This is a genomic window from Sphingobacterium sp. UBA1498 (assembly GCF_002325125.1).
Classification (GTDB): domain Bacteria; phylum Bacteroidota; class Bacteroidia; order Sphingobacteriales; family Sphingobacteriaceae; genus Sphingobacterium.
This window is the reverse complement of the sequence record NZ_DCRG01000005.1, coordinates 115,344-173,014: the sequence shown is the minus strand read 5'-3', so window position 1 is coordinate 173,014 and position 57,671 is coordinate 115,344. Positions and strand designations below refer to the sequence as shown.

57 protein-coding genes and 1 pseudogene (2 of these 58 cut by a window edge) are annotated in these 57,671 nt (G+C 36.3%); 35 read left to right on the top strand and 23 right to left on the bottom strand.

Features of this window, described 5'->3' with window-relative positions:
* The 3 genes in view from B3139_RS05665 to B3139_RS05655 are tightly spaced (at most 11 nt apart) and all read left to right on the top strand, a layout consistent with a single transcriptional unit that may run on beyond the window.
* Positions 1-130: the 3' portion of a helix-turn-helix transcriptional regulator gene (locus B3139_RS05665; RefSeq protein WP_293880663.1), read on the top strand. It extends 359 nt beyond the left edge of the window; the window shows 130 of its 489 coding nt (coding positions 360-489); the start codon falls outside the window, past its left edge; the stop codon is at positions 128-130.
* 11 nt (positions 131-141) lie between these two features.
* Complete coding sequence (locus B3139_RS05660) at positions 142-783, top strand: nucleotidyl transferase AbiEii/AbiGii toxin family protein (RefSeq protein ID WP_293880661.1); 642 nt, start codon at positions 142-144, stop codon at positions 781-783.
* 2 nt (positions 784-785) lie between these two features.
* Complete coding sequence (locus B3139_RS05655; RefSeq protein WP_293880659.1) at positions 786-1,112, top strand: hypothetical protein; 327 nt, start codon at positions 786-788, stop codon at positions 1,110-1,112.
* Positions 1,113-1,166: 54 nt separating this feature from the next.
* Here B3139_RS05655 and B3139_RS05650 read toward each other — a convergent pair whose 3' ends face one another.
* Positions 1,167-1,943 (bottom strand): helix-turn-helix domain-containing protein, encoded by a 777-nt coding sequence (locus B3139_RS05650; RefSeq protein WP_293880657.1) that lies wholly within the window; start codon positions 1,941-1,943, stop codon positions 1,167-1,169.
* Between the two features lie 81 nt (positions 1,944-2,024).
* On the opposite strand from B3139_RS05650, the gene B3139_RS05645 reads away from it, so the two are divergent.
* The gene (locus tag B3139_RS05645; RefSeq protein WP_293880655.1) at positions 2,025-3,158 is read left to right on the top strand and encodes a 2-isopropylmalate synthase; all 1,134 of its coding nucleotides are present in this window, start codon (positions 2,025-2,027) and stop codon (positions 3,156-3,158) included.
* A gap of 64 nt (positions 3,159-3,222) precedes the next feature.
* Here B3139_RS05645 and B3139_RS05640 read toward each other — a convergent pair whose 3' ends face one another.
* Positions 3,223-4,101 (bottom strand): LysR family transcriptional regulator, encoded by an 879-nt coding sequence (locus B3139_RS05640; RefSeq protein ID WP_293880653.1) that lies wholly within the window; start codon positions 4,099-4,101, stop codon positions 3,223-3,225.
* Here B3139_RS05640 and B3139_RS05635 point away from each other — a divergent pair.
* Positions 4,096-4,734 carry a GNAT family N-acetyltransferase gene (locus tag B3139_RS05635; protein ID WP_293880651.1) on the top strand — a complete coding sequence of 213 codons (639 nt, stop codon included), beginning with the start codon at positions 4,096-4,098 and terminating at the stop codon, positions 4,732-4,734. The two genes, B3139_RS05640 and B3139_RS05635, sit on opposite strands and share 6 nt — an antisense overlap.
* Positions 4,735-4,851: 117 nt before the next feature.
* Here the strand turns inward: B3139_RS05635 and B3139_RS05630 are convergent, their stop codons facing one another.
* From B3139_RS05630 to B3139_RS21515, 6 genes and pseudogenes are all read right to left on the bottom strand, one after another.
* Positions 4,852-5,274, bottom strand: a complete 423-nt coding sequence (locus B3139_RS05630) for a hypothetical protein (RefSeq protein ID WP_293880649.1) — start codon at positions 5,272-5,274, stop codon at positions 4,852-4,854.
* A gap of 19 nt (positions 5,275-5,293) precedes the next feature.
* The gene (locus B3139_RS05625) at positions 5,294-5,647 is read right to left on the bottom strand and encodes a hypothetical protein (RefSeq protein WP_293880647.1); all 354 of its coding nucleotides are present in this window, start codon (positions 5,645-5,647) and stop codon (positions 5,294-5,296) included.
* Between the two features lie 4 nt (positions 5,648-5,651).
* Positions 5,652-6,005, bottom strand: a complete 354-nt coding sequence (locus tag B3139_RS05620) for a hypothetical protein (protein WP_293880645.1) — start codon at positions 6,003-6,005, stop codon at positions 5,652-5,654.
* 122 nt (positions 6,006-6,127) lie between these two features.
* Entirely contained in the window at positions 6,128-6,613 is a 486-nt protein-coding gene (locus B3139_RS05615) for a hypothetical protein (RefSeq protein WP_293880643.1), read from the bottom strand.
* Positions 6,614-6,868: 255 nt separating this feature from the next.
* Positions 6,869-7,594: a hypothetical protein gene (locus tag B3139_RS05610; RefSeq protein ID WP_293880641.1), complete on the bottom strand. Its 726-nt coding sequence runs from the start codon at positions 7,592-7,594 to the stop codon at positions 6,869-6,871.
* Between the two features lie 321 nt (positions 7,595-7,915).
* Positions 7,916-8,092, bottom strand: a pseudogene (locus B3139_RS21515) (IS3 family transposase); the annotation flags it as partial.
* A gap of 638 nt (positions 8,093-8,730) precedes the next feature.
* Between B3139_RS21515 and B3139_RS05605 the strand changes: the two are divergent.
* The 4 genes from B3139_RS05605 to B3139_RS05590 all read left to right on the top strand — a co-directional run bounded on the left by B3139_RS05605 (position 8,731) and on the right by B3139_RS05590 (position 11,799).
* On the top strand, positions 8,731-9,681 hold the full coding sequence (locus B3139_RS05605) for an Rpn family recombination-promoting nuclease/putative transposase (RefSeq protein WP_293880639.1): 951 nt from the start codon (positions 8,731-8,733) through the stop codon (positions 9,679-9,681).
* 83 nt (positions 9,682-9,764) lie between these two features.
* Positions 9,765-10,451, top strand: coding sequence for a hypothetical protein (locus B3139_RS05600; protein ID WP_293880637.1), 687 nt, complete (start codon positions 9,765-9,767; stop codon positions 10,449-10,451).
* A gap of 11 nt (positions 10,452-10,462) precedes the next feature.
* Positions 10,463-10,849, top strand: a complete 387-nt coding sequence (locus B3139_RS05595) for a hypothetical protein (RefSeq protein WP_293880635.1) — start codon at positions 10,463-10,465, stop codon at positions 10,847-10,849.
* Between the two features lie 62 nt (positions 10,850-10,911).
* A complete protein-coding gene (locus B3139_RS05590) occupies positions 10,912-11,799 on the top strand; it encodes a hypothetical protein (RefSeq protein WP_293880633.1) in 888 nt (295 codons plus the stop codon).
* Positions 11,800-11,992: 193 nt separating this feature from the next.
* Here the strand turns inward: B3139_RS05590 and B3139_RS05585 are convergent, their stop codons facing one another.
* Positions 11,993-12,802 carry a LuxR C-terminal-related transcriptional regulator gene (locus tag B3139_RS05585; RefSeq protein ID WP_293880631.1) on the bottom strand — a complete coding sequence of 270 codons (810 nt, stop codon included), beginning with the start codon at positions 12,800-12,802 and terminating at the stop codon, positions 11,993-11,995.
* 151 nt (positions 12,803-12,953) lie between these two features.
* Here B3139_RS05585 and B3139_RS05580 point away from each other — a divergent pair, with 151 nt between their 5' ends.
* The 5 genes from B3139_RS05580 to B3139_RS21510 all read left to right on the top strand — a co-directional run bounded on the left by B3139_RS05580 (position 12,954) and on the right by B3139_RS21510 (position 17,106).
* A complete protein-coding gene (locus B3139_RS05580; RefSeq protein WP_293880629.1) occupies positions 12,954-13,406 on the top strand; it encodes a hypothetical protein in 453 nt (150 codons plus the stop codon).
* Positions 13,407-13,720: 314 nt separating this feature from the next.
* Positions 13,721-13,945 (top strand): hypothetical protein, encoded by a 225-nt coding sequence (locus B3139_RS05575; RefSeq protein WP_293880627.1) that lies wholly within the window; start codon positions 13,721-13,723, stop codon positions 13,943-13,945.
* 576 nt (positions 13,946-14,521) lie between these two features.
* Complete coding sequence (locus B3139_RS05570) at positions 14,522-15,316, top strand: hypothetical protein (RefSeq protein ID WP_293880625.1); 795 nt, start codon at positions 14,522-14,524, stop codon at positions 15,314-15,316.
* Between the two features lie 35 nt (positions 15,317-15,351).
* On the top strand, positions 15,352-16,485 hold the full coding sequence (locus tag B3139_RS05565; RefSeq protein ID WP_293880623.1) for a hypothetical protein: 1,134 nt from the start codon (positions 15,352-15,354) through the stop codon (positions 16,483-16,485).
* A gap of 345 nt (positions 16,486-16,830) precedes the next feature.
* The gene (locus B3139_RS21510) at positions 16,831-17,106 is read left to right on the top strand and encodes a LuxR C-terminal-related transcriptional regulator (protein ID WP_367113656.1); all 276 of its coding nucleotides are present in this window, start codon (positions 16,831-16,833) and stop codon (positions 17,104-17,106) included.
* 220 nt (positions 17,107-17,326) lie between these two features.
* Here the strand turns inward: B3139_RS21510 and B3139_RS05560 are convergent, their stop codons facing one another.
* Positions 17,327-17,839: a hypothetical protein gene (locus B3139_RS05560; protein WP_293880621.1), complete on the bottom strand. Its 513-nt coding sequence runs from the start codon at positions 17,837-17,839 to the stop codon at positions 17,327-17,329.
* Positions 17,840-18,079: 240 nt separating this feature from the next.
* Positions 18,080-19,594, bottom strand: coding sequence for a TlpA family protein disulfide reductase (locus B3139_RS05555; RefSeq protein ID WP_293880619.1), 1,515 nt, complete (start codon positions 19,592-19,594; stop codon positions 18,080-18,082).
* A gap of 413 nt (positions 19,595-20,007) precedes the next feature.
* On the opposite strand from B3139_RS05555, the gene B3139_RS05550 reads away from it, so the two are divergent.
* The 3 genes from B3139_RS05550 (at position 20,008) to B3139_RS05540 (ending at position 21,161) form a co-directional block, all read left to right on the top strand.
* The gene (locus tag B3139_RS05550; protein ID WP_293880617.1) at positions 20,008-20,163 is read left to right on the top strand and encodes a hypothetical protein; all 156 of its coding nucleotides are present in this window, start codon (positions 20,008-20,010) and stop codon (positions 20,161-20,163) included.
* Between the two features lie 167 nt (positions 20,164-20,330).
* Complete coding sequence (locus B3139_RS05545; protein ID WP_293880615.1) at positions 20,331-20,546, top strand: hypothetical protein; 216 nt, start codon at positions 20,331-20,333, stop codon at positions 20,544-20,546.
* A 27-nt stretch (positions 20,547-20,573) separates the two neighbouring features.
* On the top strand, positions 20,574-21,161 hold the full coding sequence (locus tag B3139_RS05540; protein WP_293880613.1) for a hypothetical protein: 588 nt from the start codon (positions 20,574-20,576) through the stop codon (positions 21,159-21,161).
* Positions 21,162-21,342: 181 nt separating this feature from the next.
* On the opposite strand, the gene B3139_RS05535 is transcribed toward B3139_RS05540, so the two are convergent.
* The gene (locus B3139_RS05535) at positions 21,343-21,591 is read right to left on the bottom strand and encodes a hypothetical protein (protein WP_293880611.1); all 249 of its coding nucleotides are present in this window, start codon (positions 21,589-21,591) and stop codon (positions 21,343-21,345) included.
* A gap of 333 nt (positions 21,592-21,924) precedes the next feature.
* On the opposite strand from B3139_RS05535, the gene B3139_RS05530 reads away from it, so the two are divergent.
* Positions 21,925-22,230 (top strand): hypothetical protein, encoded by a 306-nt coding sequence (locus B3139_RS05530; RefSeq protein WP_293880609.1) that lies wholly within the window; start codon positions 21,925-21,927, stop codon positions 22,228-22,230.
* Between the two features lie 339 nt (positions 22,231-22,569).
* Here B3139_RS05530 and B3139_RS05525 read toward each other — a convergent pair whose 3' ends face one another.
* The gene (locus tag B3139_RS05525; RefSeq protein WP_293880607.1) at positions 22,570-22,965 is read right to left on the bottom strand and encodes a (deoxy)nucleoside triphosphate pyrophosphohydrolase; all 396 of its coding nucleotides are present in this window, start codon (positions 22,963-22,965) and stop codon (positions 22,570-22,572) included.
* Between the two features lie 800 nt (positions 22,966-23,765).
* On the opposite strand from B3139_RS05525, the gene B3139_RS05520 reads away from it, so the two are divergent.
* The 6 genes from B3139_RS05520 (at position 23,766) to B3139_RS05495 (ending at position 31,918) form a co-directional block, all read left to right on the top strand.
* The gene (locus B3139_RS05520) at positions 23,766-25,760 is read left to right on the top strand and encodes a hypothetical protein (protein ID WP_293880605.1); all 1,995 of its coding nucleotides are present in this window, start codon (positions 23,766-23,768) and stop codon (positions 25,758-25,760) included.
* Between the two features lie 102 nt (positions 25,761-25,862).
* On the top strand, positions 25,863-27,488 hold the full coding sequence (locus B3139_RS05515; protein WP_293880603.1) for a hypothetical protein: 1,626 nt from the start codon (positions 25,863-25,865) through the stop codon (positions 27,486-27,488).
* A 178-nt stretch (positions 27,489-27,666) separates the two neighbouring features.
* On the top strand, positions 27,667-28,605 hold the full coding sequence (locus tag B3139_RS05510; protein WP_293880601.1) for a DUF4238 domain-containing protein: 939 nt from the start codon (positions 27,667-27,669) through the stop codon (positions 28,603-28,605).
* Positions 28,606-29,065: 460 nt separating this feature from the next.
* On the top strand, positions 29,066-29,638 hold the full coding sequence (locus B3139_RS05505; RefSeq protein ID WP_293880599.1) for a hypothetical protein: 573 nt from the start codon (positions 29,066-29,068) through the stop codon (positions 29,636-29,638).
* A 540-nt stretch (positions 29,639-30,178) separates the two neighbouring features.
* Positions 30,179-30,808 carry a hypothetical protein gene (locus B3139_RS05500; RefSeq protein WP_293880597.1) on the top strand — a complete coding sequence of 210 codons (630 nt, stop codon included), beginning with the start codon at positions 30,179-30,181 and terminating at the stop codon, positions 30,806-30,808.
* Between the two features lie 54 nt (positions 30,809-30,862).
* Entirely contained in the window at positions 30,863-31,918 is a 1,056-nt protein-coding gene (locus tag B3139_RS05495) for a helix-turn-helix domain-containing protein (RefSeq protein WP_293880595.1), read from the top strand.
* Between the two features lie 373 nt (positions 31,919-32,291).
* Here the strand turns inward: B3139_RS05495 and B3139_RS05490 are convergent, their stop codons facing one another.
* The 7 genes from B3139_RS05490 to B3139_RS05460 all read right to left on the bottom strand — a co-directional run bounded on the left by B3139_RS05490 (position 32,292) and on the right by B3139_RS05460 (position 39,528).
* A complete protein-coding gene (locus B3139_RS05490) occupies positions 32,292-34,802 on the bottom strand; it encodes an N-6 DNA methylase (protein WP_293880593.1) in 2,511 nt (836 codons plus the stop codon).
* Positions 34,803-35,226: 424 nt separating this feature from the next.
* Complete coding sequence (locus B3139_RS05485; protein ID WP_293880591.1) at positions 35,227-35,601, bottom strand: HIT family protein; 375 nt, start codon at positions 35,599-35,601, stop codon at positions 35,227-35,229.
* 2 nt (positions 35,602-35,603) lie between these two features.
* Complete coding sequence (locus B3139_RS05480) at positions 35,604-36,629, bottom strand: HNH endonuclease domain-containing protein (RefSeq protein WP_293880589.1); 1,026 nt, start codon at positions 36,627-36,629, stop codon at positions 35,604-35,606.
* Positions 36,630-36,928: 299 nt separating this feature from the next.
* Positions 36,929-37,324 carry a (deoxy)nucleoside triphosphate pyrophosphohydrolase gene (locus tag B3139_RS05475; protein ID WP_293880587.1) on the bottom strand — a complete coding sequence of 132 codons (396 nt, stop codon included), beginning with the start codon at positions 37,322-37,324 and terminating at the stop codon, positions 36,929-36,931.
* Positions 37,325-37,330: 6 nt separating this feature from the next.
* The gene (locus B3139_RS05470) at positions 37,331-38,122 is read right to left on the bottom strand and encodes an HNH endonuclease (RefSeq protein WP_293880585.1); all 792 of its coding nucleotides are present in this window, start codon (positions 38,120-38,122) and stop codon (positions 37,331-37,333) included.
* Between the two features lie 277 nt (positions 38,123-38,399).
* On the bottom strand, positions 38,400-38,918 hold the full coding sequence (locus tag B3139_RS05465; protein WP_293880583.1) for a hypothetical protein: 519 nt from the start codon (positions 38,916-38,918) through the stop codon (positions 38,400-38,402).
* 1 nt (position 38,919) lies between these two features.
* Positions 38,920-39,528: a hypothetical protein gene (locus tag B3139_RS05460; protein ID WP_293880581.1), complete on the bottom strand. Its 609-nt coding sequence runs from the start codon at positions 39,526-39,528 to the stop codon at positions 38,920-38,922.
* Positions 39,529-40,521: 993 nt separating this feature from the next.
* Between B3139_RS05460 and B3139_RS05455 the strand changes: the two genes are divergently transcribed.
* The 4 genes from B3139_RS05455 to B3139_RS05440 are packed head-to-tail and all read left to right on the top strand — an operon-like array spanning position 40,522 to position 47,198.
* The gene (locus tag B3139_RS05455) at positions 40,522-40,896 is read left to right on the top strand and encodes a hypothetical protein (RefSeq protein ID WP_293880579.1); all 375 of its coding nucleotides are present in this window, start codon (positions 40,522-40,524) and stop codon (positions 40,894-40,896) included.
* Positions 40,897-40,913: 17 nt separating this feature from the next.
* Entirely contained in the window at positions 40,914-44,360 is a 3,447-nt protein-coding gene (locus B3139_RS05450) for a SusC/RagA family TonB-linked outer membrane protein (protein WP_293880577.1), read from the top strand.
* 16 nt (positions 44,361-44,376) lie between these two features.
* The gene (locus B3139_RS05445; RefSeq protein ID WP_293880575.1) at positions 44,377-45,723 is read left to right on the top strand and encodes a RagB/SusD family nutrient uptake outer membrane protein; all 1,347 of its coding nucleotides are present in this window, start codon (positions 44,377-44,379) and stop codon (positions 45,721-45,723) included.
* Positions 45,724-45,728: 5 nt separating this feature from the next.
* Positions 45,729-47,198, top strand: a complete 1,470-nt coding sequence (locus tag B3139_RS05440) for a TlpA family protein disulfide reductase (protein ID WP_293880573.1) — start codon at positions 45,729-45,731, stop codon at positions 47,196-47,198.
* 49 nt (positions 47,199-47,247) lie between these two features.
* On the opposite strand, the gene B3139_RS05435 is transcribed toward B3139_RS05440, so the two are convergent.
* From B3139_RS05435 to B3139_RS05425, 3 genes are read right to left on the bottom strand one after another with little or no spacing between them, the layout of a single operon-like run.
* A complete protein-coding gene (locus B3139_RS05435) occupies positions 47,248-47,541 on the bottom strand; it encodes a hypothetical protein (protein ID WP_293880571.1) in 294 nt (97 codons plus the stop codon).
* 4 nt (positions 47,542-47,545) lie between these two features.
* A complete protein-coding gene (locus B3139_RS05430; protein ID WP_293880569.1) occupies positions 47,546-48,061 on the bottom strand; it encodes a MauE/DoxX family redox-associated membrane protein in 516 nt (171 codons plus the stop codon).
* On the bottom strand, positions 48,058-48,222 hold the full coding sequence (locus tag B3139_RS05425; RefSeq protein ID WP_293880567.1) for a hypothetical protein: 165 nt from the start codon (positions 48,220-48,222) through the stop codon (positions 48,058-48,060). Before B3139_RS05425 ends, B3139_RS05430 begins: the two co-directional genes overlap by 4 nt.
* Positions 48,223-48,587: 365 nt before the next feature.
* On the opposite strand from B3139_RS05425, the gene B3139_RS05420 reads away from it, so the two are divergent.
* From B3139_RS05420 to B3139_RS05390, 7 genes are all read left to right on the top strand, one after another.
* Positions 48,588-49,349 (top strand): SDR family NAD(P)-dependent oxidoreductase, encoded by a 762-nt coding sequence (locus tag B3139_RS05420; protein WP_293880565.1) that lies wholly within the window; start codon positions 48,588-48,590, stop codon positions 49,347-49,349.
* Between the two features lie 117 nt (positions 49,350-49,466).
* Entirely contained in the window at positions 49,467-50,039 is a 573-nt protein-coding gene (locus B3139_RS05415; protein WP_293880563.1) for a Crp/Fnr family transcriptional regulator, read from the top strand.
* 353 nt (positions 50,040-50,392) lie between these two features.
* On the top strand, positions 50,393-50,917 hold the full coding sequence (locus B3139_RS05410) for an RNA polymerase sigma factor (RefSeq protein ID WP_293880561.1): 525 nt from the start codon (positions 50,393-50,395) through the stop codon (positions 50,915-50,917).
* Between the two features lie 120 nt (positions 50,918-51,037).
* Positions 51,038-52,051 (top strand): FecR family protein, encoded by a 1,014-nt coding sequence (locus B3139_RS05405; protein ID WP_293880559.1) that lies wholly within the window; start codon positions 51,038-51,040, stop codon positions 52,049-52,051.
* 61 nt (positions 52,052-52,112) lie between these two features.
* A complete protein-coding gene (locus B3139_RS05400; RefSeq protein ID WP_293880557.1) occupies positions 52,113-55,100 on the top strand; it encodes a SusC/RagA family TonB-linked outer membrane protein in 2,988 nt (995 codons plus the stop codon).
* Positions 55,101-55,118: 18 nt separating this feature from the next.
* Complete coding sequence (locus tag B3139_RS05395) at positions 55,119-56,747, top strand: RagB/SusD family nutrient uptake outer membrane protein (protein ID WP_293880555.1); 1,629 nt, start codon at positions 55,119-55,121, stop codon at positions 56,745-56,747.
* A 58-nt stretch (positions 56,748-56,805) separates the two neighbouring features.
* Positions 56,806-57,671 carry the start of a beta-L-arabinofuranosidase domain-containing protein gene (locus B3139_RS05390; RefSeq protein WP_293880553.1) on the top strand. Its footprint extends 1,168 nt past the window's final position, so the window shows 866 of its 2,034 coding nt (coding positions 1-866); its start codon is at positions 56,806-56,808; the stop codon falls past the right edge of the window.

The window sequence follows — 57,671 nt, the reverse complement described above, 5'->3', positions numbered from 1 at the left end:
AATTCATCGTATTTTCGAAAGGGGAAATCAAGAAGAGAAAAATGAGATACTAAGGTTTTATGGCAAGGAGCAAGTTCAGCAGGCTTTATCTGAACCAACAACAGCTCCAATGTTGTTGCATAAACATTAGCGCAAATAATTATGTTATATTATAATACTGTTAATCACCTATTAAGAGATACACTATTAACACTAATGAAAGCGGATGTTTTTTCAACTTTTCGATTGGTTGGGGGAACCGCTTTAAGCTTGCATTTAGGCCATAGGGAATCTGTCGATATTGATCTTTTCTCGGATGTTCCATATGGTAGTTTAGACTTTGAGTCAATTGACAATTACTTGAAAGATACTTTTTCGTATGTCGATCACTTGTCCAATATTGCTCCCGCTATGGGAAAGTCTTATACGATTGGAAATGATAAAAACAACAGCGTTAAATTGGACGTTTTCTATGCAGACCCGTTCATTCAAGAACTTATCGAAGAAGATAATATTCGTTTAGCCTCAATCGAAGAAATTATTGCCATGAAGCTCGATGTGATTCAGCGAGGAGGACGTAAAAAAGATTTTTGGGATTTACACGAGTTATTAGATAAGTATTCGATTTCACAAATGGTTGCATTACATGAAGAGCGATATCCGTTTTCTCACGATGAGAAAACGATCTTGATTAACTTAATCAATTTTGAAAATGCTGATAATGACTTTGATCCTGTGTGTTTAAAAGGTAAATATTGGGAATTTATCAAAGCTGATTTTGAGGAAGTAATAGGTAAGATTTAGTTGTGGGATTCAGACTGGGAGCAAAGGAGGGAAGAGCCTTGCAGCTGCCGCAAGACGCCGATAAAATCGAACGCTTGTTAACAACACCATCAGGCTATCGGATCTTCCACAATCCTATCAAGGAAGAGAACTGGGATAAGCGTATGCTCAAGCTCTACGAAAAAAATATTGTCCATTACCTACATACCAAAACCAAGTTTCAACGCAAAAATCCCATCTACATCCTATCCTTAGCATATGGCCGGGTAGTGGCTACGATTACCGATGGATCCAGCCCGGGTTGGTTAAGTCTGGTCACTAAAGATGGGCCTTTGGCGCAAAAGATGTGACGTTTTCACAAAACGAATTGGAAGCAGTTATAAGGTATATTCTATAAGATTATGTTATAGTCTCGCGCGATACTGCTGAGGTGATAGTCCAAAATATTCTTTGAATAGATTGGAAAAGTTCGGTACACTTTCATACCCAATTTGATAAACAATCTCAGCGATATGCATATCCTTATTTTCCAATAATTGAAGCGCCTTTAGAAGGCGATGTTGTTTTATAAACTGGAATATGGTGATCTGCATTTCTTCCTTAAACTGTCTAAAAAGTGTCCGCTCCGAAAGAAAAAAATTAGCGCTAATCTCAGCGATTGACAATTTATTGTCGAGATGTTGGAGGATATACGTGCATACCTGTATCATCAATTCACTTTTTGCAGGCGTAATTTGCAACAGGATCGGTTTTGCCAATAGTATGGGGAGCATAGACTTAAAGGCCTCTAAGGTGGATGCGGTCAACGTGTCATGGTCTTTCAGCTTCCAATGTTGTTGGCCAAAAAGCAAAAAATGATTCAACAATTCATTTGATGGATACACCTTAACGTCGTCGTGCATATTGTTCATATCGACAAAAATGGTTTTTAGTGACAGTTGCTGGGAGCGGGAAATGAGTTTGTGCGGGACATGTGCTGGAATATATACAAAGAAAGTACTCGGTACACAGAAGCTGGCTTTTTCTGTATAGATAAAGAGGGTACCATTTGTTGGGCTAAGTACCTGTACTTGTTCATGAGCATGCATTTCTGTATTGAATTGTCCATAGTTACGTAATTCAATTGTGCCATCGCAGAAGGTCTTGGCACATTGAACGAACGGGATGGTGGATTTTGGCATTATTGAATAACAATTGTTTTATTTTCAAATATATTAAATTTTATAGTTCTGGTACTTTTGAGCTATAGAAATAAGTTGAATATGAAACAAGTTAAGATTTTTGATACTACTTTACGTGATGGAGAACAGGGGCCGGGCTGCCAATTGACACTGAATGATAAATTAGAAATCGCTGAAAAACTCGATGCAATGGGGGTAGATGTGATAGAAGCAGGGTTTCCAATAAGTTCACCTGGAGATTTTAAGGCAGTCACAGCGGTTTGTAAACTGGTGAAAAGGGCAACCGTCTGTGCATTAGCTAGGGCCAATAGGAAAGATATTGAAGAGGCCTCTTTGGCCTTGAGTACCGCCAAGGTGGCACGGATTCAGCTCGGAATTGGAACATCGGACATTCATATTAAACATAAGTTTAATACCACTCGTGAGGTAATCTTGGCAAAAGCGTATGAGATGGTGGCTTATGCTTCTGATAAATGTGATGAAGTACAATTTTTTGCTGAAGATGCTGGCCGCGCTGACAATGATTTTTTGGTTCAAATGACCAATACGGTGGTTGAAGCGGGCGCAAAAGTTGTAAATCTTCCTGATACCAATGGTTTTTGTACACCCTTTGAGTACTTTGAAAAGATAGCCTATGTAAACCAGAATAGAAGGGAAAAAGAGAACGCAATTCTTTCTGTCCACTGTCATAATGATTTAGGTATGGCTACAGCGAATAGTATAGCTGGGTTAATGGCAGGCGCGCTTCAGGTGGAAGGAACGATTAATGGTGTGGGAGAACGTGCGGGAAATGCTGCCTTGGAAGAAATTATTTTGACACTCATTGTAAAGGAAAATCTAGGTATTGCGACCGGAATTGATCCAAAATATATTGTAGAATTAAGTGGTATGGTCGAACGGGCAATGTCAAATCCTGTACAGGCCAATAAGGCCATTGTTGGCAAAAATGCTTTCGCGCATTCTTCCGGCATCCATCAGGATGGGGTATTGAAAGACCGTAGAAACTATGAAATTATTGATCCCCAAATCATAGGAGGAAAGTTGCCTGAATTGTTTTTATCGGCAAGGAGTGGACGTGCCGCATTGAAAGATCGATTAAAAAATATGAAAATAGATTTCCCTGCTGAACATTTTGAAAGTATCTATAGCAGATTTCTTGTTTTGGCAGATCAGAAACGTTTTATTGAAGATCGCGACCTCCGACGTTTAGTTTAGGTGTACAACAACTCCGCGTATGGAACAATAATTACAATTATTTTTTTAAATATCATGAATTCTTTTATGAAGAGACTTTTTGAGCTAATAGTAGCTGCAATACGTTAGTCAATATCTGATTTTGATCGTCTTTTCTCCAGTTAAGATAAAGATTTGTTTCAATTGAAGTTTGAATAAATCGAATGTCAGGATTGGCATGGTGAATATAAGAGGTTGGCAACACTGCAATCCCAAGTCCTTTGCGTACCAATGCGATAATTGCCGACCCGAATTCAGAATGAATTCGGGCGTTTGGAGTTATATTGAAAGAACTGAATAGGTCCTGGACCAGAGTACTATAACTACTGCCTTCATCTTTTATTGGTAGAATGAATTTTTGCGAACTAAGCGTTTCTTTTGTAATGTCCTCGACAACCTGGAAAGGATGATTTTCTGGAACAACTAAAGCAAGATAGTCCGTATAAATTTGATGTGACTCAATATTTTTGTATGTATTAATGTCACGAGTGATCACTAAGTCAACCTTGTAGTTGATTAGGAATTCATGTTGGTCCTCATAACGAACTTGTACAAGTTCAATTTTTAGTTTTGGAAAGTGTGATGTGATTTTACTAAGGATGTCAGGCATTATTGATGCGGAGATTGAATCTGGGTGTGCGATAATAATAGTACCTGTTTCTCCCAACTGAAGCTGAAGGGCATGACGGTGAAAAAATTCAAGTTTATTTAGCTCAACCTCCCATTTTTCCTGGAGAAACTGACCGGCAGATGTAAGCTTTACATTTCGCTTATCCCGCTCGAATAATTTTACGCCCAAGAATCTTTCCATAGACTGAATTTGGCGACTCAAGGCTGATTGAGTAATATTTGCTTTTGCTGCCGCATTCCAAAAATGAAGCTCACGTGCAAGAACTAAAAAGTACTTTATTTGTTGTAGATGCATACTAATGCAATTTATGGATTAGTTTATGCTAAAATAGCATTTTTCTGCATTTATCATGATGGTATCTTTGCGATAGATCTATTAAAAATATATGAACTGGATAATACGATGGAACAAATAGAAACTAGGAGAGTTGGCCTTGAGGATATCCCAGCTCTCCAACAGATTGGTAGAGAAACTTTTTTTGAAACATTTTCTGATAGTAATACTCCAAAGAACATGGCAGCCTATCTTGCTGAAGGATTTTCCGAAGAGAAATTGACTGGCGAGCTTAATTGTGAAGGTTCTGAATTCTTCTTTGCTTTAAAGAATGATAAAGTGATTGGATATCTAAAGCTTAATACGGGAAAAGCTCAGACTGAACCACAAGATAACAATGCACTTGAAATTGAACGTATTTATGTTTTAAGTGCTTATCATGGGAAAAGAGTAGGACAGGTTCTTTATGAGAAAGCTATTCAACGGGCTGAATTGCTGGATGCAACTTATATCTGGCTAGGTGTATGGGAAGAAAATCCACGTGCGATAAGATTCTATGAAAAAAATGGTTTTAAAGCGTTTGACAAGCATATATTCATACTGGGTGATGATGAGCAAACTGATATTATGATGAAAAAAGCGTTAATCCAATAAACACTTTTTTCATTATTAGATTTATAGCCGTATTAAAGAATAAGAAATTGTGGAACGAAAGCCCACGTATAATGGAGAAGTATTGTATTTCTTCGCATTGTTTATCTAAAGGTAGTTCTAAAAAGTTTTTAATACAGCCATCAAAGTCGAGTAACTAATCATTTTTTTTGTACTGTCTGGTATTCCGAAGATAATCAATTGTGGAAAGAAGCAGTACTCAATATTTTTTAATTTGGTAATTTCCCTATCGGTATAGTTGATTACCGAATCTATTTTGACGTTATCTTTATGTATTCCTGCCATACTTTTCGTAAAAAGCTTTAAGGCATTTTCTTTTCCGCCCATTGCTTTAATCAGCCTTGGCGAGGTTAAGTTTAAAGTGGCAAGTGTGTTGTTAAGAGTCGAGGCTGCGCTTATTTTAGACAATGCAGCTCTAAGCTCAGGATCTTTCTGAGCGTAACTAGCTGTAAAATTGAAGATAATGGCAATTACTATTAATAAAAAGGGTTTCATCGTGCTTTGTTGTTCTAAATGTCTCACTGCAGTTCGATCTAGGGTTCTATTCTTTAATATGATCTTTCAATTCTTCTTTCAAACGATAGAATAACGCTAACTCATACTTTAGCTGGTCCTCTTCCGAAACAACTGGAGGTTGGTGAGGCTCCGAAGGGTCAAATGGACCTTTTACAATTTCTAAAGTGACTATGTCTCCCAGATGAAGTGTTGTACTTAACCAATTAACATGACTTTCTGCATCCGAATCTAGGCCGCCCACACGGAAACCAAATGCGTCATTGCTGCCTCCTCTACGTGCAAAAGTAGCCATAGCATGCAATACGTAGTGAGCCTTGTTAAATCCTGCTTTTGTAATCTGTTCGCCGTTTATTTTGATATTGATACCTAAATTGTCCATAGACTTATTTGATGTGGTCTTTTAGTCTTTCTTTCAGATGATAGTATTTTTCCAGTTTGTTTTTTATCATGACTTTCTGGTCTATAGCACTTTTGGTTCTCATTTTGGGTTCGTCAAAAGGAGCTTCAATCACTTCAAAAGTAATTGTATCACCCGCTTTAAGTTCGGTTCCGTACCAATAGAGATGGTCGTTCTGCTCACCATCCATTCCACTTACATTAAGTGTAAAGTCCTTACTTCCGTTATATCGCTCCGTAAGGGTTACATTGCCAATTAATACATAGTCATCTGTGTCCAATCCGGCCTTTGTGACTGGATTGCCATTGACTTTTATTTTAAGACCAAGTTTTTTATCCATAATCTTTTCTGCGGTTAGTCCTGAAATTCTTTATTATTTTCAGTCCTTAATTTTTTTAATCAACTCCTTGGCAATTGGAATATCTGCAGGAGCCAGCTTCCAGTTTAGTAGATCACTAACTTCTACCTTAATTTATATCGTACGCCAAAATTCAAATAATTGGGATCAAACACGTCTTCATCAATATAATATTTCGCTTTATAGCCAGTATAAATCTGCAGTTTTTTTGCAATAGCGAGTTCCATACCAATTTGAACGTTTAATGGTATGTAAGTTTCCTTAACCCTCGTTCCCGACTGTTTCCATTTCTCGCTGTAAAATTCTGCCCCAACCCCTGCATTTGTATAAGCTTTGAAGATATTGCTAAAATTGATCAGGTCATAACCATAATCAGCACCAATAAATGTAATGTTTGCCGTACTGTATCCAACATTCCCTAAAATATAATTTCTGTTCTTAAGACCATATTTAACTTGAAAGCCATAATAGAAATCATAGGCAGGCGATTCCAGTAACAAGTCACTATTTGCACCTACAGATAGGGAATTCTTCTGAGAATATCCTATAAATGAGATAAAACAGAAGATGATTAAAAAAATACATTTCATAAATTTAATGATAAGTTTCAATGGTATAAGTTAAAGTCCAATTTAATCCTTTTTTTTACAAATTGCCCAATTATTTCGTGGTTTGTTGAAGTTGTTTAGGCCATGCTAATGTTATTGGCTAACGTTAGGTACCATAATCGAGTTCAGGATCTAATTTTTCGTTCTTTTTACACGCCATTAATAGCGAGAGCGAAATTGCTGTCAGTAATATATTTTTTGTTCTCATTTTAATTTAGCTAAGTGAATAATGATCACTTACCATGTAATTAAATCCTCGATATCTTTAGGAATTTCCTCGCAAATGCTTTCAACAATAAAGTCTGATATAGCATTTGGATTATTGTCGAGCGGAATCTTAATCCTAAGAATTTGGAATGGGAAATTGGGAATGAAACTGTTTAGGGGAGATAATACGTTCGTTCTTGATTTTGTGTAGAAAAACTCAAAATTTGAATTCATTAAATTTGCACTTCCTTTAAAGCATTCTAAACCGGCGATAGTATATGTTGGTATATGAGATGTTGTATCAATCTGAGTTACAACAGGAGGAGATATCAACGCTTTATAAAACAATTCAGGGCCGAAATTTAAAAGAGCGACATCTTTCATCTTATTGGGGGCTTCTTTTAAATCACTTCTTACAAGTTTTTTAGTTAGATTTATAATATAATCTGGATTAGTAACTTTGACTTTTAATTCACCTTGATTGATTAAATTGTCTTTAATGATATTTTCGTTATATATTGTATCTTTCTGCAATACTAAGTTACTCTTTATATAATACACATATTGCAGATATAATTCATTTACCTCAGGGTTGTCGAGTGGCGTTAAATACCATTTAAGTATAATTTTGCCTTTTCCCTGATCCTTAAATTGGCTTTGAGACACTGCTTCCAATTTTATAGTTGCAAAAAGGAAGATAGTTGAGATTGTCCTAATTATGAAGAAATTTGATATTCCTATTTTTAGTAAATTCATAAACTTAAAGGAGGTTAAACTAATTATTACTCGAATATAAGTTTAATTAACTGTATCTGTGGCAGGAAATTATCCGTTGTAGACTTGATCTTAACATTTTGTGTTTTTAACCTTTTTAAATTCTTCGAACGATTACTGATTTTCTCAGTAAATAGTCGTTTACGGTTTAAATCCAACGAAATTTTCATTTGCTTTCTCCAGATTTAAGATTGATAATTCATTATGAACTATTGTATCTCAAAATATACCAATTTTTCTGAAGGAGATATCGAAGTTCAATAAGGATCACTGTGGAATTGCAACAATAAAATGGATACCTAGTTAAGCTGCAATATTTTGTTTATTTATTTTTCTAGCAAACTCCTCTGGAGGTAAGTATTCTGAGGCAGCATGTTGACTTTTTCGGTTGTACCAAGCCTGAATATATTCAGAGACAATAAGTGCAGCTTGCTCCCTGTAAGCGAATTTATGCCGATATACACATTTCGCCTTCGGGGTCTTGAAAAAACTTTAAGCCACAGCATTATCCCAACAGTTCCCTTATCTACTCATGCTTCCTATGATGAGTGGATTTTTTTCCAGTATAGAGCTAAACTCGTGACATGTATATTGTACACCAAGATCAGAATGAAATATTAGTTTTTGAGTGATTGATCTTGCTTTTTGTGCCATTTTAAAAGCAGAAATCACCGTATCTACCGCATTCATCGTCTCGCTTGAAGTCTATCCTATTACTTTCCGATCTCCTAGTTCGATTACAGTTGCCAGTTAGTTCTAAAATTCTACTATTTCCAGTATTTAATTTTTTCAATCAACTCGTTCGCAATCGGAATATCTGCGGGAGCCAGCTTCCAGTTTTGTAGACCACTGAATTTTACCCATTCAATTAAATCATGATCTATGGAATCTATTCGTGGAATCTTTGATTGACTGGTTTAGCTTTAAACTTCCCACATACCGGAACGAAAAGTAGTCGGGCAAATTCCCGTCGGATTAATAGATAAGATCTGAATTCTGATTAGCTAACTGTTCTTTTATAATCTTAAAATAGCATAATATTTTGCGCTAAAAATATTAGTAAAAATGTATTTATTTACTTATATTTGCGTTGTTAACCAATTTAAAAACAATGTATTATGAGTGAATTAAAACAGTCGAAATATATCGATATCACGACAGATTATGGTTTTAAAAAAGTTTTCGGATCAGATACTAATAAGGATCTTCTCATCGCTTTCTTAAACGAGCTCTTTAGAGGTCGCAAGGTTATTGCTGACCTGTATTATAACAAAAATGAACATGTCGGTGATACAGCGGATATCGGTACCGTTATTTTTGATCTGACCTGTACGGCAGACAATGGGGAACGGTTTATTATTGAAGTGCAGCGCACGTCGCAGGTTAATTTGAAAAAGCGCATGCTCTACTACAGTAGTAAATTAATTTCGGATCAGGCACCCAAAGGCAACCGAAGGGCTTGGAATTATGCAATTAGCGAAGTCTATATCATTGTATTGATGGATGGATTTGCAATGCCTGATGCGGGGGAGGAGCAGTATTTTTTGCACGATATTTGTTTATGTTATCGAGATCATGGTAAAATATTTTATGACGATTTAGGCTTTATATATATAGAATTGGTTAACTTTGTTAAAGCTGAGGCAGAGTTAGTTAATGATTTAGATCGTTGGCTTTATGTACTCAAAAATATGTCTTCGCTAAATGGACTCTCCACTTATTTGCGTAAGCCTATTTTTGAGAAGTTATTTCAGTTAGCAGAGTATAGCAAACTAAAACCGGAGGAACGAGAGATGTACAACGTAAGTTTAAGGAATAAATGGGATGCCGAGAGTATCCGAAGTAGTCAGGAGGAGCTATTGAAACGAGCGCGCGAAAAAGCAATGGCTGAAGGAATATCAGAAGGAGAGGCTAAAGGAAAAGCAGAGGGAAAAGTTATTGGAAAAGCGGAAGTAATAAAAAATCTTTTGTGTTCGAATAAGTTTTCGATATCGGAAATTGCCGAATTAGCGGACGTTACTGTAGAGTTTGTAAAGCAGATCGAGGCAGAGAAGCCTAAAGGAAAATAAAACAGATTACAATATAAGATTTAAAGGCCGCCTGGATATTTTCCAGGCGGCCTTTTTTGTGATTATAAATCCTATCTTAGTCTATGCTGTACAATCCCTTTGAACAAGTCACCAAAAGTTCCTTTCGCGAGCTTGTCGAGTCCGGCTATGTCGACTTTGTGCTGCAGCGCTTGGAGTGGCCCGATGTCAAGGAAAAGACAGGCTTTCTACTAACACCCTATGATGATAAGGAAGCCGCCGATCAGCATGCCTATCAATTGGGAGCAAAGGAGGGAAGGGCCTTGCAGCTGCCGCAAGATGCCGATAAAATCGAAAGTTTGTTAACGACAGGATCAGGCTATCGGATTTTTCTCCATACCGATATTGAAATTATCAAAAAGACTTTTCCGCAGTTGCGGGATGAGCGTCGTCAATTGGATTACAATTATGACTATCTGGAAAACGTCCAGGCCATTACCTTTCCCAAGTATCCGACCCTGTACAAGGACAAGGATTCCAGCCAGCTGGCATTAACCGAGATGGAGTGGGGGGGATTGCCTACCTATATTGACGGTCCGAAGCTGCAGGCCGATCGCCGGCGCAATATAAACGAAGAAGATATGCCACCCATTTTCCTGTTTGAAATGCCCAATGAAAAGTTGAAGCATTATTCGGTGTATACCTTAAGAGGATATCCAAACCCCCCGGATGGAAAGCACCGTTACGAAGCTTTTGATTGGGAAGGATTGCCGCCATTGGGGAGTGATAAAGGGCAGACTTCGTTATTTTAAATCAGCATCCAATGGGAAGTTTAACAAAATATGTATCAAATGATCGTCCAGAATTCGCGGTATTTATCGAAGATGACGATAAGGTCTGTTACGCGTACTTATTAAATGAGGAAAGAATCGTTGGAGATATATGGTTATATAATAAGGCTCCGACTCCGAGCGAACCTGAATGGCATAGCAAGGAAAATCTACCGTTTTTAAATCCTGCGGAGTTTGTCAAAGAGAATCTCGAACCATTTGAGGCGAGTTCGCCTGTCGAAGTAACCTGGGATTTTGGGGAAGAAACAGTGGCTAAGATATTTTTAGGATCCAGATTGATTGCAAAACTTACCGAGGGATCCTGTCCCGGTTGGTCTTGTCTTGTGACTAAAGATGGACCGTTGGCGCAGAAGATTTAATGTCTTCACGAAACTAATTGGACGCAGATAGAACAAATATGCAAACACATAGACGAATAATAATGAAATACTTTCTAAGTCTTATCCTTTTGGCAGCATCAATTTTTACTAAAGCCCAAATAAAGCTTGATCAAAAAGACTTCAATAATTTAATAGCTATTGCTGAGCTCTATTCCTATAATACAAATTCAAGAGGAGATCAATTTGCCAAATCAATTGACTCATTACGGACACCTAAGCTGAATCATATTGTTGATGCTTTAATTGCGGTTGGCAAAGGTGACCATACAATTTTGGAGACACAATTTCTTGCAAGACCAAACGAAGAAGAGTTGGTATTATGGTATGTCATCCGCGAAATTCACTATAATAGGACAAACGAAAAAGTCAAGGCAAGACCAGCTGCTGAAGTCGCAAATGAAGTTCTATTCCAGCAGATTGATAGTCGATGGTTGCTTGATAACTACTACTATCGTATCCATGGTGGTATAGCTTCATTGTTTAACGAAGCTGATTTGAGCAAGTACAATTTCAATATGGATAGTTTAGGACTTAAGGACGAAACTGAAAAGGCAATCTTCTTTTTAAATATGATGGATGCTTTGGTTGGAGGACGGTTCAAAGTTCTACAGATGATGAAAAACAATGAAAAGATACTTGAGTTTTGCGACAAGCTTCCAAAGTTTAATGGCAAGGAATATTTCTACTTTAAAAACTTTGACTACGCAGACTTTGATTGGGTTGGATACGATAAAACAGTAGCATACAATGAATGGCACATTGGTAGTTTTTACAGTACATTGATTGCACAATTCAGTGCATCTGCTGAATTAAAGGATAAGAAAAGGATGCAGGAAATTTATTTCAATTCTATTTTACACGAACCAAAGTATTTTAAATTCACGGAATCAAAAGATGAATTACAAGCATTCTATGACAAATCCAAATAAATTACTATTCCGGCAAGCAATCCACTGTGAAAACTATTTGAGTGGTGAAATAGCCTAACATAATGGAAAACGAGAAGTTGTTGATTCTACAGCTTTTATTCTGTTGAATGCTTAACAATTCCTTTTTCAATGTGCGATAAGTATAATGAGTAAATTTAACAAATAACTGTTGCGACTTTTTAAATGGGATATTTTATATGAAAAATTCTATATTAAAAAAACAAATCAGCTGCAGTAACCCCCATTCAATACATTTGCAGATAAATTCACCTACGCTTTTTGTTCCCGTTTTCCGAAATAGATTTTTACGATGTGTCCTTACGGTATCTGGCGAGATAAAAAGCTTTTCAGCAATCTGCGGGCTTGAGTTCCCTTTGGCAACCAACGATACGATTTCCATCTCGCGCTTGGAAAGTTTAGGGATCTCAAATTGTGGAAGCTGTTTTGATAAGTCGATCTGACAATAATCATCGCGACAACCAATACCGGTAACGAGCACAATTTTATTATTACTTTGGGTAATGTGTTGTACATCAGTATGAATGTTAAGTGAAGACGTTAAACGTCCTAGATCATCCTTAGCAAGATGTATAGCTTGATGATGAAACAAGTGATAATCGCCCTTAGCAACGCGCATGCGAAAGCAGTAAGACGTTTTCAAAAACAGTTGATGTTCAAATCCAATTTCCTTCATTTTGACTAATGTAGCTTCTTCTGCTTTCAGCACAAACTCCAGATCCTCCGGATGTATTTGGTCTATGACCTCCCTTATTGTCGTTGGTTGAGTAGCCAATCCATGGATACTTGTGATATTTTCTGAAACTTGAGAAAGCGAATAGTCAGCTAAATTGATTACATAATGGTAATATGGCCCAACTGACAAAATATCCGATAGGTGATTCACAATATCATACGGTTTTTCTGATTGAAAATCATTTGACAATGCATCGGGATAACTTTCCCAAAGGTCGGCGAGGAGGTGATGATGTTTCTTAGGTTCCATAGGCGCTCGGTCCGTAGTCAATAATGTGGCTTAATAAATAGGTTATTTATTCATACTAAAATATAAAAAATATTTTAATATACCTCAATTGGGGTATATAGCTATCAAATGCTTTGCTGTAAATTAGTATTCTATATGACATATTAATTTAATGAAAACTGAACGTTTTAATGATCAAAACAAGAGGTTGACCGATTTTCGCACAGAGGTATTGGTTGTTTGTCCGAAATGTCGAAGGCAGGCTGTGGCAAGCGTAGATTATACGAACAAAAAATCAAGGCTGCAGTGTATATCCTGTGGTTATAACAAAGAAAAAACAACAGAGACACGGGTGTTTGGAATCAAAGGACATATAGAGGTAGCAGCACATATTTATTTCAGTGCAGAACTGTGGTTGGTACATCCCTTTAAAGATGATGTTTTTTGGGCTTATAATTACGCGCATCTTGATTATTTAGAAAGTTACATTTCTGCCAAATTACGGGAGCATAAAGATCGGAGCCATTTTACCTTGCTCGAAAAGCTGCCTAAATTTTACCATGATGCAAAAAACCGAAGCGCATTGTTGAAATTGATCAACAAGATGCGAAAGCGTTCACGCTAGCTCCCGATCTATTTTATGTCGCTCATTTCATTTTATATTTTAGTCTTTGGTACTCTAAAAGTCTGATTTCAAAATTGCTGCTGATAGCACTATGGAAAGGCAGTATCTCGATAAGAACATCCAATTACTTCTCAAACAGATCCACAATTTTCGTGCTTCCAATCAATAGGAATCCATTTTGCTATTTATACTCCAATCTCTTCCCTTAAAACTATTGCATCTCAATAGATATTTTAAAAATACCCCATTTGGGGTATTTACCTGTGTGTGTCAAATATGGAACTTAGCATTACTATATATTAACTAATTTGATTATGAAAACTATTGCAAAGGTGATGTGCATATTTATGTTTATAGGCTTTGTAGCTAAAGGCCATGCACAGACAAAGAAAGAGACGGTAACTCATTATTATTATACACTTGTATATCTAGAAGGTAAAAATGTTGGAATTACTCCAGTGTTAAGTGGTACTGTTGAAAAATACACCTATTTATCGACCTGTATGCGCGGTCTGGAGAAAAAACATCTCAACGTATAGTAGGGAATAAAATATTTCCAATCGTGTAAAGAAAGCCTTGATGCATCTTTCACGTTTTTGATCAGAGAAAAAAGAAATATTCTAACCGTTTAAAACTTAAATTATGGGAAAGAAGATAATCAATCGGAAATCAGTATGGACAGTGCTGCTGATGGGTCTTTCTGTTGTTGGATACGCTCAACAATTTAAAAATATCGGCGAGTTTAACCGTTTATGATGATAAAATTAGGTTACAATTGGACAGTATCTGGAAGTCGCTCGATCCAGAATATGAAAAATTAATAATGTATAATCCTAAACTCTCTAAGGTTGATTTTAGTACGCATATCAGTAAGATACAAAAGTTAGTAAAGAGCTATGAAGCACGCATAGAGCAATGCCAAAATGCTTTGAAAACCTTGCCTTAATCAAACAATATACAGTCTAATTACGATCTCAAAGACTGGACAGAAGAGCGTATTTTACATTATCAAACGATTATTTCGGCCAGGCAAATGCTCAAACTGAGGATTAAGGAATTGGAAAACAACATTAATAGGCTGAAAAAATAAGAAAATTTTTACCATGTTATAGATTATGAAAAAGTATTTAATTGTGCTACTTCTATTGGGATGGGTAGGAGTAGTATGGGGCCAGAGAGAAGAAGATGTTTTGACAAAGCTAGAAAGAAAGTATAGGATTAATAATTCCACTAAGAAAGCAACCAAATCTAAGGATACAAAAATTGATGATAAGACTATTGATTCTATCTCGAAATTATACGAATCCAGAATATATGGTCGTGTTAATAAAGGGGTTCGTCCAAAGGAAACCAATACTTATGTTGTTGAGTATAATTTTGGGCAGGGTGTTTTTAGTCGGAATCGTTTAGCGGCAAGGGTAAATTATCCTATGGTATTTAAAATTACCAATATTAATAGGCTGGCATACGATATTAATATTTCATCTATTGATTCTATCCTTGCTAATTCTTTAATCGCTGATGACCTGTCAAAATGGATTCCTGCAGCGTCACCGGTAAAACCTGAAACGATCATAAGTCAAGCAGCCAACCAATCTAGTACAGTCGATATTTCTGCGAATGATGTTATCCATCAAGGGAAAGATTCCGAGGATAAAGTCAAAGCTATTGTTGCTGACGCTGAAAATATTCAGTATATAGGCCGAGAGAAGGAGAAACTTCGTGTTCTAAAAGATACGCTTGAAAAAGTTTCCAGTGATTATGAAGAAGGAAAGCGACAACTTAATGTTTTAATAGCTCAAAGAGATAGTTTGTTGACCGTAAAGAAGGCCATGTCGGACAGTTCGGCGAAAGAGAAACAATACTTACAAAGCTATATAGACACTTTAGATAGAATGAAGGAAAGATAAAATTTTATCGTGATTCTACAAAAATGCTGGCAGGTGTGGAAGAGATAAGAAAAAAGTATATTGACCAGGAAAGTAAAGTTAAACGTGTAACATATATAAATAATAAGGCGTTTAGAAAGTTTTCATACGATAGTGAGAATTATATAACAGGCTACAATGCGTTAATTAAATCCTATAATAATATTCGTCAGTTAATGGTTGATTATAAAGAGATGTTGGTTATCTGCCAAAACCCTAATCTAACTTTGGAAAGCTATTCTACTGACGCTAAAGTAAAGATGGATAGTGTTTACAGTAGGTTAACTTCGGCCTTTCACTCGATAGAAAGCATTAATGACCAGCTCAGTCAAATGGGGCCATTATATGCACAAATAAAATACAACCCAGGACTAGATAGTCTTCTCAATTTTGGTGGAAAGATAAAATTATACGCGTACATAGAGTCCTTAAAATTCAATGTGGATATGCTGCAAAAGGGATTTGATCGAAAGCTTCTTGATGCGATAGCATCTGAAATGAAAGAGTGTATACCGATGTTGAGCCGTGAAGAGAATTATTATATTGTTTCGGAGCCCATACAACCAAAAAATGATATGGTAATTTTTAATATCGCCATAAAAAAACGTGAAGGTAACTCTAGTAAACTCATAAAAGAAAGATTTTTCAAGCATGAAGAATATATTCGAAAGGGTTTGCGATTCGATCTTGGTATAGGCCTAGCCGGTAGTTTTTTCAGGAATGCAAAACTGTATGACTTGGAAAGACGAGACAGCGCTACCTATATTACAAGGAAAGGTAGGCACACGTATGTACCATCGGTTATTGGGTTAGCTACTTTAGGGTTTCGTTCAGCATCTTACACCACATTCGGATTGAGTGCTGGGATGGGATTGGATATCAATGAGGGTGAAATCCAGGTTAGTAATTTCTATACTGGTCCAAGTCTTACTTTGGGACGTTATGACCGTGTCACGATCACTGGTGGAATTGCACTCAAAAACTTAAATGTATTAAAATCAAGCTATCAAGTTAATAAGGGGTATTCCGCATCTATCTCGGAGAGTGATGTATTCACTAAAAGATATCATTTTGGTTACTTCCTATCGATCACTTACAATCTGACTAAAGGAATGAAGAACAATATTAAGTATTTAAAATATATACCTTGATAGTTTTGTCATTGCATTACTGCTTCAAAGAGTGGTAAAAATATTTCTTACTTTCATTTTCCTATGTATAAAGGCGGAATTTATAATAAAGACGAAAAATATACCATAATCTCTGTTAATTTATTCGATTTTGAAAAAATAGATGCGCCAGACGAGAAGCAATGGAGAAATTTATTAGACAAGAATAACAATAGCATAGGTTTAATATCCTTTTTGATAGCCACTTAAGTTCCCAAATTAGTAAATGTAATTAAACATCTTCGAACTTTATGCGCTACACCATCCTACTATACCTACTGTTGTTTTTTACGATGATAGTAATATGGTAATTGGCTTTATCGAAATTTGTGTCAGTTGCGCCGGTGCCTCGGTCAGCGAAGAACTCCGGACTTTTGTTGTCTGCCCCGAACGAATGGCTGTTCTCGGGAGCATGGTGAATCAGATCGCAGAGAAGAGCAGCATCAGCGCTACAGTACTACAACAAAACGCGAAAAAATTGCCGAAACTTTGGGTATTACAACCAATACCTGTAGAACACATCGTAAAAATCTATTCCGAAAAATAGACTGTCATAGCGTTGCAAGTTTAATTAAAAAGTCAACAGAATTAGGGCTGTTGTAAAAGTTGTTTACTTATTCGAGAAAGGTCATTTTTTCAAATAAATCGCTCTTGTGAACCAGATATAATCAATAGGTTTCGAAGGTCTATTGCGCATTATCTTTCAGTGATACCCGCAAGAAAAGGCAGCGAAATATTTTAATTCAAGTGTGAAACCAAAAGCCAAAAATTCTCCTGGTCTCTATATTAATCGGGTAATGGTACAAAAATTTTGTCCCTAATATTATTTTCTTCGAATTTCTGTAACAATATCCTTTTCCGTCTGATGTTTGAAGCCTTTCTTTCGGTTCTTTTTTATTGAAATATGGATATCTTCCAAATTCTCAGGTAGGACATTTTTGTTGAGAACAAATAAATAATGGTTAATCACTCGATATAAATCGAGTTTGGAAATCGTATATTTATTGGGATCAAAGGGCATATTCTTATTTACATAGGTATAAAAAAGCAATTCCTTCTCCAACTCATCGCTTTTAATCGCATTATCGATATACTGTTTGTATTCATTTGAATTAGACTTGAGTTCCTTTATATATCCAATATAAGAATTGTAGCAAGAATCTTTTTGTCGATTATAAATTTCGGGACGTTTTGCCGCATATCCTTTTATCTTCTCATATTGATGCTTCGCCGTAATCAATTTACTAATTTCTAATTCAACCTTATCATTACCTTTAATTTGGGAAAACGCCATTTGAAATAGAATCAAAAATGCGAATGTTATAACTGATTTCATGTAATATTTATTTTTTTCTATAATAAACTCTTGATCGATATGTTTCACCTCCAAATGTGTAAGTCGGGTTCGTTGATCCATATTAAGGAGGAACATCCCTTGGATGATGGCTTATTATAGTGACTTCCGAAATAATTGGGTATTATAGCCGAATTGAATGGCCCGTTGACCTCCGTTATAGACACCAGTAAACATTGATCTGTACTTACGCTTTAATGGTTTAGAGCTTATGAGTTCGAACTATATATCGTTCAGCTTACTTTCCATTACTTCAGGTCGCAAATGGCTTCCTTTTTCCTTCATCACGCCATTTTTATCGATATAAATATAATAGGGAATACCAGGGATATTAAATATTTTAGATAGATCTACACTTTGTTGGGAATTTAGAAAATAGTGTTCACCGCCCAATTGAAGCTTGTTCAAAGTCCGCAGATACCTATCCTCATCTGAGAATACACATATATAAATAAAGCTTACTGCTTTGTTTTTAAGTTTTTGTTCCAATTTTTTGGAATTCGGCATCTCCTTTAAACATGGGCCGCACCAAGGGGACCATATATCAACATAGATTACCTTATTTTTATTTTTAGCGATGATTTGTTTAAAAATTTCTTCGATTCCCGAAGAAAACTGATGGACTTTTAGTGCTTCGTTTAGCGGAATTGGCGTTTCGATTTCAGTCTTAGTTTGTTTATAAATATTGAATAGCTGGTCTTTTAAGTATGGTTTTGTAATATACTTATCGATGATAGCGTAGTTGTTCTCGTATAAATTAACAGACTGTTTTGCAAGGCTTCTACTAAAAGCTGTCGTGAGCATAATCTCCCTTAATAGTGGATCTTCTACTATGTCGATGGTGCTGTTGATCATTAATGAATCGACCACTTTAGTTGGACCCAATATTCCTCCGCTTGGTATTATATCAATGTCTTTTGGAAGTTTGCCTTCTTTAGCCATGCGTTCGTAAAGATAAAAGTAAAAACTACTAGCCACAGCATTTAAGGTTTGTGTATTTTTTAATTGTTCAGTTGTTAAGGGTAACCATTCTTTTAATTGCTCAAAGTACTTGGCTGGTACTACCTGTGTCGTGTCAAAGGGTAAAAAATTGTTTTGCTCACGATGATTCATGGGGTAATGGCCTAGATCATCAAAATATTTGTTTTTTAGATCTGTCCTGATCCAAGATTTGCATTCATCATTTGGGTGATAAGAAGCGTCAAATGCTTGAAAAATGTCTGTTGCAATTTTCAACCTATTTTGGATATGGCTTTTGTATTCCTCAATTTCCATTTCCTTGAAAGATTTTAATTGTTCTTCCCACATTTTAAACAGTCTTGCGTCAGAATAATAAATCTTGAAGAATGTGCTAATATCCTGATTGGTCTTCGCATGATCACCCGCATATTCAATAGATTCTAAGACTTTTGCCATGGAATTTTTATCGCCATCAAAGATAAGTTTTAGATTATCTTTTGGTTGCAATAAAATAACAAACGATGTTTTATAGACCAAGTATATCTCAGACAGTAAGTCAATGGGGATAGATTGAGAAAAAGTACCATTGCTATCCACATCAATATTCACCTGTAGACTTGGAAGCCCAAGTCGTTGTACATAGGCTGTAAAGGGTATGCTTCTGTCGTATTTTTTTATTTTTCCCGATAATAATGCGGAGTTCATCTGATCGGGTGTACCTTGACCCCAAGCGAAAAAGGTCAGGCAAATGGCTATACATACTAAAATGTGTCTCATAATAATGGAATCCTATCGAAAAAAATCATAATTAAGGCTTACTAAATCTTTGATCTACTTGAATACAATATATTGTAAATTTTTTAAATAAAAAGATATATTTTGTTCAAAAATATGACGAATAATCTCAATAAAACTTCATTCCGCACTGATGATCTTACGAAATTAAATAGTTTAAAACCCCAATCCGTCTAATATAAACTCCGAGTAAATATCTTTCTCATACTGCTTCCCTTAATAGTTAATAACAGGGGCTTTTTTATGAAGTTTACGTCATTCCTTATCAACGATACACGTTGAAGTTGCTAACAGACTTTTCGGTATCTCTCATATACCGCTTACATACACCTTGTTTTCCTCAGATTGCCATCGTAGCAACGATATTTTTGTCATACACATAAAAACAAAAGAATATGGCAAATCAATTTTTAATTAAGGACACGATGCAGAATATGAAGGCAATGGATTCGACTGAAATCGCTGCATTGGAAAGTGGAACCTATGCATGTGTTCAATTATTAGGCTATCACGAAAAAGGGGATACACCTGCACCAATTATCTATCAATAAACGACATCAGCTTTAAATCAGATATATTTAAGCGGCGTAATAAAATTCTTCGAACGGGGATTTTAAATGCAATAGATGCATATTATGAAGGTGATCCGGTTAGAGCTTATCAACTTTTATCAACATCTTTAAAGGATTCAAATTTAAACGGATATTTAAATAAAGAAATGGTACTAGAAGAAGGGGCTAATCTCTTTCGTTTAAGGGTGATAAATCAGAACTATCCGTTGTCTAAAGAGGACCTATTTCATATTCCATTTGATAAGCGAAGTTTAGTCAGTACACAACGTTTTAGTATTTCTGGATTACCATCACTCTATTTAGCAAATTCTATATATGTAGCGTGGGAAGAAATGAAACGTCCCAGTATGAATGAAGTTTAGGTGGTCCGAATTGTAAATAATCATTCAATGAATATGTTAGATTTAACAACAGATATTTTTTCAAGGAATACCCATTTAATTGATAATCTTTCATATGGTTGGCAACTGCTTTATAAAGTGATGGTATGGCCGTTAATAGCAGCATGTTCTGTTAGGGTGCAAAACCCAAATGATCCATTTAAGCCTGAATATGTTATCCCCCAATTACTATTACAATGGGTTAATAAGCATAAAGTGTTTGGAATAAAGTACTCGTCAACATATATCGATTTGGACACTAGAAAACACGAAGGATCGTTTTATAATATAGTAGTGCCAGTCCGGACATTTAATAGAGAAAAAGGACATTGTCCTGAACTGTTAAAATCTTTTAATTCAACCCAAGTAGTTCCTTTTCAAATTAGACAAATTGCGACAATAACAGACCGTCTTTCTCACCAAGAAAGCATACGTAGCAATATCAATAAAGATATTACTGGTTTAGAATTGATTAAAGGATATGTACAGCCATATGCATCCACAATATTCGGTGTAATGGAGCACAATTTAAATGGTATCAAAACTGAATCATTTAAAATTAAGCGATCGAATACTTCAACAACGGCGGGAGTGTAAGATTTAATTTTTTTTAAATTAGCACCTTAGTTTACTAATGTGCTTTTTACTTTTCTTACCCATGGGCGGTCCTATCTTATTAGAAGCTATCCTACATAAATCTTTTTGAGGCGGCTGGTTAGCAATTCGATTTTCCCTTCCAAAATAAGGTGATAAAAGTTTTCGAAGCAATCCTGATAGATTACCCATAATACCTATAGTCGTCAGTTTCCATTACATCATCATCAAACCATTCATCATCCAGATACTTGTAAAGATCATTTAAGTCCGCTACATCCTGACTTGTTTGAAAACAAGGATGAAACCAAATCCAAAATTTCTCCTGGTCTTTATAAGGATCGGGTAGTGGTACAACCACTGTACCACGTAATAAATCTCCAGGATGTTCCTTATACCTGAAGTGTGTGAACTTTTCATTTAAATTTTTCATGGCAGTCATTTGGTGCGAATGCAACAAATGCTGTACCGGAGAGATTATATTAGCGTCAAAGTCAATTTTTGAACAACATTTTTTAAACAAATGGACAAAGTTATTCAGTATTGTTTATTTCATGACAGGTAAAGCCCTTAATATCCTAGACCATCTGGAAACCCCGTAGCGCTAAGAAAAAAAGCTAGATGAACAAGCGTTATATAGAGACATCAAATTCCAACTATCGTTAAAGGCGTAAAAGGCTTTAAATCAATTCAAAGTAAAATAATTTGAGTAAGGTAATTTTTTTGGTGTAAACCGAATGCTAGGGTAAAAATAGATTGCGGAATTATGCTAATCCCTAACGTAACCTTTGTCAGTTGGCGATCTTGTAGTGAACGAATATTATTCAATACCAATATATCCGTTACTGTAAAAAGTATTGAACCAAAAATCAAACACAAAAATCAGCCTTTGTCTTGGACTGTATTTTTTACAGTCGCAATACTAGGGTTCTCCAAATATTTTTCCAATCCAATGTTTTTACGTGTTAGTCCGCGTATTCCGCCGTACATCAATATTAAATATACCATTACGCAAGGAAGCAAGGCTATCAATATGGTGATCGTTTTGGTATTCATTTCCAGGATAGGTTAGCTATTTTTAAATATTACGTTAAACTTCCTTTTACCAACATGCCTGTTAAACGAATTTATTCCTTTCTCAACCCTTCGTATTTTTATTTTATTGATAATATTGGTGAGGATGCGTTTAAAGAAGCAACTCTAGGCACCAGGTTTGAAGCTTGGCGGGTACCGATTGATCCCAATGAAAAGCTATATCCAGTTTTTTGAAAATGGGAATCTCGGAGCCTTTAGCCATGTTAAAAGAAAGAGTACCAGATATGGATTGGTACCACATAAGCCGTTCTTGCTCTCGACTTTGGTTGAGCTTATTGAAAAGGGCATCGTGATCAATAATCGCATTGAAATGATTTCACTTCGTGAGATACCGTTGTGTTAAATATTCATCCACAATAGGTAAATCAGCCTCTGCCCAGTCGTAGTCTCTTAATTGATTCGCATCTACCCATATGGCTTGCGCATGTTCCAATGCTTTGACGTCACCATTTAACAAACTGCATACGAAGGGGTACAGCTGTATAGAGAAATCAGAATAATGATATTCAACAGTTGAAAGTGTGTTATTAATCTTTAGATCAATATCGATTTCTTCTTTTATTTCTCTGCGAAGACAGTCCTCTTTTGATTCGTCTGGTTCGATTTTTCCACCGGGGAATTCCCATTTTAAAGGTAGTTTCATCGAAGTGGAACGTTGACAAATTAATATTTTATCGGCATGTTCTATAATTGCACAGGTTACTTGTAGCATAGTGATGTAAAGATAGTCATTTACAGGCATAGCCCAATTGAAATTTACTACGTATGGGTTCCCGTAAAATTTATAGTTTGCAATACACTAACTTCAGCATTTTAAAATTGTCACAATAGATGTTGATGTAAATCTATTAATTCAAAACAAATAATGTATATTAGCGAGAGGTTTTAGCCGACCTCAATAGAAAAGAACAAAGCCAGGATTAAACAAAGATAGTTTTGATTAAGAATAATTAAATCATTTTTATGCGGGCAAATAAATATCACTATCATTAGGGAATAATTAGTTTCAGTGGATGCTTTTGTCTGTTGGTTTTATTCCCTGTCTTTTCAATGAATTACATATATATAGAATAATATAAATGATCGATGCCAATATTGAAAACTTCTTTCGAGAAGTGAGAAATAAAAATCAGCTTCAGTCCAAGCTTAAAGAAGCTTACAGAAAGACTTTAACGTTAAATTTTAATCCACTGAATTTTCTGAAGTGGAACGAGAATAAAGTGTCTGTTAAAAATGAAAAGCCATATTAATTCACAAGTTGTAAATTATTAAATTTTGAATTACACGAGGAACAACTCATCGATCGGATCAAACATTTTGCCGAGCGATTGAGAAATATCCAATCAGGTATTGTACAGCATGTGTCAGCAATATCCGAGTGGTACCTATAGCAAAGCCTTTTGACAAAGACCTTATATATACTTTGGGACTAAATAAACAGCCATAGTTTTGCCGGAATTTTGTCAAAATCCACAGTCGGAGAAAATTATAAATTTTATAAAAACCACAAAAATGAAATCAATAACACCGGGGTTAAATAGTAGTATGAATTTGGCAATATTTACTAGTGAAGAGAAAGAAATTATAAGGAGCTTAGGTAAGGAATGGTACATTACTAACGCAGGAGGAAGGCTTACTATAGGTAATAGAAGTTATTACAAGTATTTTTTAATGAAGCCAACGTCGGCTTATCAAGAACTCTTTAACATTGAAAGAGAGATTGTTGTGGTATTTAGTGATTATGAAAATTTTGAACCAAGATCTTTAGATGCATTTGACAGTGCAATAAATGTAAATAACGAGCTAAGAATTGAAAGAGCGTGCGGCATTCTTATTAGTCGAGACAGAAAAATTGAAACAAAAATTACTAGGCTATTAAAAAGTGATCCTGAGCATCAGGCTATAGTTCCATTTACATATGAAGAACTTTCAAATAAATATGATTCTTTCTTTATCCAAAATAGATTCAAAGAACACTTTTATTCCAGAGATCTTTTTGCCTTTAATTCAGCATTAAAAAAGGATTTGTATTTCTTTGGAAGAACAGATTTAATATATTCTATTATTAACAGACATAAAAGCAATGAAAATTCGGGATTATTTGGATTGAGAAAAACAGGTAAGACCTCATTAGTATATGGTATTCAAAGAGCTATTAAAAACAGCGAAGGCATTTCAATATTTTTGGATTGTCAATCGCCTAATTTTCATGCTAAAAAATGGAACAAAGCACTCTATCTTTTAATAGCAGAGATTAAGTCACAAAATAACCTAGAAATTCTATTAAAAAATGAATCTGAATATAGTGAAGAAAATGCTGCTTCAGCTTTTGAAAAAGACCTTATAAAACTCCATAAAAAATTAAAAAACAAAAATATATTATTAATTTTCGATGAAATTGAGCATATAACTCCTGAGATTTCATTAAGTCAACATTGGAAAAATGGTAGAGATTTTGTCCTTTTTTGGCAAACCCTTCGTTCATTATTTCAAAAATATAATAATTTATTCTCTTACTTAATTGTTGGAACAAATCCGAAATGTGTTGAGACACCATTCATAAATGGTGTTGACAACCCCATATATATGCAGATCCCCCACGAATATATTCAACCTTTCGATGTGCCACAAACAAAAGATATGATTAGAAGGATTGGTAGTATAATGGGATTAAATTTCGATGAAGGAATTTATAGCAAGCTACATGAAGATTTTGGAGGACATCCCTTCTTAATGAGGAATGTGTGTAGTGTTATTAATACTTTGGCTCCTAAAGAACGTCCTGTAAGAATTGATAAGACTATGTATGAAAGAGGAAAATTGCAGTTTAATCAGAAAGATGGATCATCTTACATTGATATGATTCTCTCTATACTAAAAGAACACTATAATGATGAATTTGAAATGCTTAAATTTTTAGCAATAGGGGACTATGAACAATTTAAAGAGTTTGCTCAAATCTCACCGGAATATACTAATCATCTCATTGGCTATAATATCCTAGATCAAAATTCGGACAGCTATTTTTTTAAAATTGAATCAGTAAAACAACGATTAGCTGAAATGAATAAATTTAAGAAAATTAATTTAACCAATTCAGAGAAATTAGCTGAAATTAGTGAAAGAAGAAATATAATAGAACCAAAGCTAAGATTGATTATCAGAACTGTATTAAGATCCAATTTAGATGAAAATAATGCTAAACAGAAGGTTCTGGATATAATGGGCACTCCTAGAAGTACAAAGTATTACTCATATTCATTAAAAGACATATTTAATGCTAACAAAAGTGAGATTTATTTTGAGGATTTAAGAAAAGTTATTTCAAAAGAATGGCAATATTTTGAAAATATTTTTGGAAAAGATAAGTCTGCCTTCAATACTCATATGGAAGCAATTAATAAATATAGAGCTGATACCCATGCAAAAGAGATTGAGAAAGGTGATATGGAGTATTTTAGAGTTTGTGCAGGGAAAATTGAAGCGTATATTGAAGATTTTTTGTAGAAAGATATAATATGGCGGGATTTTCTTGACTTTCATTTGCTGCTTTCTTAGCAGCAAATGCGATTCGAAAAGCGAAAAATAATTTAAAAGTAAATTATAAATATGAGTGGTTCAGCGAGCATCAGAGGATTTGTTTATCAGACTATCATTAGTGTAATAACAAGTTTGGAGGAAGATGGATGGGATTTTTGTCAAGTAGAGCCCGAAATAGGTAAAGAAAAGGCTGATATTATTTTTTGGAAGAATGGTCGAATGTCTCAGGCTATTCAAGTTAAATCCAGTCAAAACGCATTTACTGCGACCGAGGCAAAAGATTGGTTAGGCAAACTTGTTGAGAATCTTCCAGAATCACAATTCCATAAATTAATCCTTATAGGCAATTGCGAATCCAATCTGACCGATTATATTAAAAAAGTCCGTAATGGAGAGGAGTTTTCTGATCGAGAAAATGGCGAGGTGGAAATCAGGTTGATTCCATTTGATCAAGATTATCTTAGTAGTACATTGGAGAATAAAATGCGAAAATTCTTTGAGAATAAGGGCTATTTTATTCAGCAGAAACAATTGGAAATGTTGACACATTCCTTACTTTATTCATTTCTTGAATTTTCGATTACTAGCGAAAAGGTCTCGAAAGAGGAATTCAGTAGCATGCTTATCAACTGGGCGAAAACGATTTTTCCAAAAAGTATACGTATGCAAAATGACAGCGAGCTCCGAGTATATTTATATGATGAAAACACTAAGGAGCTAAAAGAAAAGGATAAATCGAGAAAAATGTTACTTGGATCATTCCGGCAAATGATCGAACAATGCAACCAAGATATAAAAGACAGTTTTGAAATCTGTAAAACGATAGTTATTGACTCCAAAATATCTGAGCAGAATGAGTTAGTGCCAAATTTTAAGCCATTACAGATATCAGCTCTCATGGAATCTTATTCAAATGCTGTTATTGTTCCAGAATATGTCAAGGAAGCCCTGAAAATATATATTAAAGAAGAATTTGATGAGCAAGTAGAAAATCAATTCTTTGAAATAGGAGATTTAAGAGAATTGAGTTCCGGTCTCACATCCAATCTGTATGGTTCAGAAAAGCAAAAGGCGAAATTCTATGCCATCTTCGATTTATACTATACATTTTCTCGCAAAGATGAGATTAAACATATACTCAACATGATTGAATTCCGATCAGTTGTTTCATTGGTGCTTAAAAATGAAGGTAAGGGATTTGATGAAGAAATAGAGGTCTTTCTTGAAATTTCCTCGGAAACTGATCTATTGCGCAGGAGAGATTTTCCTAAGATTGAATCTAGGCGATTAATAAAGGAAATTATAGGTAAAAAGTTTCCTAAAGGACTGCTGGAGATAAAAAGCGACCACCTCATAAATAGGTATCCCTTCAATACAAGTCAATTTGCAATAATTCGGAAGCCTAAAAATATGTTACCATTTTCCAATGAAGACAAAATTGATTGTGAAAATAACACGAGACAATTTGAAAAATATCTTCAAGGATATATGGATTTTGAATATAATGAAGGCGATAGTAAACAATATCTAAAATTTGAATTTCCAAAACTTAATCCAAACCAAATCGTAGCTTTTCCGTGTAGATTATTCCTGTTCAAGGAGCGAGGTGAAATCAAAATTGAGTATCATATTAGGTCAAAACATAGTTCAGATACAACTATTCGGGATTTAATAATTACAGTTGAAACAAATTAGTCGTTTAAAAGCTATTTGCTCTCTGAAGATTTGAATAGTATTCTACAAGGCAAGGTTTTTTACTATATCTTCTCCGAAAATAATAACAGTGAAGCCGCGATCATCTATTAAATTTCTTTTATTTCAGCATTATTTATATCTTGCTATAACCATTATTTAATAGGCCAAATCAAATATTATGAAAGCTGGGAATCCTATCAATCATCATTACGTTCCGAGAGTATATTTGAAACAATTTGCAAACAATGATAGCAGATTTTACCAACTTTGTAAGCAATATAAAGGCATTTCTGAAAAACATATTTCTCAAGTATGCTATGTAAAGAATTATTTTAAGATTCTAAGAGAAGAATCTAAACTATTGAAAGGCATTATTGATGATTATTATGTTGAGAAAAATGCTTTCACTTTGCAGGAAAATAGCCTTCCGGCGTTAATTGGTTTAATCACTCAGGAGCGAGAATCACTTTTTGAAATAGACCAGTCCCAATTAGAAATTCTGATAGGTACTCTAGTAACAATAAAAAGGCGTAATCCAAGTGTGCGTGATGCTCTAACGAGGGCTGTTAGGAAAGAGGCATCCCAAGGTATTTTTGAAAGATATTTTGAACCATATATGGAGCTCGCTTGGCGTATTGATAAAGTTGATCCGATGATTTTTATTAATAAAATTAAAGAAGAGTTTATCAATGAACCTTTACATGCGGAGGATCTATATGTTAATTCTTTTATAGTGAAGAGATCTACAATTGTTCGGGATGTTACCAACGTATTATTGGCTTCTAAAATTCATGTATTCCATGCTCCCAGAGGACATGTATTCTTCACATCGGACAATCCTGGTTTCATTAAAAGTGGAAATGAAATTGTCAATTTTGATGGATTAGGAGATCCATTCCTTTTTGTTTTTCCGATTACTTCTAAGGCTTGTATAATTATTGATAGCCGATACCCTAGTAACCATTTTGGCGATCAGATTTCAATAATTCCAATTGAGGGAACAGTTGAACAGATCGATTTCATTAATTCAGGAACTTGTAGAATAGCTAATAAAAAGATATTTTCAAGTGATAAGGATTATTTGGAGAAGTTTAAGAAACGATTTATGAAAGGTTAATTCATTTGTATAGCCTTAAAAGGTAAGTTATGTTCTATAAAAAATAGAATAGATTGAATGAAAAAGGTGATAAGGTTTTTCTGTTATTATTATTTGAAATTGTAACTTGAAATTGGTCAACACATAACAATAGGATTATCTATATTCAAAGTAGAATATAATCCAACTTTACATATAGTCAGTACAGCCTCCCTAAATATTAATAGGAAAGGTTTTTGGAAGGATAGTTTTCTTGACCTGCTCCCCGTTGTTCAGACAGTCAAAAGTGGAGTTTCGGGCTTTTTAATTATTTATTTAAATAATTATATTGTATTACAATTTCAATTATTAACAGGTCAATCATCTATCGACCTGCTGAAAACTAGAAATAATCCGTATATTGAATCGTTCAATAGAATTTTCGAGAAGACTAGCTAAACGTAACCTCATTCGCATCAATATAAGATGTGAAATTAAAAGTATGAAAAATATATCTAATAGAATCGGTTTAAGAAATAGAATTTGGGAAGATCTGTATGACAGTAAGAAATCTGAGGAATTCTTGTCATTATATTTGGCTTCAAAAAAAAATAATAAAACTATATATGATGTTACTATAGCGACGATTTCGATTTTAGGTGCTATTTTGACTACAGTTCAAAATCAGTTTGAGATACTTAAGAATAGTGCATTTATAGCGTGTTTAATAATCATAATAGTACAATTAGCAGATAAAGCTTTGCCAAATTTGTTAATTAAAGATGATGTGATAAATAAGTTAAGTGAATACAGAATTAAGTATGTAACTCTTTATGAAAATTTAGACTTATTATGGTGCGAGTTTGAAGACCAAAGAATAAATTATGATGAAGCTTTTGAGAGATATTTTTCTTTTCGAAAATTAAATATAGCCTTACAAGAACTCGATAATTCAGTGTTGATCAAAGAGAACAAAAGACTTAATAAGATTGCTGAGGAAAGAGCACAAATACACATGGACAAACACTTTTATCAATGTAATAATGAGCAAGAAACAAGTATTGAAGACAATTAAGATCATTAAGGAGCCTACCGGAACCGTTCCATTAGGAGGGCAAATACCAACATCAAGAAATCCGCCTCCTCCACCAATTAAATCACCTAAAAGCAAGTAAATATGAATAAATTGATCAAGCCAGACAAGGGAAATAATAGTGATAACGGTAAATTAAAATATGTAGAAAAGGGGCAATTAAGACCTTCTAGAAATCCGCCACCTCCTCCTCCCAAAAAACAAAAATGAAAATTTTGTATTATCGTTTATAAGGTATATCAAAGCGAAAATTTTTAGCCCCTTCCTGAAAAAATAAGGAAGGAGCATTTTTGTCATTCACGCTTTGGTAGAATTTTCAGAAAGCGGGAGGGCTTCTTATTTGAGAAACCTATTTTTCCAATAGCTACGATATTCGTGTCCAGCAATCTCTAAGCTATAAAAATATCACTACAATTTTTTTGTAAAATTATATACAAAATAAATGTATTTTTATATATTTGTGAAGCAAAAAAATCTCTGTTGGCGCAGAGACTTAGGGGTTGAGGATTTAAATTTTATTATATGGATTTAAACATGGACAAAATTACGGAAATTAGCCGTAAAAAGAAAGGAAAAAGAAAATTAGCTAATTTGGAAGCCTGCAAACTTGAGCTTAAAAATGAGCTAAATGATTTGTTCAAAATATTTGAACAATCTGTTGAGATGACGAACACGGAATTACGAAAACACCCCGTAGTTTCCAGATGTAGGGGATTTGAAGCAAGTTTATTGCAAACAAACTTTGCAGAATTATTGTTTTTTAATTTTCCAGGAAACGCATTTTTTGGGAGGAATAAGCGTTTGACCTTAAGAATAAAAGGTTATGTTTTCTTTTTTAAGAAGCTTAATGACAAAGGCCTTCCAATGAATGTAATGACTCAAAGTGTAAATAGAATTAACAATCAGATCATTGATGTTAATCTATTTTTTGATACTGATTACAATGAGGCACCGATTTTGTATTTTGGTTATCAAAAAAATAAGATAGGGCAATATGTAAACCCACAAATAGTTTATATTGATGAAGATAAAATATCTTTTTCGATTGAAGCCAGTACAATTGGTTATTTGCCAAATCTATTTTCAGAACCTAATGGTATCGAAAAAGGTGAAGTTAAAGTTAAAATAAAAAAGGGAAGGATAGCGAAATAGTGTAAATTAATTCTCGATCCCTTTGATTTTGCTTAACATACATAGATATTAAACATGAATTATAAACAATTGACATTCGCACGCGAGTTTAGAGGCTATAATCAATCCGATTTGGCTGATTCGATTGATGGGCTGTCGCAATCAAACCTTTCGAAATTTGAAAAGGGTTTTGGTGTATTGTCGGAAGGGATTCAAAATAAAATTGTAGAGTTCTTGAATTTTCCGACAGAATTCTTTTATAAGAAAATAAGTAATAAAATTGATAATGCGAATTATCGAAAAAGATCCACTACAAAAAAATCTTTGATTACAGAATTTGAAAGTAGATGTAAATTGATTGGATACATAATAGATCAACTGTCACAAGACCTCGAATGGCCAGAATTTGATATTTCACCTCTCAATGTTGAAGACGGTTATTCTCCTGTAAAATGTGCTCAATATACAAGAAGGTTTTTAAGGATTTCTCCTGACTTGCCTATTAAGGATATATTTACTGTGTTGGAGAAGCATGGAATTATTATGTACGAATTGAATGCAGTAGAAAAATTCGATGGTGTATCATTTATATCGGATCTAGGGTTTCCTGTGATTATCATTAATAAGAATTTCTCTAATGATCGGAAAAGATTTACCATAGCTCATGAACTTGGACATTTAGTAATGCATAATGAAAATAATTTCCCTGTTTCTGAATATAGAGATAAAGAAAAAGAAGCTAATAATTTTGCAAGTGAATTTTTGATGCCTGAGGAGTCAATAAAAAACTCTTTGAGAAATCTAAAAATTAACGAATTAGGGGAGCTTAAGAGCTATTGGCTTACTTCGATGGCCTCTATTATTAGACGAGCAAAAGATTTGAAATGTATAGATGAAAGTAGGTACAAATATTTTTTAATAGAATTAAGCCGTATGGGATATACTAGGAGTGAACCTCTTAGAGTGCCTATTGATAAACCAGAACTAATAAAAAAAGCTAGGCAGTTAATGAATAATGAGCTAAATTATAATGAGCGTGAATTTATTCACTTTTTAGCGCTGCCTAATGATGTTGTTGATGAATTATTACCACGGTTTGAAGAGAAGATAAAGATCATTAGTTTTAATTGAAAGATATCGCTTTTTGAGGGTGATACTATTTCTTAAAGCATGTAAATTACTAAAATGCTAAGTTCTTCTTGAACTCCGCATTTTTTATTTACTAACTTGTTTCAGTGTCCTAATACTCTGCAGGAAAATAATATCGGAAGTTATTTCGACAATCAATATCTTTGAAAATTATTCCGAAGAGACGGTCTTATAACTATGTCTCGTCCTGAAAAAACTTTACCGATGGATATTTTGGGAGTAATGATAACAGATTATATTTATTCGTAATTTCGGGTTAGATATATTTACAAAGTTCCCAAAATCATATAGTTTGATCAATGACTACATTTGATTTTGGGAATTTTACTTTATTTATTGGGACTGTAAGGAGATATTAATTCGTAGTAATTAATATCTCCTTTGCAGTATTGAGAATATCATCGGCTTCTTCGAGTTTTTGCAGATAATTAGATTCAGCTTCTCGAATCTTGTCTGATAAAAATTTCTGCTCTTCTGTATTTGTCTTTAAATCAATAACAATTCTATCTACTTGCTCTGGAGTTAACTCTATTAATCCAGTTGATCCGGTATAAAGGCGAGAAATCTGAACTGCCCCAAACCCCAACCTTAAAAAATCAGCTAAATAATATGGGTTAATTATGCTTTGATCAATCCGTATTATGGTCACATGACCATCCGCAATTGCAGGAATATCTAAATCGAAAACACAACATTTTCCTAGCGTACCATCTCCAGTAGAAGACAGCAAAATGTCCCACTTTTTTATAATGTTGCTGTTATGATTGGAATCCAATGCTTTTTCTAGAAATTCATCATAAACAGACTTTTCTATCCAGTCTGAATTTGTTGTGATGATTTTTCCATGTTTGCTTATATTACTTCCTGCTTTAACAACCAAAGCAAAACCATCGATTTCATCTACATAGCTATCCGCTGAAGGACTTTTACCCCTAGATGTAGTAATAAGGTTGATATCTTTAATTGAAGGATTATTTAATTTCAACAGTTTTGATATTTCTTCCCGCGTGTTAATGTCCCAGTATTTATAATCAAACCTATGAGTATCATCATCATATATGTTTTTTATCTCTATATCGAAAGCGTTCCAATTGTATCCAGACCTTTTATTTCCAAGACGAGCATTTAGTATATTATTCTCTATCTCAGTAAAAAATAACCCTTTATCAAATCCTCTTATTTTATCACCAGAACCTTGGTATCCCAAGGAATCAAATTTACAAATCGTAGTAGAATAATTGTCTTCGAGATCATAATCAGGAATTTCACGTTTTTCCAAGTATAACACACTAGATTTTACGTTAATTTTATTTGGTTTAAAAGTTTCATTAGGTAAACTAACAATACAGATAAGCTTGCAATGTTGTAGAATAAACTTCCTTAAATTTTTGCCGGAGTCAGTGTTCAATACACCTTCGTCAATGACCGTACAAATATCGCCACCTGGAAGAGTACAATTGATCATTTTTTGCAAAAATAAATACTGTCCCTTTGAAGATGGAACTTTAAATTGCGACATATCATTGCTATCCAAGGATTCTCCTTCCGAAGTACCAAAAGGAGGATTAGTCATAATCAAATTGCAGTTTGGAGATCCATTTGTCCAGTTTGTCGATTTTCCTGAAAGACTATCTTCATGTTGAATATTTGTATGTCCATCTCCAGCAATTATCATGTTCATTTTTGCAGACGCCGCCACACCTTCATTTGCATCTGATCCAAAAAATACATCTTCTTTCAATTTTTTCACTAGTAAATCGAAGGTAGCTTTAGTTATTTCTCTAGTTTTTAGTTTGGTTTGTAATTGGCTTAGAGATTCCTGAAGCAAATACACAAGAAAACCTCCCGTGCCGCAAGCGGGGTCAAGAACTTTAATTTGAGATCCAGAAGCTAAAGAATTTACAATTTTTTTCCGTCCAACTAAACAAGTCATCGCTTGTACAAGTTCTCTGGGTGTGAAATATTGACCTAATTTTTTCCCTTTTAAAGTTGCTCTTACAAAATACTCAAAAGCCGCACCTTTTGAATCCAAACTACAGTCGTAAAAAGATACAGCAGATAAGTCTTTTATAATAGAGTGAAATGTTTTTGGGTTCTTCAATTTAATTTTCTCTTGCAAAACCTCTCCATAATTGGTTCTCAATTTGATACTTTCTATCATACTGAGAATCGAATCTCTTACTTGATCTGATTCACTAGATGGTTTTGCAGCTAATTCGTGAAATCTGTAAGAGTAGGGTAGGTTAAAATCATCATCAATATCACATTTTTCTTCTAATAATTTTAAAAAGAGTAATTTAGAAAAATCAGCAAAAGCACTTTCTTCATTTTTTTCAATTTTCCTGATCGTACTGTGGCACTTATAAAATAATGCATTAAGCTGTCTTAAAGGAAGCCCTGGACGGAATGGTAAACTGGCGTCCCCTGAAAGAGGTATATTTACAGATTCTGGATTGGATTTTAAAGTTCTTAATACTAACTTTAATTGCTCTCTAGTTGGAATTTTATCGACGACCTTTCCGTCCCAATTAATGCGACTTCCGTTCTTTGTGTTAAAGCATTGTATATCAACACCATTGGTCAGAATCACAAACGGTACATCTATTTCTTTAGATTTAGCATATCGAATAGCTTGATCTCGATCTTTGGAAGTTAAATTTTTTGATATTCTTTTAGCTTCGATAAGGAATAATGGTTTACTTTTACCAAGTGTTACAAGTATATCTACATATCCTTTTGTATATCTATCTGGTTGCGATACTGCTGTTTCGAAATCACAATCTTTTTCAAGGTCATATCCTCGACGGATAAGATATGGGAAAATTTTTTTTACTACAGTTTCTGTTTCTGTCCTAATATTTATCATTTTTGTTATCGATACTATTATTTTATATGCGTGAGGTAATAGCCAAATGTACAAAAAAAGACAGATTTAATTGCTCCTTTGTGGATAAAGGTTGCACGTCTAAGCGTGGTATTTAGCCAATAAACATGATGTATTTATCGGAATCTAGACCTCACTCATGGAGGCTAAACGCATCATTGTGGCCGCACGTCTACAAGGTGAGTCAACATCGCATGCTATATAAAGTGGGGTTGGCATTTCCTGCTCTAATAATCTATTCTCCGTTTATTTAATATTGACGACTAAGATGTTCATAAATTTATATTGTATGGTCTTTAAGTTTTCTTTTAAATATGTCTTTCTCTTCGATCTCACTTTTGTTTCTAATGTTGTGATCGTCAAAAGGAGCTTTAATAATATAGCTCGGAATTTAATACTTTTACCATTAATAACTTCCCTTACTCGGAATCACATGCCTAACACCACCTCTAGGATTTTCCATGTCGCCAGAATAACGCGGAATTAAGTGGCAATGAAAATGAAAAACTGTTTGCCCGGCGGATTCACCGCAATTCATACCGATATTGTAACCGTCAGGATTAAACTCAGATTCTACTAAATATCGAGCCAATCCAATGGCGTTATCTAAGTCAGCTTTTTCTAGAGGAGTCAGCTCGAAATAATCCACACGAAGTTTCTTGCTTATTATAAGCGTGTGGCCTGGGCTAACAGGAAATCCATCACGTATAAGGAAGAAATGTTGTGTTTCTCCGATTTGTTTATCGGTTGGAAGTTCTAAAAAGTTTTTAATGCTACTCATGGCTAAAAATTTCCTGGCAGTTCAATCCAGGGTTCCCATTCGTGAATGGAATAGGAAAGTGCTAGATTATACTGTGCTTGCAGAAAGATACGTCTTTTTTCTTTTGTCTTGCCTGTTTGATTTATAATAGTTTCGGCAAGAGGGTGTTTACTTTCGATGTAGAACTCATTTCGGTTATACAACCGTTCTAAGTATCGTCGGTGTGGTACCCGCGAACTCTTGTCACCATTGATCTTTGGATCAGCCAAAACCAAATTCCAGACGCCATTAATATTTGCTTCCTCGGCAATATGAGCTTTTTTATTAAGATGTGGTAGAAAGTGGTCCACTTCACAGATGTTTTCCGATCCTTTGTTTACAAATATATCTTGGTAGGAGTAGAAACACTTCCCTTTTTGGTAACCGTTTAATGCATCTCTGACAGAAGTGATATCAATCCGACGCATAAATGAATCAACGAACAATTCCTGTTTAAGCGAATCGTGTTTTACTTCCAGTAGATTGGTATTTATTTGGAGATTCCAAGCCGTTTCAACCAGATTCCAACGTGCATCAACTTCCTGCTCCAAATTGATAAATTGTAGAGTCTCTTTAAGCTTATAGATATTGTCTGTAAGAATGATCTCTTTCTTACTGTCAGCATAGTTCTTTTGGTAAAATCGATCTTTGATAATGTCGCCATTTACATTTTGAAACGCATCGACAACATTCACAAAACCGTATTTAATTGTAGTTTGGACCAACTGATCTTCACTAATCCGTCCAGCAATAAAATCCCTACAGGTATTCAGGAACTTGCTAGAAGAAGAATTACCCTGCTTATCACTTTTCTGAAGATGTTCAACAATATTCTTAGAGAAGGGCACTGCTAAATCTTCCAATGACAACGACGATTTGCCATAAGGCAATAGCTCAATAATTGACTTAGCAAAAGCAAATTTATACGTTGCAGAGTTTCTGCCAAATAAGATGATTGCTCGCCATTGAGATTCGAGACTTGGATCGTTAATTTGGAATTTTGTAGACATATTTTTTGTCTTGGTATTCTCTTGGATTATTTGTACTGTTTTCTAGTGTGTCAATTCTTTTACTTATTTTTAGCATATGAATGATAATCAAGCATCGGGTTTTTTTATAGCTATTTTTTGCATTGTACTTGGATTTATTATGAAAAAGTTCGGACAACCTTCATATTGGTATACCAGACCAATTGCTCTAGGAATATTTGTTATCTTTCTTGTTCTTTTTGATGTTTTTTTTAATAAATCATGACTTTTATATCTAAAAAAGAGTGACAATATTATTTTAAGACTTTCTTTCTTATCTATTATTTTCCTTTTTCTTCAATCAAAGCTCTCGCAATTGGAATATCGGCGGGAGCAAGCTTCCAGTTTAATAGATCATCAACTTTTACCCAGTAGAGTAGATCATGGTCGGTAGACTCAAACGGTATATTTTCAGTCTCACAGATAAACGAGATTAATTCGATAGCACCTTTATCGTAATGATGTACAGTATCGAAAAAGTGTTGTTTAATTTCGACCTTCAAGTTGAGTTCTTCAATCAATTCGCGGAGCAAAGATTCTTCATACGATTCACCATCCTCAACCTTGCCTCCAGGAAATTCCCAATAACCACCTAGCGACTTCTCTGGTTTTCTTCGACAGATCAGAACGAGATCATCTTTGAATAAAATGCCACAAACAACTTTAGTTATAGCCATGATCAATTAGTTGATAGTTTTGGTTTTTAATAATTGAAGTAATTCATCCAAGCTTAATGTCTTATTTCGTCGTCTGTGAATCATGGAATGGCAGTTGGGACATAGGACAATCATATCCGTTCGGGGATTTACCTCCCGTTCACCTTCACCATTAGATAATGGTTTGGAGTGATGTACATGTATAAATCCTGCTCCCCATTCTCCATAAGCGTTTTCGAAATTGAATCCACAGCCCATGCAATTTAACCCATGTATTTCTATGGCTTTTTCACGAAGCCTAACATCTCTTTCATATTTCGTAGAGTAAACCAATTTGAGTTTACCTTCTGCGCTGGTAAAGGATTCAGAGATTTCTTGCTCACTATCGTTGGTCGCATTGAAATGGTTAATATCTGATAGAGTAACTATGTTTTTAAATGTTTCTTCATCAATAGGACGAACCCCATCACGCCAATAATTACTAAGTCTTGAGGTTGGGATTGTCTCAATAAATTTTCCATTTTGTTTAGCTAAAACAGGATAGGAGAAGGGTTTGAAATTAATTATATCGGCATAATAATCGCTTTTCTCTGAACTGTTATCTTGCTTAAGTTCTCCAATCTCTGCAATTCCAAAATAATGAGGATGACGAGTCATTCGCTTTGAAGCAAATGAAGAATCTTTCATTCCACCTTTATAGTAAATGACGACCGTCCCTTTTGTCAAATATTTTAAATAACGTTTAGGAAAATGATATTCTCTCCCCGTATTATCGTTCCATTGCGATACATCGTTTTCGGTGATGACAACGTAATTCATTGAATATTTAAATCAAGTTATACATTGGGAGGAGGTGGGAAATTATTGTCGCTAGGTTTAACAGCTTTCACAATATCTCTTAAAATTTCATTTTGTTCGCGCAGTGCTGCGGTGTGATCGCGTTTCGCTATTAGGTATCTGTCGAGGAGACTTGATAGAACAAGATACAGCCCGAAAAGACAGATGGCAATAAATCCTCCGTAAATAACGTACATTAATAATCCGATTGATAACATAGTTTTTAGTTTATTTGTTAATGTATTTTTGTTTTAATGTGTTAAGCATTTGTATTATTCGCATACCTTTTCTCAATAAACCTGTATGTCTCATCAAAAATGATATCTATACGTAGACAAATAATTCTTTCAAGCATATCAAGCCTATTCATTTCTTCGTGAATTCTAGTAAATTCATATTTCACTTTATCGAATTCAAAATTGGTTAGATTTATAGATGGAAACTGTCTTAAGAGATGAATTGACGGATGAGACAAAGCCGGTAAGTTAGGAACGATGCTATTGCCAATTATGAAATAATAGACAATAGTATTTTTCTCAAATTTCCATTGATGTAAATGTCCGGCAAAAGCAAAACAAAGTTGAAATTTACTTTCACTGCACCCAGAAGAATGGCCGTCTTCATCTGAAGGAAATAGAAGGACATAGCAAAAGTTGTCTGTTTCATTACCGCTAACTATTATTTCGTCGGTTTCCCAAATACCACCGGAAAATCCCTCTATCGGTATAATTCCAAAATCAACCTGTCCCATACTTACGCCAGATACTTTCTTTGTCATTTTATCCTCTATTTAGTTTTTCCTCAAATTCCTTTAGCCATTGAGCATCCACCTTTTTATTAGCTTTGATTATAGTATGCTCAGGGACTTCCATAATTAATTCGTAGACCGCTTCACCACGATGTCTTGGATCTTTGTCATTTTCAGATTTTCTAAAAGTATTAGTGTTTTTTACTAATCCTTTTAATAAACCACTTGTCCAGTCAATAGAAGTTTCTAAGTTTAAGTTCGGCGGTAGTTGGGGTATTATATCGGAGTTTATAAACTGAGTGCCCTTAGGGAAATTTTTTATAACAATTATAACATAAGAGTTGATAAATTTGGTTATTACACCCGTATTTTGATTAACTAAATTACGTTCTATATATTCTTGAGTTTCAATATTTACAGTATTTAACTCAAATGGATTGAAGTTATCATTGATGAAGTCCTCGATAATTCTATTAAATATTTTAGATATATGGTAGGCAGCTTCTATTGAGACTCTCTTCTTTAATAATGAATATTTGATATTTTTTTGTTGAAGTAGATTGTCTAAATCATTCACAGAAAGTCCCAAATGCTTTCTCGCAGCTTCAACATTCCTAAGAAAAATTAAAGGTATATTCATATTGTTAAAATAAAGCGACTTCCATTTTTTTATATATTTTGAAAAATGGAAATGATTGTTTATATTTGTTTTATAATAGCGACAATAAGTGTAGGTATTAACCACACTAACGATGTCTCTCGTTTGAGAAAACCGGCAAAATTTTACCTACGAGAAGACTGCGAGTTCGCCATTCTATTGGATTATTTATATCTTTATCGATAATTAATAGCCAATAGGGCGAGCTTTGCATAAGTCTTTTTGGAGGTGAAGTAGAAAAATCTCTTGTAGATTAATCTGCTAAAGGGTTTCCTGCCGGTTTCCCTCAACCATATTAGCAGCAAGGTTCGCCCTATTGGTTTTTTTACCAATTGGAGTATCCTTTCGCTTTGAGCACATCGTTTTTATAACCAAAACGATTATGACAAAACGATTTAAACACCGCCAAAAATGCCAGACTTACCTCAAGGAAGTAAGTATTCGGTTTTCCAATTTAATTCTAATTAGTAAGATTATTCGGGCTCCAGAATAATCAGGTTAAACAATATAAACCAAAATAGGGTATAGCGGCATCCGCATTATAGTTCGTGCCGAATCGGTATGCACTAGCAAGGCCCTTAGACTAGGTTTCCCGATCTGTATAAGACACACTACACCCTTTAATTTTGTGTAATTAATAAAATTGCTCTTACGAGACTTTAGACACCTTAAATGTAGCATTTTTATTTTTAAACAGCAAATTTAAAAACTATAATTCTGTATTGTAAATCTATATTATAGATCGGTTTTTTTTATTCTTTCCGAGAGGAAGCGCCATAACGACCCCTATTGATGACTTGTAACTAACTTTTTGGCGTTTTGCGGATTCGTTAATTTTTTATTTGTTATACATGTAGTTTTTAAAATAAACTGCAAATGACAACCCTTTTTTAATGCAAAAAATTTGCAAATGGGGAAGCTATGCTCTTTTCAAAATATGGAGTAGGGCTGAAGTCATCTTTATTGAACCTATAAATGAACCAAAAATATAGAAACTTAATAGCGCTAGACCTCGCTTTATATGAAATACACGATGAAGGGTACGACCCTGTTCAAAAAATTGAAGAATTTTGGGTCAAATACGACCTCATCAGTATTCAGCGAACACTCGATCTATTGCTAAAGAACCATACCGATACCAATTACATGAACGAAATTTATGTAGTCAGCCACAAACAGGTTTTTACAGCGGATTTGTTTCGCTTGGTGATAGCCTATTTCATCGCCCATACCAATGCCATTGGAATCGATAATATCGATATTTCTGATGCTGACACCACCCAGATAACGAGACAAGAACTCGCGATGACAAAGCGAATTCACGACATTTTTAAACGCCTTGGCGAATAACCTTTAACAATAAGCAGATGAAACAAAGATCAAATCTGATGGCTGCCTTATTGGATAAGGTAGCCCACCAAGCATCCGTAAAAGATGCTGTAAAAAATAATTTAAAAAAAGTGCAGCACGCGTGGGATAAAAAGTACTCCCTCAGTTGTATAGTATATAGTCTTCGGCAGATCACGTCGGCATGTACCCTTATACCGATGCCTAAGACCTCAAAAGGAATGTTTCATATAAGGGCAATTCTAATCCTGTTCCTTATAGTTCATATGTTTAGTTTATTAGCTCAAACGCCCCGCAAGGACAGCGGGGCGGAAGGGTTGATCTCCATCAGTGGTACCGTCGTATCGTCTATTGACGGTAAACCGATCCAAGGTGTATCCATCCGCGTCGAAGGCGAAAAGGGTAGAGGTTCTACTAAAGTTGATGGTTCCTTTTCACTACACGTCTCAAATCCTAAAGGTACTGTTACATTTTCCCATATGGGATTCAGTCGCTTAGAGCTATCCTATGTCGCAGGAGTATCAATGGCTGTTAAATTAATACCATTGGAGAATCAATTGAACGAAGTGGAGGTGGTGAGTACCGGCTACCAAAAGATTCCAAAAGAACGAGTCACAGGAAGTTTTGTGCAGGTGGATAACGCACTATTGAATAGGCGCGTAAGCACCAATATTATCGATCGGCTAGAAGGAGTGACGAGTGGCGTAAATTTCAATCGGTCTTCTGGTGGATCTGGCGGTCTGCTGCCACCCAATGAGCAGACAGGGATAGCAATTCGTGGACGATCTACAATCGATAATAATGTAAGCGCCGACCCATTAATTATTTTAGACAATTTCCCTTTTGAGGGGAGCTTAGATCAGATCAATCCCAATGATATAGAAAGTATTACAGTCCTGCGTGATGCTGCTGCAGCTTCTATATGGGGCGCTCGCTCTGGAAATGGTGTGATTGTAATAACCACCAAAAAGGCTGCATTTAAAGAAACAACACAGGTTGATTTCAATACAGCTACCGTGATTGGATCAAAGCCAAACTTAAAGTATAGTCGCAATTTTATTTCAAGCGGAGACTATATGGCGATTGAAAAGCAGCTGTTTGATCAGGGATACTACGACGATATGCTCATCAATGCAACCACTTATCCCGTCGTCAGCCCCTACGTGGAACTATTGGACCGCCATCGCTCCGGTAATTTGTCTGATGAGGAACTGCAATCCACGCGCAAGCGCTTTGAACAAGTAGATAAGCGCAAAGAGACTGCGCAGTATTTTTATCAGCAGTCGGTCAAAAGTCAATATGCCCTGGGTATCCGATCGGGCGGCGTCAAATCTAATAATTACTTTTCGGTAGGATTCGACGATAACAGGGAAACAGTACAACATGGAAGTCTGACTAGGTGGACAGTCAATATGTCCCCACAGTTTAAACTATTGCCCAATCTTTCTTTTGCTCCCGCGATATTATTCGCACATACGAAGCAACAATACGGCTATAGTTACGGGGCTACTTTTCCTTATGTATCCGTAGTAGATGACGAGGGTGGGGCAGCTATCGTGCCCAGTGGCCATAGGGATGGATATCTAACGAGTATGGAAGCAAAGGGTTTTAAAGATTGGAGACTTCGACCCTTGGACGAGAAGGGTTTGAAAGACACACAGCTGAAACGGCTAAATACTATTCTGAAAGGACAACTGATCTATGATCCCAACGATTGGCTTTCGATTTCCTCTTTGTTCCAATACGAACGGCAACAGGGTGACTATGAAGATTTGAAGAATAAAAATAGTTACTATGTCCGCAATCTTGTCAACCGTTTTACTCAGGTAAGCAGTACCTCAATAAGTTATCCCATTCCCGATGCCGACATTCTTGATTATAGCCAAGACAGGATGGAGGCTTATAATTTTAGACTGAATGCTGTATTAAATAAGTCCTGGTCTTCGAAACATCAGCTTAATGCGCTTGTCGGAACAGAAGTAAAATCATCTGCATTGTATGCAAGCGCTGGTCGCTATTATGGTTACGATGCTGAGACCGGCACCGTCTTGGGGAATCTGAATTTTAATCAATACTATCCTGTCAACCCTTCAGGATTGGGATCGCAGCTTATTGATGATGGTATGGGAAATATAAACTTGAGTACCCGCCGCTTTATCTCTTATTTTTTCAATGGAGCGTATCAATACCGAGGTCGCTATACCTTTTCAGCTTCGGCGCGCAAAGATGGCGCAAACCTCTATGGGGTTCGTACAAACGATAAGTTTGTGCCCCTCTGGTCAATGGGCTTGCTCTATGATATTGCCAAAGAGAAGTTCTATAAATCAACCTTTTTGCCAACGCTCAAACTTCGTTTGACATATGGTTTTAACGGTAACTCTTACAATCAAGCGGCCTATCTGATTGCAAGCTTTAATAGAAATGCACTCAACGGCTTTCAGCAGGCCACAATTCAGAATCCGCCCAACCCATCGTTACGTTGGGAGCGTGTTCGTAATATAAATCTCGCCTTGCAGTTCGCCTCAAAAGGTGACCGTATCTCCGGTTCGGTAGAGTTATTTCAAAAGGACGGCATGGATCTGATTCAGGAAATCCTTTTGCGACCATCAACTGGGTTTGAAAGTTACAAGGGAAATGCAGCAGCTGTACGCAATAGAGGCATGGACGTTCAGTTGAATACCATCAATCTTAAAGGTAGTTTTGAATGGAGTACGGTGTTTTTATGGAGCTTCATAAAGGACAAGGTGATTTCTTTTAGTGAAGAATATTTAACGCAATACTTAGTGTCCAATTCGTCTGCTATAGACGGTCCCGCTCGTTATGGGTTATACATCAAAGAAGGAAATTCGCTGTACGGGGTCTATAGTTACCGCTCTGCCGGACTCGACGAACATGGTGATCCCCGTGGTTACCTGAATGGCGACGTAAGCAAAGATTATACAGGTATCATCGCCAGTAATACAATGGATAATGTTATTTATCACGGCAGTAGTAGGCCTACTTATTTTGGTTCTGTCCGCAACAACTTTTCTTATCGAAATTGGTCGCTGTCAGCAAATATACTGTTTAAAGCAGGGTTCTTCTTTCGCAAGAAAAGTAGTAGCACCAATTTAACAGAAGTACTTGGCGATCCAAATGCGGACTATTTGTTGGCATTTGATCCTGCGCATCCCGAAATTAAAACGTCAATGCCCGCTTTAGTTTATCCGGTAAATGTAAACCGTAATACCTTTTATCAAAATTCAGAAGACTTGGTATTGCCCGGAGATCATGTCCGTTTTCAGGATATCTCCTTATCGTATAGGTTTAGATTCCGGCAGATTAAACTTGAGCTCTATGGCTACATAGATAATATCGGTATTGTCTGGCGAAAGAATAAATGGGGCATTGATCCTGAGGTGAACGACTTTTTCGGAGCCTTTCCTGCACCTAGAACCTATTCCCTGGGCGCACGTATCCAATTCTAAGACTTAAATAATCATTATGAAAAAAAATATGCTTTATCTGCTCTTCATCTGTCTATGCTGTTCCTGCAAAAAAATGGATGACTGGTTAGATGTGAAATCAAAAAATAGTGATGTGATCCTGAGCACTGTTGCGGATTACCAATCCTTATTGGATAATACAACGGTGATGAACACAACCCCTGGACTAAGTATAATTGCCTCGGATAATATTCATTTACTGGAAAATATGGCATTGACTGCTGGCCTGCAGGCGGAGCGTAATGCGTACATCTGGAAAAAAGATATCTATGAAGGTGCTATTGGTGTCGGCACCGGAGATTGGACGGTGCCTTTTCGCGCTATTGCCTATGCTAATATCGCATTGGAAGGAATGGATAAATTGACGACATCAAGTGTAGGAAGAGATCATGTTCGCGGATCTGCGCTATTTTACCGCGGCTTCCATTATTACCAACTATTACAGCTTTATGCAAAGCCTTATCAGGAAGGGGCAAATGAACCTTGCGCCCTTCCGCAGCGATTTGTATCGGACATTGAAAATGAAGGGAGTTTTGGCACTGTAGAGGGGTGTTATGAGCAGGTGGTTACTGATCTGAAAGCTTCGGTTGATTTGCTGCCATTAACGCCCGTGCATAAGACTCGTCCATCCAAATTGGGAGCTCTTGCCATGCTTGCCAAGGTTTATCTATTGATGGAAAAGTACGATCAGGCATTGACTTATACTGAGGAATATCTAAATAGTCAAACGGAATTGCTAGACTTCGCTACATTAAACACATCGGCTACGTTACCTTTCCCCACGCTTGATGTCGGCAATAAAGAGATCATTTTCTATGCGGGCCCCATTAGTTATACCTTACTATCCTTTGGCAATCTGCGAATAAATGAAGCATTATTTGCTAAATATCGAGATAACGATCTGCGTAAAGCAGCCTTCTTCAGGCCGAACGCTGATGGTACAAAGTCTTTCAAAGGGCGATATACAGGTACGGTAGGTCTTTTTTCGGGCTTGGCAACGAACGAGATAATGCTTATAAATGCTGAATGCCTGGTCCGGATCGGTCGTTGGCAAGAAGCGGGAGATGTGCTGAATAAGCTCTGTACCAAGCGATATAAAGACTATGTAGCTCCCACGAATGAGACATCCGAAGAGCTGTTGCAGCGCATTTTAGAGGAAAGAAATAAGGAGTTGCTCTTTACAGGCAGTTGCCGTTGGGAAGACCTAAGAAGACTCAACAAGGATACTAAGTTTGCGATAACCCTAGTAAGGAAGTTGGCAGGCAAAGAATATATGCTGCCTCCAAATGATGCGCGATACAGCTTTCCTGTTATCCCGCAAGAAATAATCACATTAACTAAATAATATACATGAAAATAACGACTAGATATTTTTTGGCTTCATTTTGCACTATTGTAAGTGCAATAAGCAGCTTGTTTGCACAGCCTGCAACAATTACGGTAAAAGCAAACAACGAATTGCTTAAAAGCCTACAATGTTATTGGGTAGAAGATAATTTTGAGTTTGTCAATTATACACCGTTAGAAAAAGATACCGCTTCAAGGAATAGGAATTCGTATACTATTCCTTTCGATAAAGGGATGGAATTTCGTTACGTCACACTACAAGTAAAGGATGATAATAATAGCAATAAATTGGACTTATATGATTATCTGGTATGTCCGGGTGATGATATTATAATCTCATATACTGGAACTAAGGGATTGTTGTTTAGTGGAAAGGGAGCAGAAAAATTTGACTTACAATATAAACTATCCAAAATAGAGAATACAGTTTTTTTATTGGACAAGTCGGTAGTACACACGCTGTCATCACCCAGGCAAAAACGGCTACCTCCAGTTTTGTACGATAAATTATCGTCCTTATTGCAATATAACTATGCGAAGAGGGATAGTCAACTATTGATTTTAAACGGATATAAGGCTGTTTTGGATAGTCCATTGTACAGCCTGATAAAGTTAAATATCATTGGTAGAACCGAACAGACACTGCTGAAGCACCTGTTTATGGAATTTTATCGGCTTAGTCATAAATATCCCGAATTGAAAATGAACAAACTGCAACTGTTGGAAAGCTATATGGAGCGGGATACCCGATTAAATGGGGTTTCAGACAGAAACGCGCTCTATGCAAATGAAATGCAGTTGTATTTTGTGGAAATAATGAAGTTCCAAAATTGGCTAGAACACGTATTTACTAAAGAGTGGGAGGGAAAAGCGATCAACAATGCATTTATGGATCGCGTATTGTATCGACATTTCTATAGAAATTATTCCAAAATAGATAGTGTCCAAAGACAAGAAATTGTGAATCAGATTACGGGAACTAAATATAAAAAAGCAATTCAAAATTTCTTAAAAAATATTGCCTATGGTGCCGAAATGCCGAATTTTACATTGCAAGATACATTAGGTAACATCGTTCACTTTGCTGACTTTGCCGGAAAAACTATTGTTCTTGATTTTTGGTACACGGGCTGTGGTAATTGCCGCGTTTTAAATGAGAATATGAAACCGATTAAGGAAACCTTAAAGTCGAGGAAGGATCTCATTTTTGTGAACGTTTCCATAGACCCAGACTTTGAAAATTGGAAAAAATCTGTTCGTACAGGCGCTTACACAGATACATCAGATGTGAGCTTATATACCATGGGAAAAAAATCATCGCATCCGTTGGTGAAGTTTTTTAATGTAATGTCTTATCCACGGCAGGTTATTATAGATAGGGAAATGCGGATCGTGGAGACTCATGTACCGCGGGTTGGAACCGAGGAGAATAACAAGGCTTTTCTTGACTTAATAGCAGGGATAAATGACTAAAAGGGGCCTGACAGCTGTCAGGCCCCTTCACTCAACACGATGTTACCAATTATTCGTTGGTATCAAACTGCCCGTGATCTGCAGTCTGGAAATTTGCAGGATTTCTGAACTCATCGTTCATCGGCCCTGGTGCACTGCCGATTTTGTCATAGGAACAAGTTACCGAAGGATTATCCAAACAATCTCCAAGCGGATAGTTTGCCTTTGGTTCCCACGTTCCTTCGATTAGAACATATTCTCCAGAAGGAGGTGTCAATCGTTCTGTAAAAGACTGCGTCAATATTGCGCCGCCTATTGTTGCTACACCCAGTAGCAATTTCCCATAATTTTTAATTCTTTCCATGGGTTTAAATTTTAGAATGTTTAACTTTTGTTTTTACTAGGGCAAAGATTCCCGCTATCACCCAGATGATATTAAAGGCGATATGCGTTTTCCAGCCCATCGATTCGATTACACCACCACAGTGACAAAGCTTATGCTCCACAAATTTGACCATCAAGCTGAGGTAAACAGTGAATAAAATCATCAATACAGTCGAAGCCCATAGGGCAGCCCGCTTAATCCAATACACCGGGATAACCAATAGGATCGCAAGCACAATCTCCAACGAGGGGATGCCATAGCCGATCAATTTCGCGTACTGACCTAGATAGGGGATCTTGCTATTACCCTTGATAAAGGCGGCCATGTTCACAAACTTAGCCCACCCCGTGTACATGTAGATAAAGGCATAGCCATAAATGATCACATCAGGTAAGCGACGATAGATCCAGCGTGCACCCGAGCGGATTGAACTACCGCGTTTAGGAGAGCTTGCCGGCTGATCCTGTTGATATTTGTATGTATTGATGTGCTTCTTCATAAGCGCTTATATTGTGCTGTTGCATCTTTTGTTTGTTTTTCTGCGGAGCCACCTGCACCTAACAGACGGATTTCCTGGTTAGCCTTGCTGCTTAACGACATTGCCGGAATAGCGCAAATTTTCTTTTGTACTGTCTCATAATCGTGTTTTTTATTGGGCATTTCGGATATCGCTTAGCGGTACCTTGACTTGCTTCAACCAAGCTTTAGGATGCTGACCTGCTTTATCCGACCTGCTATTACAAAGTTGCACGACATTTTCTGGTAAATGTTGGGATTTTGGATACGATGTTTTGGGTTTTTGGTCGCAAGATATTGTGATATCAAACCCAAATTATTGGTAAGCAAACCCAAAATATTGCGCTTTGCTGATAAAATGAATGATTGCTATCCAACACGTTAGGAATTCATATGATCATATGATCAGAAATTGTTCTTCTATAAATCAGTTAAGTGGATTTTGCGTCAAATGTCTCCGTTTTCGTTTTCTAAACTACAGAACTTTGTTTCAACAAAATTTTAAAACAATGGAATTACAAGACAAAGTAGCAGTTATTACCGGAGGAAACAGTGGAATTGGTTTTGGCATTGCCAAAGCGTTCAAAAACGAAGGGGCATTAGGAGCAATTGTGGGCCGGAACAGTGAGACGATGAAGGAGGCATTAGACACGTTGGGGAGCGTTTTTACGGGGATTACAGGTGACGTCACTGAAGCGGATGATTTAGAAATGATTTTTCAGAAAGCTTTCGAGCGCTTCGGAAAAATCGACGTTCTTGTCGTCAACGCTGGAGGAATGGCGCAGGGGGCTAAGATGGGTCCAGTGACTTCAACGTCAGAAGATAGCTATGATAAATTCATGGATCTAAATCTAAAAAGCGTTTACTTCACGGTGCAAAAGGCCTTACCTTTTCTCAAAGATGGCGCTTCAGTGATACTTATTGGATCTGTTGCTGCTCATCAGGCTTCATCAGACATGTCACTTTATGCAGCAGCCAAATCAGGAGTAATCTCTTTTGCCAGAGGTTTTTCTCTGGATCTTTTAGAAAGAAAGATCAGAGTGAATGTAATCTCACCGGGGATAATTGATACCCCGGTCATAAATAAGATGGTGCCCGCAGAGCATATCAGCAGCGTCAAAGAGCTTTGGTCGAGCAATATTCCCATGGGTAGGATTGGGCAGACCGAGGATATCGGAAATGTTGCCGTGTTCCTGGCATCGGTAAAATCCGCTTATATGTTAGGAACAGAAATTATTGTGGACGGTGGAATTTCCAGTATTTCGAAGTAATTATTTTACATCTAATAAGAGACGGTTTTATGGCCGTCTTTTTTTTCATTCATCAAAAGGTTTGGAAACCGTTCTTCTGTTTATAGGAATTTGAATAACTTTATAAAAAGTTATTATATGCATCAGGCCTTTATCGATTACCTTAAAAAAACCGGGTTAAATGATCTGGAATTGCAAAGAATAGAAAAAGTAATAATTCCCCGCAAACTCCGTAGGCGACAGTATCTTTTGCAAGAAGGTGAAATTGCTCGTTATAACTGTTTTGTGGTTAGTGGATGCCTCCGGATGTTTCATCTAAGCAAAAGCGGGACCGAACACATTCTTCGATTTGCTATTGAAAATTACTGGTTAAGTGATTATGAAAGCTACCATGCGGGTAAGCCTTCCAAGTGTTTTATTGAGGCGCTAGAAGACTGCGAGCTGATTCTTATAACAAAAGAAGACCTGGATCTTTTGTGTAACGATATTCCAAACCTGCGAATGCTTAAAGACAACTGGGAAGTTCAATGTTCTGATGCTAGCCAGAATAGGATTCTCAGCATTATTAGTGAAACTCCAGAAGAACGATATGCCCGTTTTTTGCAAACCAATCCCCATGTTTTCAATAGGGTACCCTTGCACATGGTAGCCTCTTATCTCGGCATGTCCAGGAAGACAATAAGCAGAATAAGGCAAAGCTATGGAAGATAGAACTTTTCCTCCAAACTTTCTGATAGCGCTACAGCTTAAATCTGTAAAAAGTAAATAATATTTTAGTCTCATATACGCCACTCAATAAATTTTAATATAATTTTTGCGCAAGTACGTAAATTTTAAATTGTGAACGTATATATAGCTAGAATGACTGATTATATCCAGCTGCCGCTACGTTTCCGATTATAGAGAAAATAAACATCAGAAGATCGTGTGCGTCTATTTAAAGTGACCAAAAAGATCTGGAGTAACTACATTTTTTAAACACGACATTAGGGAAATAATTTAATAGCTCTAAATTTTTAATATAGATAAGAGCAATAGGAATAAAATTTTTTAGTACAGTCCAAATGATAACACAGATTGACGAGACAGGTTTCAAAAGTATCTTTTACGAATATTACGACATTTTGTACTCTGGATTCTATAAAAAAACACAATCGGATATCGTATCTCAGGACTTGGTGCAACTTACATTTATAAGATTCTGGAAATACCGAGAGAGTTTTAATCCGGAGATTGCTATTGAAATCCAGTTGTTTAGAAAAGGAAAACAAACTTATATAGACTGGCTGCGGAAAGAAGCACGAAATAGAGAATTGATGGATAATATACGGTATCAGCAGACTATACCTATCGAAGAATTATCGATTGATCTTAGAGATTCTTTACTACATGCGATTGACAAACTTCCAGAAGTGCGACGAAAGGTATTTCATTTAGCCTATATTGAAGGTTATAGTCACAAGGAAATTGCCTCAAAGCTGGGAATATCGGTCAGAACAGTCGATACGCATATCTATAAAGCATTGAAACAATTGCGGAAAATATTGGCTTTCATATTTATTTTAATCCATCTCCAGCAATTTCCCTAGGATGATTTAATAGAAGCGAATCTTAAAAAGTGAAACTTTCTCAAATAAAAAAAAGTTAGGGTACGTAATATTCAATTTGTAAACGTATTTATTTTAAAAATACTGATTATAAACCGTAAAATGGACGAGAAGTTGATTGAACAATTTTTTTCAAACAAGTGCAACCTCAAGGAAACTGAGGAACTGGCGGCCTATTTTGAAAAAAATGAACACGAGCTGGATCGCATTAAAATATTTGAGGATTTACAAGAATATGAGCTACTTTCTAAATCCAGTTTTACTAAAAGACGTATTTACCGAAGTTTTCCATTTTTAAAAAGTGGTGTCGGATTTACCTATTTGAAAGGGGTTGCTGCAGTTCTGCTCGTTGGAACTTTTTCATTCTTTATTTGGAAATTCTCATTAAAAGCTCCGACATTATCCATCAAAGATGACCCTGAGTATGTTGTCAATAATCAAGACAATACATATAAATTGATAACGTTACCAGATAATTCGACATTGCTACTCTGGCCGCAGGCAAGAATTTCTTACAAAAAAAGCTTTTTGAAAAAACGGTTCGTTAAACAGCTTTATGGGAAAGTCAAGTATTCAATAACTCCTAATAATGAGAATCCATTTATAACACGATATGAGAATATAGAAACAAAGGTGTTGGGGACTGTATTTACGATTCATGAAGCGAGGAATAGGAGTTTGTCAATAGACCTTAGCCAGGGAAAAGTTTGGATACAGGATGTTGGACGTCTTATCAAACCAATCATTCTAGATAAAAACGGTAGAGTTCTCATAGATAGACAAACATTGACCTATGAGCGTGTCGCCAAGAATACTGAATTATTAAAAAACAGTTGGGCCGAAGAAAGTAGACTGGCTAAGAAAAGTGCTTCCCAAGGTATCAGTGAATGGACAAATGACCATATTAAACTAAACGGACTAGATAATGTGGATTTTGTTGATCTTATTGAGCGTATTTATAATGTGCAGATTATTATAAAGCGTTCATCAATCCTAAACGGAAATTTTACGGGATCAGTATTGTACAATGAAGATCTAAAAATTTTACTCGAAAGTTTCTGCGAAACGAACGGATGCACATACCGAAGCGATTCGCATATCATATATCTCGAATAGCAATAAATACTTAATATATAACCTTAATTAACTGATTATAAACTATCTTAATGGAATTTCCATGCAAAAAAAAACCTATTATCTATTTTTTTTCATTCTCCTGATCACCGGTTTTCGATCTATGGCGCAGACTAAAGCCGCAGCTATAGGAAAAGTGCTTTCTTCATCAGGTGAAGCTATCAGTAACGCAACAATCGAGGCAATTAGCGTTAAGTCAAAGACCAAAGCTGTTGTTTCATCAAATGACAAAGGCATTTTTGAGTTCAATAATTTATCTACTGATGATAAGTACAATCTATTTATTCGCCATGTAGGTTTTCAACCTGATTCAATTATGGGTTTCATCGTTAAAGCAAACCGTTCCAACAGTCTTTTGATACGCCTCTCGGCAAAGCAAGCTACTTTGGACGAGGTTGTCGTTATTGGTTATGGCGCTCAGCGCCGTAGCGAAATTACCTCGGCGATTTCGAGTGTAAAAAAGGAATCGTTCATAAAAGGTGCCGTGCAGGATGCCGCGCAGCTTCTTCAGGGTAAAGTTGCTGGACTGGGCGTTACTGTTCCCAATGGAAACCCTACAAGCAATTCCCAGGTAAGTCTACGTGGTGTAGGAACATTATTGTCTGGTTCGACTCCACTAGTTATCATTGACGGAGTTCCCGGTGATCTGAATACTGTTGCCCCGGAGGACATTGAAAGCATTGACGTGCTTAAGGACGGTTCTGCTGCAGCGATCTATGGAACCCGTGGGAACAATGGCGTTATTTTGGTAACAACCAACAAAGTAAGAGGTGTACAGTCAGGTGCTGAAATCCAGTCGTACATAAGTACCCAAACGATCCAGAGACGTTTAAATATGATGAACGCTGAACAATACCGTGAGTTGGTCGAGCAGAAAAAACCTGGAGCGATCGATTATGGGTATTCCGTAGACTGGTTGGACGAGGTTTTGCGCAAACCAGTTACTTCGGTTACAAACGCGAATTTATATGGTGGTACAACAGCATCAAATTATATTGCCAATTTTAATTACCGCTCAGCTGAAGGTATCATAAAACGTTCCGACAACCACGTTATAACAACAAGGTTGGAGGCAAACCACGCGATGTTTGACAACCTGCTGAAATTCAACTTCAACATTATGGGAAGGCAGCAAGATTTTCAGGCCCTGGGAGATGGGAATAGTTTCAATGGTGATATCTACAGAAACGCTTTAATAGGTAATCCAACAGACCGTGTGAAAGACGATAATGGAAATTGGGTAGAACATCCCGTTATGAATGGCTACATGAATCCATTAGCCGCGATATATGAAAGCGATGGAAAAAATAAGAGCAGCCAGGTCCGTACTTTTGGTTCAGTCACATTGACTCCGATAAAACCTTTATTTATTCGCGGGCTGCTTTCGCGTACCGTCTTAAACGAAACCCGGGGATATTCAGAGTCGAAAAAACATATTTCTAATATACGTAACAAAAGAAATGGATATGCTTCTCGCGGTACTTCAAGAAAGACAGAGGATCTTTTGGAATTAACGACGCAATATCAGCAAAATTTCGGAGCCCATCATATTACAGCCTTAGCCGGATATTCTTATCAAAAGGACCAATATGAGGATTATTATATGAATAATTGGGATTTCCCTTCCGACCAATATTCTTATAATAACATGGGTGCAGGTGCTGCTTTACGCAGGGGTGAGGCTGGCGAAAACTCGCTAAAAAATGAAAACCTTCTTATTGGATTTTTCGGCCGCTTAAATTATAATTTTGACAATAGATATTTCATATCTGCCAGCCTCCGTCATGAAGGGTCCAGTAAGTTTGGCAAAAATCACAAATGGGGTAGTTTTCCTGGGGTATCGGTCAGCTGGAATCCTTTGAATGAATATTTCATGAAAGGCAATGATACCTTCACTAATTTGAAATTTCGTGCTGGCTTTGGGGTTACGGGGACTGTTCCCAATGATCCCTATATGTCATTGAGAAAATTGAATACCGGAGATAACTTTTATACAGTGGGAGGTTGGATTCCAACGATCAAACCATCATCCAACGCCAACCCTGACCTTCGCTGGGAGAAAAAAGAAGAATGGAATATCGGTCTGGATTATGGTGTATTGAACAATAGGATTAAAGGAAGTATTGACTATTATAAGCGTACCACTAAAGATATGTTATGGCAGTATAACGTTCCTATGCCACCGTATTTATATGATAACATGGTGGCAAATGCAGGTACCATGGAAAATAAAGGGCTTGAAGTTCAGATTTCTGCAAACCCAATTCGTAAAGAAAGCTTCACATGGAATTCGACGATCAACTATTCAACGAATAAAAATAAACTGGTGTCGCTATCAAATGCTCAATTTCAGGTTCATACAGGCTTTATCGATGCAGGATGGACAGGCGAACCTATTCAAAAGAATACACACCGTATCTACGAAGGTGGTGAAATGGGCAATTTTTGGGGATTTAAAACCGTTGGCGTCGATGACGATGGCCGCTGGCTAATCTTAGATAGACAGGGAAATTCCAAGTCGATTCTAAATCAAACAGATGATGATAGACAAAAAATTGGTAATGGCCTACCCAAACATCTATTGAGCTGGGACAATCAATTCGTATATAAAAGTTTTGACCTGAATATTACCATGAGAGGCGCATTTTCCTATGATATCCTAAATATGCCGCGGATGTTTTATGAGGTTCCCGTCAGCCTCACTAGAGGGAATTTATTAGCTGATGCTTACCAGCCTAAATACGGAAAAGTACTGAGTGATCAGCAGGAACTTCAATACGTGGATTATTTTGTTGAGAAGGGAGACTTCTGGAAAATAGATAACTTGACATTGGGCTTCAATCACAAAGTGAAAGATAAATTTTTCAAGTCCATGCGTTTTTATTTTTCTACCAATAACCTTTGGACGATTACTGGATATAAAGGAATCGATCCAGAAGTCAATAGATATGGTCTGGATCCTGGGGTTGACGTTTTAGGGCGCTATCCTTCTACACGAAGCTTCACATTCGGCACAATGTTTAATTTTTAATCAACTAGAACCACTATTATGAATTTGAGATACATTTCAGGTATTGTCTTATCAATGACATTCACTCTGACAACATTTTCGGCTTGTACCGATCTAAAGGAAAATATTTATTCCGAAATCTCCGAAGACAGTTATCAATATTCGCCCGGGGATGCTACACGTCAACTTGGCGCGGCTTATGCCAATCTTAAGGGATGGACCGACGCTGGAGCGGGGTTGGGAATTAGTATTGCGCAGGCAATTTCTACTGACGAAGCTATTTTTCCTGCCAATGGTTCGGGATGGGATGATGGCGGAAATTTTCGCCGCATGCACCAACATAAATGGGACGCAACGCAGGCACATGTTAAGCGCATGTGGACACTATTTTATTCGGGTGCCATCCTCTGCACAAATGTTATTGCTGTGATTGAAAAAGATGGGTTTCCTTTTGCTGCTAACGAAAATAAAGATCAGCTGATTGCAGAAGCGAGGGCTTTGAGGGCTTTTTATTATTGGTATATACTTGATAATTTCGGTGACGCTCCGTTGGTAATAACACCCTCTAGCGATATGCCGGGCACTACGCCCAGGAAAGAAATATTCAATTTCGTTGTGAAAGAACTAAATGAGGTGATTAATACCCTGCCAACAGAAAAAAGTGGATCGAATTATGGAAGGTTTAACCGTTGGGCAGCCAAAGCCTTATTGGCAAATGTATATCTCAACGCCGAGGTTTATACAGGTAAGCCAGAATGGGAAGCCTGTTCAAAAGAAGCAGACGAGATTATCGCTTCCGGTAAATATGTATTGGATCCCGATTATCGCGATCCTTTTAAAACGGATAATGAACGCTCTGGAGAGAATATCTTTGTGATTCCTTTTGACGAGGTTTTTGCCCAAGGTTTTAATTACCATCTGGCAGCTTTACATGGCGCTAACCAACGAACCTACAATCTTCAAAGTAGTCCCTGGGGAGCTGGAGCCTATAAAGGAACCCCTCAATTTGTTGATACTTACGACAAAGACGATGCCCGGTTAGCTTCTACATGGCTTTCGGGTCCACAATATGCGGCTGATGGTACGCCATTATTGGGTTCATACGATAAGATTGGCCAGCCTTTGGTATTTATTAACCGCATGCCGGACGGAATTTTCACCAGTGAGGCAGAGGGACTGCGATATTTGAAATACGAAGTTAAGAACGAAGCCCGTTCATCCTTGAGTAATGACTACGTAATCTTTCGTTATGCGCAAGTATTATTGATGAAGGCGGAGTGTCTCTTACGTATGGGGCGCAATGATGAAGCTGCCAAATTAGTTACTCAGGTACGTCAAAGGGCTTTTAAAAACATACCTGCAAAAGCAGTCGTTACGGGTCAGCAGCTGCTTGGTCCTTCGCAATATAAATACGGTTTGGTGAAGAATTATATTTTAACTCCCCAGGCTAAGGCTTATCCGTCACAATTCGGGAGATTATATGACGAGCTTGGCTGGGAACTGGCAGGAGAAACTTTCAGGAGACGTGACATGATTCGATTTGGCCATTATACCAAAGCTGAATGGCTGTCTCATCAGGCTAGTGAAGATTTTCGTGTTGTTTATCCTATTCCGCAGGATGTCGTGAATGCTAATCCTAATTTGCAACAAAATCCAAACTATAAATAAGCACCATATACCTCTTAATTAACACAACAATCTGCATTGCAGATAAAACTACATGATCATGAAGACGCGATATTTCTTATTTTCACTATGGATTGCCATTCCTTCCATTGCTTTTTCACAGAAGACCGGCATCCGTAATTCTTATCTGAACAATAGGCTTCCCTTAATGGAGAAGCCATATATCGAATTGCCTATCGGAAGCATCAAGCCCAAAGGTTGGTTATTGGAGATGCTAGAACGACAAAAAAATGGTGCTACTGGCAAAATGGATGAATTGTACCCGCAAGTTATGGGCAATCGCAACGGTTGGTTGGGCGGAGATGGTGATCAATGGGAAAGAGGTCCATATTGGATCGATGGCTTGCTGCCCTTAGCTTATATCTTAAATGACCAACAGCTTAAGGATAAAGTGCAGCCATGGATAGAGTCAATTTTAGGAAGTCAGCGAAAGGACGGAAACTTTGGGCCAGCTAAAGATTATCCCGATGAAACTGGGATCCAACGCGATAATGCAGCAGATTGGTGGCCAAGAATGGTGGTGCTGAAGATAATGCAACAATATTATTCAGCCACAAAAGATAGACGGGTAATTAATTTTTTTTCCAGTTATTTCAAATACCAGTTGAAAGAGCTACCTGGTAAGCCACTCGATAACTGGACCTTTTGGGCAAAGTATCGGGCTGCAGATAATTTGCAAGCAGTCTATTGGCTTTATAATATTACTGGTGAAAAATTTTTACTGGATTTAGGCCATTTGCTCCATCAACAAAGTTATGATTTTGTCAATATGTTCCTGCAAAGTAATAAACTTAGTCAGTTCAATTCAATCCATTGCGTCAATCTGGCGCAGGGGTTGAAAGAGCCACTTATTTACTACCAGCAAAACCCGGATAGTATGTATTATCAAGCTGTCAAAACAGGACT

Coding starts and splice junctions, on each gene's coding strand:
- B3139_RS05560 (WP_293880621.1), bottom strand. CDS start 17,839: ATGAAATCAGTTATAACATTCGCATTTTTGATTCTATTTCAAATGGCG.
- B3139_RS05605 (WP_293880639.1), top strand. CDS start 8,731: ATGAGTGAATTAAAACAGTCGAAATATATCGATATCACGACAGATTAT.
- B3139_RS05500 (WP_293880597.1), top strand. CDS start 30,179: ATGGATTTAAACATGGACAAAATTACGGAAATTAGCCGTAAAAAGAAA.
- B3139_RS05550 (WP_293880617.1), top strand. CDS start 20,008: ATGGCAAATCAATTTTTAATTAAGGACACGATGCAGAATATGAAGGCA.
- B3139_RS05660 (WP_293880661.1), top strand. CDS start 142: ATGTTATATTATAATACTGTTAATCACCTATTAAGAGATACACTATTA.
- B3139_RS05510 (WP_293880601.1), top strand. CDS start 27,667: ATGAAAGCTGGGAATCCTATCAATCATCATTACGTTCCGAGAGTATAT.
- B3139_RS05575 (WP_293880627.1), top strand. CDS start 13,721: ATGAAAACTATTGCAAAGGTGATGTGCATATTTATGTTTATAGGCTTT.
- B3139_RS05520 (WP_293880605.1), top strand. CDS start 23,766: ATGAAATCAATAACACCGGGGTTAAATAGTAGTATGAATTTGGCAATA.
- B3139_RS05590 (WP_293880633.1), top strand. CDS start 10,912: ATGAAATACTTTCTAAGTCTTATCCTTTTGGCAGCATCAATTTTTACT.
- B3139_RS05450 (WP_293880577.1), top strand. CDS start 40,914: ATGAAACAAAGATCAAATCTGATGGCTGCCTTATTGGATAAGGTAGCC.
- B3139_RS05515 (WP_293880603.1), top strand. CDS start 25,863: ATGAGTGGTTCAGCGAGCATCAGAGGATTTGTTTATCAGACTATCATT.
- B3139_RS05440 (WP_293880573.1), top strand. CDS start 45,729: ATGAAAATAACGACTAGATATTTTTTGGCTTCATTTTGCACTATTGTA.
- B3139_RS05490 (WP_293880593.1), bottom strand. CDS start 34,802: ATGATAAATATTAGGACAGAAACAGAAACTGTAGTAAAAAAAATTTTC.
- B3139_RS05650 (WP_293880657.1), bottom strand. CDS start 1,943: ATGCCAAAATCCACCATCCCGTTCGTTCAATGTGCCAAGACCTTCTGC.
- B3139_RS05470 (WP_293880585.1), bottom strand. CDS start 38,122: ATGAATTACGTTGTCATCACCGAAAACGATGTATCGCAATGGAACGAT.
- B3139_RS05580 (WP_293880629.1), top strand. CDS start 12,954: ATGAAAACTGAACGTTTTAATGATCAAAACAAGAGGTTGACCGATTTT.
- B3139_RS05475 (WP_293880587.1), bottom strand. CDS start 37,324: ATGGCTATAACTAAAGTTGTTTGTGGCATTTTATTCAAAGATGATCTC.
- B3139_RS05420 (WP_293880565.1), top strand. CDS start 48,588: ATGGAATTACAAGACAAAGTAGCAGTTATTACCGGAGGAAACAGTGGA.
- B3139_RS05620 (WP_293880645.1), bottom strand. CDS start 6,005: ATGGATAAAAAACTTGGTCTTAAAATAAAAGTCAATGGCAATCCAGTC.
- B3139_RS05400 (WP_293880557.1), top strand. CDS start 52,113: ATGCAAAAAAAAACCTATTATCTATTTTTTTTCATTCTCCTGATCACC.
- B3139_RS05445 (WP_293880575.1), top strand. CDS start 44,377: ATGAAAAAAAATATGCTTTATCTGCTCTTCATCTGTCTATGCTGTTCC.
- B3139_RS05395 (WP_293880555.1), top strand. CDS start 55,119: ATGAATTTGAGATACATTTCAGGTATTGTCTTATCAATGACATTCACT.
- B3139_RS05525 (WP_293880607.1), bottom strand. CDS start 22,965: ATGCTACAAGTAACCTGTGCAATTATAGAACATGCCGATAAAATATTA.
- B3139_RS05430 (WP_293880569.1), bottom strand. CDS start 48,061: ATGAAGAAGCACATCAATACATACAAATATCAACAGGATCAGCCGGCA.
- B3139_RS05455 (WP_293880579.1), top strand. CDS start 40,522: ATGAACCAAAAATATAGAAACTTAATAGCGCTAGACCTCGCTTTATAT.
- B3139_RS05435 (WP_293880571.1), bottom strand. CDS start 47,541: ATGGAAAGAATTAAAAATTATGGGAAATTGCTACTGGGTGTAGCAACA.
- B3139_RS05405 (WP_293880559.1), top strand. CDS start 51,038: ATGGACGAGAAGTTGATTGAACAATTTTTTTCAAACAAGTGCAACCTC.
- B3139_RS05645 (WP_293880655.1), top strand. CDS start 2,025: ATGAAACAAGTTAAGATTTTTGATACTACTTTACGTGATGGAGAACAG.
- B3139_RS05640 (WP_293880653.1), bottom strand. CDS start 4,101: ATGCATCTACAACAAATAAAGTACTTTTTAGTTCTTGCACGTGAGCTT.
- B3139_RS05535 (WP_293880611.1), bottom strand. CDS start 21,591: ATGAAAAATTTAAATGAAAAGTTCACACACTTCAGGTATAAGGAACAT.
- B3139_RS05495 (WP_293880595.1), top strand. CDS start 30,863: ATGAATTATAAACAATTGACATTCGCACGCGAGTTTAGAGGCTATAAT.
- B3139_RS05610 (WP_293880641.1), bottom strand. CDS start 7,594: ATGAATTTACTAAAAATAGGAATATCAAATTTCTTCATAATTAGGACA.
- B3139_RS05540 (WP_293880613.1), top strand. CDS start 20,574: ATGAATATGTTAGATTTAACAACAGATATTTTTTCAAGGAATACCCAT.
- B3139_RS05570 (WP_293880625.1), top strand. CDS start 14,522: ATGAAAAAGTATTTAATTGTGCTACTTCTATTGGGATGGGTAGGAGTA.
- B3139_RS05485 (WP_293880591.1), bottom strand. CDS start 35,601: ATGAGTAGCATTAAAAACTTTTTAGAACTTCCAACCGATAAACAAATC.
- B3139_RS05415 (WP_293880563.1), top strand. CDS start 49,467: ATGCATCAGGCCTTTATCGATTACCTTAAAAAAACCGGGTTAAATGAT.
- B3139_RS05635 (WP_293880651.1), top strand. CDS start 4,096: ATGCATACTAATGCAATTTATGGATTAGTTTATGCTAAAATAGCATTT.
- B3139_RS05600 (WP_293880637.1), top strand. CDS start 9,765: ATGCTGTACAATCCCTTTGAACAAGTCACCAAAAGTTCCTTTCGCGAG.
- B3139_RS05555 (WP_293880619.1), bottom strand. CDS start 19,594: ATGAGACACATTTTAGTATGTATAGCCATTTGCCTGACCTTTTTCGCT.
- B3139_RS05465 (WP_293880583.1), bottom strand. CDS start 38,918: ATGACAAAGAAAGTATCTGGCGTAAGTATGGGACAGGTTGATTTTGGA.
- B3139_RS05545 (WP_293880615.1), top strand. CDS start 20,331: ATGGTACTAGAAGAAGGGGCTAATCTCTTTCGTTTAAGGGTGATAAAT.
- B3139_RS05480 (WP_293880589.1), bottom strand. CDS start 36,629: ATGTCTACAAAATTCCAAATTAACGATCCAAGTCTCGAATCTCAATGG.
- B3139_RS05595 (WP_293880635.1), top strand. CDS start 10,463: ATGGGAAGTTTAACAAAATATGTATCAAATGATCGTCCAGAATTCGCG.
- B3139_RS05425 (WP_293880567.1), bottom strand. CDS start 48,222: ATGCCCAATAAAAAACACGATTATGAGACAGTACAAAAGAAAATTTGC.
- B3139_RS05460 (WP_293880581.1), bottom strand. CDS start 39,528: ATGAATATACCTTTAATTTTTCTTAGGAATGTTGAAGCTGCGAGAAAG.
- B3139_RS05530 (WP_293880609.1), top strand. CDS start 21,925: ATGCTAATCCCTAACGTAACCTTTGTCAGTTGGCGATCTTGTAGTGAA.
- B3139_RS05625 (WP_293880647.1), bottom strand. CDS start 5,647: ATGGACAATTTAGGTATCAATATCAAAATAAACGGCGAACAGATTACA.
- B3139_RS05615 (WP_293880643.1), bottom strand. CDS start 6,613: ATGAAATGTATTTTTTTAATCATCTTCTGTTTTATCTCATTTATAGGA.
- B3139_RS05505 (WP_293880599.1), top strand. CDS start 29,066: ATGAAAAATATATCTAATAGAATCGGTTTAAGAAATAGAATTTGGGAA.
- B3139_RS05410 (WP_293880561.1), top strand. CDS start 50,393: ATGATAACACAGATTGACGAGACAGGTTTCAAAAGTATCTTTTACGAA.
- B3139_RS05585 (WP_293880631.1), bottom strand. CDS start 12,802: ATGGAACCTAAGAAACATCATCACCTCCTCGCCGACCTTTGGGAAAGT.